This window comes from Sphingomonas sp. NPDC092440 (assembly GCF_044754985.1).
In the GTDB taxonomy this organism is placed as follows: domain Bacteria; phylum Pseudomonadota; class Alphaproteobacteria; order Sphingomonadales; family Sphingomonadaceae; genus Sphingomonas.
The window spans coordinates 110,341-162,832 of record NZ_JBIVQA010000004.1 but is presented as its reverse complement, the minus strand read 5'-3'; the positions used below and the strand labels follow the sequence as shown (position 1 = coordinate 162,832).

The following is a 52,492-nucleotide window of genomic DNA, read 5'->3' as shown; positions in this document are numbered from 1 at the left end:
CTTCGGCGGCCAGACGCACAGCCAGTCGCCCGAGGGCATCTTCACCCATGTCTCGGGCATGAAGACAGTGATCCCCTCGACGCCATACGACGCCAAGGGCCTGCTGATCGCGGCGATCGAGGATAACGACCCCGTGCTCTTCCTCGAGCCCAAGCGCATCTATAACGGCCCGTTCCACGGCCATTACGATCGCCCGGCCAAGACCTGGGCCGATCATCCCGGCGCCCAGGTGCCCCAGGGCTATTACCGGGTCGAGCTGGGCAAGGCCGCGGTGGTCCGCCCGGGCGAGGCAGTGACGATCCTCTGCTACGGCACGATGGTGCACGTGGTCGCCAACACGGTCGAGGAACTGGGCGTGGACGCCGAGATCGTCGACCTGCGCACGCTGGTGCCGCTCGACATCGCGACGATCGAGGAATCGGTGAAGAAGACCGGGCGCTGCCTGATCGTCCATGAGGCGACGCGCACCTCGGGCTTCGGCGCCGAGCTTTCGGCCCAGGTGCAGGAGCGTTGCTTCTACCATCTCGAAGCGCCGATCGAGCGCGTCACCGGCTTCGACACGCCGTATCCGCACAGCCTGGAATGGGCTTATTTCCCCGGCCCGGTCCGCATCGGCACCGCCCTCAAGAAGATCCTGAAGGACTAACATGGCACGCTTCACGTTCCGCCTGCCGGACATCGGCGAAGGCATTGCCGAGGCCGAGATCGTCGCCTGGCACGTCAAGGTCGGCGACAAGGTGTCGGAGGACCAGCAGGTCGCCGACATGATGACCGACAAGGCCACGGTGGAGATGGAATCGCCCGTCTCCGGCGTGGTGGTCGAGCTGGCCGGCGAAGTCGGCGAGATGGTCGCGATCGGCTCGGGCCTGATGGTGATCGAAGTCGAGGGCGATGTCGCCGAGACGCCGGCCGAGGAGCAGGTCGAGGCGGAGACGCCGGGTGTGGAAGAGGTGGCCGAAACTCCCTCTCCCCTTGTGGGAGAGGGAAGGGGCCCGCTCGCGTCAGCGAGTGGGAAGGGTGAGGGGGATGAGACGCCCGCGCCCGAAACTCCCCCTCACCCTTCCGCCGCCTCCGGCGGCTCCCTCCCTCTCCCACAAGGGGAGAGGGAGAATAGGCAGGTCCTCGCCAGCCCCGCGGTTCGCGCCCGCGCCAAGGATCTCGGCATCGACCTTGCCAGCGTGAAGGCGGACGGCAATCACGTTCGCCACGCCGATCTCGACGCCTATCTGCGCTACGGCAGCGGCCAGGGCTATCACGCCCCGCACGCCAGCCGCGCCCGCGAGGATCAGCCGATCAAGGTCATCGGCATGCGCCGCCGCATCGCCGAAAACATGGCCGCATCGAAGCGCGCCATCCCGCACTTCACTTATGTCGACGAGATCGACGTCACCGCGCTCGAGGCGATGCGCGCCGACCTCAACGACAATCGTGGGGCACGCCCCAAGCTGACCATGCTGCCGTTCCTGATCGTCGCGATCTGCCGGGCGCTGCCCGATTTCCCGATGATCAACGCGCGCTATGACGACGAGGTCGGCGTGGTCACGCGCCATGGCCGCGTCCATCTCGGCATGGCGGCGCAGACCGATGCGGGCCTGATGGTGCCGGTGATCCGCGACGCGCAGGACAAGAATGTCTGGCAGCTCGCCACCGAGATCGGCCGCCTCGCCGAAGCCGCGCGCACCGGCAAGGCCAAGTCGGAGGAGCTGAGTGGCTCGACGCTCACCGTCACGTCGCTCGGCCCGCTCGGCGGCATCGCCACCACCCCGGTGATCAACCGGCCCGAAGTGGCGATCATCGGCCCGAACAAGATCGTCGAGCGCCCGATCTTCGCTAAGAATAGTCAGGGGGGCGACGAGATCGTCCGCGCCAAGCTGATGAACCTGTCGATCAGCTGCGACCACCGCGTGGTCGACGGCTGGGACGCGGCGAGCTTCGTCCAGGCAGTGAAGAAGCTGCTCGAGACTCCCGTCCTGCTGTTCGCGGATTGAGCGGTGGCGGGGCGGGCCACCATCGCCGGTGCCGTCGCCGCCTCGCTTCCCGTCGCGATCGGCCTGTGGGTGGCGCTGCGCCACGGCCTGCCGCCGATCGCGGCCCAGCCGATGCTGTTCGCGCTCCAATGCGCGGGCGCGGTGGTGCTGCTCGCGCTCGTGCCCGGCATCGAGGCGGTCGCGCACGAGCGGCTGTTCCATCGCTCGATCGACCCCCTGGCCGGCGCCGATTCGCCGCGGCTGATCGTCAACCAGCGCTACATCCAGAACACGCTCGAGCAGCTGGCGGTGCTGCTGCCGGGCCTGTTCCTGCTCGCGCAGTATGAGCCCGACCTGCGCCTCGTCGCCGCCACCGCGATCCTGTGGACGCTCGGGCGCTGGGCATGGTGGGTCGGCTATCACATCCATCCGCTGTGGCGCGGGCTCGGCGTCTATTCGATGTTCCTCGGGATGGCCGTGCTGCTCTGGGGCGTCGGCCGGTTCGGGTTCGAGCTGGCCGGCTGGGCCGGCGTGGCGGCGCTGCTCGGCCCCTTCGCGCTGATCGAGCTCTGGCTCTTCCGGGTGCTCCGCCGCTAGGATGCGGCAATGCAAGACTCGCTTCAGTGGCGGCCGATGACGGCGGACGATCTCGACGGCGTCGTCGCGGTGGCCCGCATCGCCTTTCCCGATCATCCCGAAGGCCGCGCCTGCTTCGTCGAGCGGCTCGCGCTCGCGCCCGCCACCTGCTTCGTGCTGGCGGGCAAGGGGCGGGTGGCCGGCTATCTGATCGCCTATCCCTGGCCGCTGGAGGCGATCCCGCCGCTCGACACGCTGCTGGGCGCGCTGCCGGAGACGCGGGACAGCTGGTATCTCCACGACCTGGCGCTGCTTCCCGAGGCGCGCGGCGGCGGCAATGCCCGGGCGGGGCTCGACCTGCTGTTCGGCGGGATCGACGCGCCGATCGCGCTCGTATCGGTGAACGAATCCGCCGCCTTCTGGGCGGCGCAGGGCTTCGCGCCGATCGACAGCCCGGCGCTAAGGGCCAAGCTCGCCAGTTATGGCCCGCATGCGCGTTACATGGTGCGGCGCGTCACAAAGCGGGTGTAGACCGGGGCCATGCACTTCGATCTTCTCCAGTCGATCAGCCTTGCCGGCGACGCTTCCGTTCCCAATGACGACCGCGCGGGCTTCGCGCGCACCCATGCCTGGGTGATCGACGGCGCCACCGATCTCGGCCCGCCGGGGCTGGTCGGCGCGCAGGGCGGCGCGGCCTGGCTGGCGAGCGTGGCGCAGGCGGCGTTCACCGGTTCCGGCGCCGGCACCATCGGCACGCTCTATGCCGATGTCGCCGCGCACGTCCTTGCCGCCTGGGAGCGCGACCGCACGCGCGATCCCGAGGATCGCTGGGAATATCCGCTCGCCTCCGCGCTCGCCGTCCGGCTGGGCGGCGAAGGGCTCGAGATCGGCTGGCTCGGCGATTGCGTCGGCTTTCTCCGCTCGGGCGGGAAGGTCGTGCGGTTTGGCCCGGAAAAGGAAATCCGCAATTCCGAGGCGGAGCGCGCCGCCAGCCTGGCCGAGCATGGCCTGGGCAGCCCCAAGCGCTCCGCGCCGATCCTCGCCAATCTCCGCGCGACTCGCGGGCGGAGCGGGATGCGCGTGCTCAGCGTGGATCCCGGGCACATGGCGCAAGTCGATACCGCGGGCATCGCCTGTGCGCCCGGTGACGAGGTCTTCCTGATGAGCGACGGCTATGCCGCGCTGATCGACAGCTATGCCGCCTATGACGATGCCGCGCTGGTCGAGGCGATCCGCGCGCGCGGCCTTGCCGCCGTCGCGGAGGAGCTGCGCGCGATCGAGCGCGCGGATGCCGCCTGCACGCGCTTTCCGCGCTTCAAGGCGTCGGACGACGCCACTGCCCTGTGGCTCCGCATCGGAGGCTGAGATGCACTGGATCCTGCGCTACGCCATCGCGCCCGACTATCTGGAGCGCCGCGCCGGCTTCCGCGACGCGCATCTGGCGCTGGCCTGGGAAAGCGCGGACACGGGCGCGCTGCTCCTGGGCGGCGCGGTCGGCGATCCGCCCGGGAGCGCCTTGCTGCTCTTCGCCAGCGAAGCGGCGGCGCGGGCCTTTGCCCATGCCGATCCCTATGTCGCCAACGGACTGGTCACGGGCTGGGAAGTGCTGCCGTGGAACACGGTGGTCGGCGGCGCGGCGGCGAACCCGGTGCGGCCCGCCGCCTGAGCCGCGCTAATCCCGGGCATAGATCGAGCGGCTGAGCGCGTCGCGCACCTCGTCGCGGCCGGCGGTGACGCGCGCGCGGGCATCCCGGTCGATCGCGCCGGCCTGTTCGGCGATTGCCTGGCGGCGGGCGCCCAGCGCAGCGAAGGCTGCCGCATCGGCGCCGCTGCGGAAGCCGAAATAGCCATTGGCATTGTACCAGCTCCGGCGCGCGAGCAGCGTGCACAGCTCGGCGGTGGCGTCGAGCATCGCCTGCTGGCTGGCGGGCAGCGGATCGGCCGCGGCATCGCCGACGATCCGGGCGATGCCCAGCTTCGCCGCCTTGGGCAGGCTGGCGCTCCCGATCGTCTCGGCCAGCGCCTTGCGTCGCGCCATGCGCGCCAGGCCCTGCTCGGCGACGAGCGCGCGGATCGGCGCGATCTCCTTGCAATTGCCGATCGCATGCGGGTTCTGCTGGAGCAGATAGGGGCTGTTGAGCGCGCCGGCGCCGAACTTGTCCAGCGCGCCGCCCAGCGCGCGCTGCGCGGCGACATCGGCCTGCAGCGCCTCGGCATAGAGGCGCGAGACCGGTCCGCGCGCGGCCGCCCCGGCGGGCAGGAGCGGCGTGCCGTCCGCCGCCAGCTCGATCTCGGCGAAGCTGCTCGCATCGGCGCGCGACTGGGTCTGGAACTGGCCGTGCGCGATCGCCGCCGCGCCGGCGCCGGCACCGATCAGCAATGCCAGCGAGCCGAGCTTCCATCCCAGATTCGCGCGGTGCGTCGTCGCCAGAAAGCCGATCAGCCACAGCACCAGCCCGGCCGCGGCTCCTCCGATCAGCAGCGCCGGGAACGGCAGCGGCGATCCGAAGCGCGGCCCCAGCAACGCCGCGAGCACCAGCACCGCGCCCCCGGCCAGAGTCGCGATCAGCGGATGGCCGTGCGGGCCTTCCTCATCCCAATTGTCCGACATGATTTCCCCCAGTTCCCGGCGACAGCCTAGCGGGGAAGCGTTTCCGTGCAATCGCTTTGGCGGCCCCAAGCCGGCCTTGCTTGCGCCGCGGCGCCGGCCCGCGCAAGGAGCCCGCATGACCAGCACCACCGTTACCGAGCGCACGTCCGGGCGCCGGGGCCTTGCCCTTGCGATCGGCGCCTATGGCCTTTGGGGCTTCCTGCCGCTCTATTTCCACATCCTGGCCAGCGTGCCGGCGCTGCAGATCCTGGCGCACCGCATCGTCTGGTCGGTGCTGTTCCTCGGCGTGCTGGTCTTCGCGCTCGGCCGGGCGGGCGCGATCTGGCGGGCGGCGCGCGGGCGCACCCTGTTGCTGCTCTGCGCCAGCGCCGCGCTGATCGCGGTCAACTGGTTCGTCTATATCTGGTCGGTCGAGACGGGCCATGTGCTCGAGGCGAGCCTGGGCTATTTCATCAATCCGCTGGTCAATGTCGCGCTCGGCATGCTCGTGCTCGGCGAGCGGCTGCGGCGCTGGCAGGGCGTGGCGATCGCGGTGGCCGGCGCGGGCGTGCTGGTGATGGCGCTCGATGGCGGCGGGGCGATCCTGATCTCGCTCGCGCTCGCCTTCAGCTTCGGCCTCTACGGGCTTGTCCGCAAGGTGGTGGCCATCGATTCGCTGGGCGGGCTCACCGTGGAGACGATCCTGCTGGTCCCCTTCGCCGCCGCCTGGCTGATCTATGCCGCCGGGCAGGGGACGAGCGGCTTCGGCGTGTCGGCCGGGCAGAATGCGCTGCTCCTCGCCGCGGGCGTGATCACCGCGACGCCGCTGCTGATGTTCGCCGCCGCTGCCCGGCTGATGCCGCTCTCGATGCTGGGGCTGCTCCAATATATCGCGCCGACCATCCAGTTCTTCATCGCGATCGCGCTGGGCGAGCCGCTGCGCACCGTGCACTTGATCACCTTCGCGCTGATCTGGGCGGGCTGCGCGCTCTATGCCTGGGACAGCCTCCGCGCCGCCCGCGCGCCCCTGCCCGGCGACGCCTAGATACGGCTTCAAATGTAGGATTTCCTCTGGTGGAGTCGGCGGATGACCGACTCCGCCAGGCCCCTCGTCACGCCCGAAGCCCGTGCCGCCGCGGAAGCCGCGCGCGATGCCTTCTTCGCCCGCGCGCGTGCCAACGGAATCAAGATTTCCGCGCCGGAACCCCGCGAAACCGCGGAAAAATATTCAACCGATCGGTTGACTATCCCGGCGGCGAGCGGCATATTAAACCACATGGTTGAACATCGACTCGACGCTACCTTCCACGCGCTTGCCGACCCCACGCGGCGCGGCATGCTCGCGCATCTCTCGCTGGGCGAGAAATCGATCGGCGAGCTGGCCGAGCCTTTCGCGATGTCCTTTGCCGGGGCGGCCAAGCATGTGCGGGTGCTCGAGGGCGCGGGCCTGGTCGCTCGCCGCAAGGTGGGACGCAGCTATATGTGTGCCTTGAAGCCCGATCCGCTCGCCGAGGCCGAGAAATGGCTGAAGCAATGGGAGAAATTCTGGACCGTCCGCCTCGACGCGCTCGAAGCGATCCTCGCCGCGGACCAGCGGGAGAAGCCCGAATGAGCTATGTCGATGGTTATGTGCTTGCCGTGCCGAGCGGCAATCGGGAGCGGTACCGCGCCATGGCGGCGCGCGTCGCGAAAATCTTCGTCGAGCATGGCGCGCTGCGCGTGGTCGAGAATTGGGGCGACGACGTGCCCGGCGGCGAGCGTACCGATCTGAAGCGCGCGGTGGCGCTGCGGGAAGGCGAGGCCGTCGTCTTCTCCTGGGTCGAATGGCCGTCGAAGGAGGCGCGCGATCGCGGCAACGCAGCCATTGCCGCCGATCCCAGGCTCCAGCCCGACCCGGCCGATGCCGACATCCTCGATCCCGGGCGCATGATCCATGGCGGGTTCGCCACCATTGTCGACGAAACCGGAGGCAAGGCATGATCCAGGCGACTCCCTTTCTGATGTTCCAGGGTGGCAAGGGCCAGGCGGCGCTCGATTTCTATGTCGAGACCGTGCCCGGCAGCCGCATCGAATCGGTCGAGCGTTTCGGCCCCGACGGGCCGGGCCCCGAAGGCACGATCCTGCGCGCCCATGCGGTGATCGCCGGGCAGAAGGTGATGGTGCATGACAGCTTCATCACCCATGGCTTCGATTTCACGCCGTCCTGGTCCTTCTTCCTTGACGTGGACGATCGCGCGGCGTTCGACCGGCTGTTCGCGGCCCTGTCGGACGGGGGCGGCGTGCTGATGCCGCCGGACAATTATGGCTGGAGCAGCCGCTTCGGCTGGGCGAACGACCGGTACGGCATCTCCTGGCAGGTCAATCTCGCATGAGCGCGCCGGTGATCCTCACCGTCACCCGCGCCTTCGCGGCGAGCGCGGAGCGGGTGTTCGATGCCTGGCTCGATCCGGCCCGGGCGGCGCGCTTCCTGTTCGCCACGCCCGAGGGCGAGATGCTGACCTGCGAGATCGATGCGCGCGTCGGCGGCCGGGGGCTGATCGTCGAGCGGCGGGCCGGGGGCGATGCCCGCCACCGCCTCCGCTTTGAGGCGATCGAGCGCCCACGTCGCCTCGTCTTCCTCTTCTCGGCCGATCCGGCGGAGGAGGGGGAGTGGACGCGCGTCGCGATCGAGATCGCGCCCACGCCCATGGGCTGCACCTTGACGCTCACCCATGAAATGGACCCCGCCTGGGCAAGCTATGAGGAGCCGACCCGCAAGGGCTGGACGATGATCCTCGAAAGCCTGGGCCGTATCACGGAGACGGAAAATGGCTGATACTCTCACTGCCGACACGATCACCCCGCAGATGCTCCGCTTCGAGCGCGACCTGGCCGCGCCGATCGAGACGGTGTGGCAATATCTGGTCGATCCGGAGCTGCGGGCCCGCTGGTTCATGGGCGGCCCCACCGAGCCGCAGGTGGGCGGCAAGCTCGGCCTGACCTTCAACCATCAGGACCTGTCCGACGGCGAGGCGCCCAATCCCGAACGCTACGCCCAATATGAGGGCAAGGCCTGGTCGGAGACGATCCTGCGGATCGAGCCGCCGCATTTCCTTGCCTTCACCTGGGACAATGGCGAGGCGGGGGAAGTGACGATCGAGCTGTTCGCCTTCTCGCCGGCCCGCACGCGCCTCGTCCTCACGCACAACCGCCTGCGCGGGCCCGAGGATGCGCGCAGCTTCGGCGGCGGCTGGGCGGCGCATCTCGCGGTGCTGCAGAAGCGCGTGGCCGGCGAGCATGTCGCCAGCTTCTGGGACCTGCATGCCGAGGCGGAGCAGCGCGCGGCGGAGGCGGTGGGGCTGGCCTGAGCCGCGGCGCCGCGACCACGGGACGTCCCCCGGCCTGGTGCCGGAGGGACGAGGATGGGGTAGAAGGGAAAGCCATGGAGGCTCGAACGGCCCTGCCGCGCGCCTGCCGCCGGCGCCCTTCGAGGCCGGACATGCCCGCCGCTTCCGCCGGGATGGTGCTTCCAATGTAGGATTTCGTCTGGAAGACCGGCCGCGCTCTTTCTCATGGCGAATCTTGCGACGACCGGCCGCCGGGCGCTGCCCCGGCCGGCTCCGGCCTTGGGTTGAGGACTCATATCTTCCATCGTCACCCCGGCCTTGCGCCGGGGTCCCGCTATCTCGACAGCGCAGGAAGCAGCGGGATCCCGGCGCAAGGCCGGGATGACGGTAGAAAATCAGATACTTGTTTGGGTTCTCAACCTAGGACGGATCGACATTCAGCTCTGTCTCTTCCGTTCCCGGCGGCGAGGGACGGAAGTTGAATGTCAAAGCCTCTCCCCTCCGTCATGCTGAACTCGTTTCAGCATCCAATTCTCCACCGGCGATATCGTTGGTGGCACGTTGGACCCTGAAACAAGTTCAGGGTGACGATGGAGCTTGATTCGAAGTGTTTCGGCCTGCCAAACCACCCTCTAAGCCTGAATGGCGATCCGTCCTAGGGGTTGCGACCTTCGGGACCTTTGCAGCCCATTCTGGGTAAATCCCCGATTCAAGGGATTTCGAACAGCCCCGCCGCCCCCATGCCGCCGGCGGTGCACATCGAGACGACGACATGGCGCACGCCGCGCTTGCGTCCTTCGATCAGCGCATGGCCGACGAGGCGCGATCCGCTCATCCCGAACGGATGCCCGATCGCGATGGCGCCGCCATTGACGTTGAGCCGGTCGGGGTCGATCCCCAGCGTGTCGCGGCAATAGAGGCATTGGCTGGCGAATGCCTCGTTGATCTCCCACAGGCCGATATCCTCGACCCTGAGGCCGGCGCGCTTGAGCAGCTTGGGCACCGCGAAGACCGGGCCGATCCCCATCTCGTCGGGCTCGCAGCCGGCGACCTGGAAGCCGCGATAGATGCCGAGTATCTCCTTGCCCTCGGCCTTGGCGGTCTCGCGGTCCATCAGGATCTGGGCGGCGGCGCCGTCGGAGAGCTGACTGGCATTGCCGGCGGTGACGTGCCGGCCCTGCGCGACGAACTGGCCGTCCTTCCAGACCGGCTTCAGCGTGGCGAGCACCTCGGCGGTGGTGCCGGCGCGAATGCCTTCGTCCCGGGTGACGGTGACGGTCTCGCTGCCGGTGCGGTTGCCTTCCTTGTCGAAGAGCGCCTTCGCCACCGTGATCGGCGCGATCTCCTCGGCAAAGGCGCCGTTCTCGAGGCCGGCGGCCGCGCGCTGCTGGCTGGCGGCGGCGAAGGCGTCCTGGGCCTCGCGGCTGATACCATAGCGCTCGGCGACGATCTCGGCGGTCTCGATCATCGGGATATAGGCCGCCGGCACCCGGTCGGTGACGGACTTGTTCGGATAGCGCGGCGCGTCGCGCATGGTCAGGCTGATCGATTCCATGCCGCCGGCCAGCGCGACGTCGATCTCGTCGGTCATGATCGAGCGCGCGGCGAGGGCGATGGCGGTGAGGCCCGATCCGCATTTGCGGTCGAGGCTGAAGGCGGGCACGCTGTGCGGCAGGCCGGCGGCGAACAGCGCCATCCGCGCCATGTTCGCGCCCTGCGTGCCCCATTGGTTGCCCATGCCGTAGAAGACGTCGTCGATCCGCGCCGGATCGATGCCGGCACGCGCCACTGCCGCGGTCATCACATGGGCGGCGAGCACCGGCGCCTCGGTGTCGTTGAAATAGCCGCGCCCCGCCTTGCCGATCCCGGTTCGCGCGGTCGAGACGATCACAGCTTCACGCATTGCGGCACCCTCCTGTTTTCGAAGATGCGGTATGGCTGCGCGGTGCCGCGATTGCAATGGCTCCGCACCGCCCCATATCCACGGCCGGAGGTGTGCCATGGCGAGCAGGCCGATACGGATTCCGGGGCCCGACCACCCCATCACGGTCACCCGGTCGGATGCGCATGTGGTGGTGCGCGCCGCCGGCCAGGTGATCGCCGAGACGCGCCGCGCGCTCGAACTGCGCGAGGCGAGCTACCCGCCGGTCTTCTACATCCCCCGTGCGGATGCAGACATGACCCTGCTGGTGCGGACCGAGCATGCGAGCTATTGCCCGTACAAGGGCGAGGCCGCCTATTTCTCGATCCGCGGCGGGGCCGAGAATGCAGTGTGGAGCTATGAGGCGCCCTATGCGGCGGTCGCCGAAATCGGCGATCATCTGGCCTTTTATCCGGACCGGGTGGAGGCGATCGAAGTCAATCGCTGAACGCCGGCGGGCGCTTCTGCATATTGGCCATCACGGCCTCGATCTGGTTGGGCGTGCGCAGCAGCGCGGCCTGTTCCCGGCTTTCGGCGAGCAGGGTCTCGGTGGTGCCGGCCTCGAGATTGGCGAGCCGCTTGGCGGCGCGGACGGCATGGGGGTTGCGCGCGGCAATGGCCCGGGCGAGCGCCATCGCCTCTGCATGCGGATCCTCGGCGATGCGAGTGACGAAGCCGAGCGCCGCGGCTTCCTCCGCGTCGAACTCGCGAGCGGTATAGGCGAGCTCGCGCAGCACGTCGTCGCGGACATTGCCGCGCCAGAGCGCATAGCCGGCCATGTCGGGCACGATGCCCCATTTCATCTCCATCACCGAAAGCCGCGTGCCCGGTGCGGCGATCCGCACGTCCGCGCCGCTGGCGATCTGGAGGCCGCCACCGAAAGCCACGCCGTGCATCGCGGCGATCACCGGCATGGGCAGGGCGCGCCAGCCCCAGGCGACTTGCTGGAAGTCGTTGGCCGGGCCGTGCGTGCGCCGGGCCAGGTCGATGCCCGATCCGCCTGCCGCCATGCTGGCCATGTCCAGCCCCGCGCAGAAGCCGCGCCCCTCGCCCGAGAGCACGACGGCGCGGATGCCGGCCTCTCCCTCCAGCCGGGCGATCGCCGCGATGATCGCCGCGAACATCGCCGGATCGAGCGCGTTGAGCTTGTCGGGCCGGGCCAGCCGCACGTCGGCGACGCCATCCTCGATCTCGATCCTGACCCGCTCTGCCATGCCTGCTCTCCTTTGCCTTGCGGACAGAATAGCGCGCAATCAGGCCACGCAAAGCCGATAGCCGCGTCCCTTGTCGGTGCGCAGCATCGGCACGGCGAAACCCCGGTCGAGCTTGGCGCGCAGGCGCGAGACATGCACCTCGACGACATTGGTGCCGGGATCGAAGCCGAGGCCCCAGACCGCCGCCAGCAGCTCGGAGCGCCCCGCCGGGCGGTCGCCCTGGCGGACCAGATGGAGGAGCAGGGCATATTCGCGGGGGAGCAGCGATATCGGCCGGCCGGCGCGGGTCACGCGGCGCTCGACCGGGTCGATGCGAAGCTCGCCGAGCACGATCTCGGGCCGCCGCCGGATCCGCGCGGCAAGGCGGGCGGCCACTTCCTCGGCGGTGGCGGATGCGGGCATCGCATCGTCGGCGCCGGCATCGAGCGCATGGGCCACGCTGCCTTCGCTCGGCAGCAGCAGCAGGAGCGGCTCCTGCCAGCCCAGTGCGCGGATCCGCGCCACGCTCTCGCCGGTGCCCGCGAACAGGCCCGCGGCCGCCTTCACGCCCGGCGCATAGGGGACAAGCCCCAGTCCGCGCGCCGCAGTGGCTCGGGCAAGGTCAGGGAGTTCGACTGTACAGGCGACACGTACGGTCACGGCACCGAAGCTAGCGGCGATGGCACCAATTCGGCGGCAACCATGTCCGTTACGGAGCTAGTCTCGCCCGGGCATGGCCGGCGACGAAGCGGTCGGGATCGTCCGTCGCGCGGGAGAGCAGCATCGGTGCCTCGTCGGGCAGCGCCGAGACCAGCGCGTCGAGCGCGGTCACTCGCATCCGCGCGCAGGGATGGTGGCGGGCGAAGCGCTCGGCGAGGTCGAGCCCGTTGCCGACATGCACCGCGACGGCGACCAGAGCTTCCGCGGCCGTCACCGTCAGCCCCTCGGCGATCGTGCCGCGCCCGATGTCGAAGCGATACTGGTCGAGCCAGGGCTGGGCGGGATCGGCGCCGAGGATGTTGAGCGAGACCGACATGCTGTCCGGCGGCAGCTGGACGTGCACGTCGCGCCGCATCCGGTAGAGCATCAGCCGGCCCGGTTCGAGCCGGGCACGTTCGACGAAGCGCAGCCCAGCCTGCTCGCCGGGCAGGCCCGTGAGCGGCGCCGCGTCATATTCGTAATAGTCGCTCCAATAGCCCGGGCCGAGATAGCCATAGGTAAGAAAAGGGAAATTATGGTCGTGCGGCAGGTCGTAGAAGAACGCCGCCGGCCCGCTGCGGCGCGTGGCCGAATCGGCGCGGGCCGGCCAGAAATTGGCGCGCAGCACATAGCGGCCATTGGGCGGGCGCAGCAGGAAGACCTGGGCGCCATAGCCATTGCCGGCATGCTGGGCGGCACAGCGCGTCTTGAGCTCGGCGATCGCGAGGTCGGCGAGGAAATCGCGGTTGCGCCCCAGCCGGGCGAGCAATGGCCCCCAGCTCGCGAACGCGTCCTCGTCGCGTGCATCGACGGGATAGGCATCGAGCGTCTCGACCAGCTCGACCAGCTCGATCGCGCCGCCCAGGCCCGGATCGATCAGGCGCGGCATGCTGCCCCCAGCCGTGGACGCACCACCGCGAGCGTTCGCGCGGCCGCCTCGCGTATCTCTATGTGCGGGTCGCCTGCCGCCATGGCTTCGAGCCGGGGCAGGGCGGCGCGGGCATCGAGCGCCAGCCACTCGCGCATCGCCGCCCAGCGCAGATGAAAGGCCGGATCGCGGCTCGCCGTATCGAATTGCGGAGCCGCATCGGCCCGTCCGGCAAGGCGGAGAAAGGCGAGCAGCATCTCGGCGCGCGAGGCACGGTCGTCCCCGCTCGCGACGCGGAGCAGCTTGCCGTCGCCGATCGCGTGCTCGCGCATCAGCGGCGCGGCGCCCGCCCGGATCGTCGCCACCAGCGTGACCACGTCGCCGCCGGCATCGGCGAGCAGCTGGGCTTCGCGGCGCCCATCGATTGCGTGGACGACACCATCGGCGAGCCGCAGCGGGGCCATTTCCGTGCAAGGTGGCGCCTCGGCGGCGCGGAAGCCCGGCCCGGCGGGCGTGGTCCGCCAGCGCCGCAGCGTCGCCCCGCCGGCGCGGACGAACCGCGTCACGGCGAGGCGGCCGGAAAAGGTGCAGCTGGCCGGCGGCGGCCGCCGGCGCATCGCGGCCGCGCCGGTCACGCAGGCGGAGATCGCCACCGCGGGACAATCGAACAGCACGGCGCCGACGCGAAGGCCGTCGCGGCTGGCCTTGAACGGCGGCTCGAACAGAGGATCGGCAGCGAGCGCATCGATCAGCGGCTGGAGCAGGGCCCCGGCCCAGCTGCCGTCGCCGAGCAGCTTCGTTGCACGGTGCATCGCCTCCTCGGCATCGTTCGTGGCGCAATCGGCGAATAGCGCTTCGAGTGCGCGATGAGCCTCGCCACGCCGCCATTTCCGGATCGCGCCCCGCCCGGCCTCTCGCGCGGCGATGAGTGCCGCGCGCGTTCCGGCGTCCATCCCGTTCATGCGAAGTCGGGCGCGATCTCGTAGATCAGGATCGCGATGCCGACGATCAGCTCGAACAGATCGTCGACATCGTTCAGGACCGTGCGCAGCGTTCCGTGCATCGCCACGCTGGTGCCCAGTTCCGGGATCTCGCCCAGATCGATCTTCAGCAATCCCATGCCTCCCTCCCTCTCGAAGGTTCCCCGATGGCGTCACGGTAGGGCGGGACGGGAATGGTGCATCTTACAACGATGTAATTGCCGCCATTTGCGTGCTTTCCTCCACCGCGCTAGGGGGCGGCGATGCGCCAACCGGCCCCTTCCGCCTTCGACCCGCTGCGCTTCTTCGAGCTGCGATACGCCAGCCACGGCACCCGGCTGGGCATCGGCTATCGCACGCACGGGCCCGACTGGGCGGAGCTCGAGCTGCCCTATCGCGAGGACATGATCGGCGATCCGGCCTCGGGCGTGCTCGCTTCCGGCCCGATCCTGGCGCTGATGGACATGGCCACCGCCGTCTCGGTCTGGCTGCGCGCCGGCGCCTTCGTGCCGCAGGCGACGCTCGACCTCAGGATCGACTATCTGCGCCCCGCGGCGCCGGGGCGCACGGTGATCGGCCGCGGCGAATGCTATCGGCTGACGCGCTCGATCGCCTTTGTGCGCGGCCAGGCGCATGACGGCGATCCCGACGATCCGATCGCCCATGTCGCCGGCACCTTCATGGCGACGGAGCGCTACCGGTGATCCTGCCTCCCTATGCAGAGCTGCTCGGCCTGACGGTCGAGCCCGGCGCGCAGGCGCCGGTGCTGGTGATGCCCTTTGGCGACGGCGTGCTCGGCCGTCCCGGCTTTCTGCACGGCGGCGCGATCGGCGGCCTGCTCGAAATGGCGGCGGTGGGCGCGCTCTGGCAGGCGCTCGGCACCGACGAGACTCAGGTCAAGCCGATCAACCTGACGGTGGACTATATGCGCGGCGGCCGCGACAAGCCGACCCGGGCCCGTGGCGCGGTGACCCGGCTCGGCACCCGCGTCGCCAATGTCGAGGCGATCGCCTGGCAGGACGAGCCGGACCGGCCGATCGCGGCGGCGCGGATGAACTATCTGATCCTCCGCTAGGGGCCGCGGCGCGCGCCGGGCGCGTCACTTGGGCGTCAGCCGGAACAGCCGCCCATTGGCCGTGCCGGCGTCCTCGAGCAGCCACACCGCGCCGTCCGGCCCCTGCGCCACGTCGCGGATGCGCATGCCCAGGTCCCATTGGTCGGCCTTGCTCGCCTTGTCGCCGTCCAGCGCGACGCGGATCAGCGCGCGGCCCGACAGCGCGCCGATCAGCAGCGAGCCCTTCCATTTCGGGAACATGCCGCCCGAATAATAGATCATCCCGCCCGGCGAGATCGACGGGTTCCAATAGACCGCCGGCGCCTCGAAGCCGTCGCCGGGGGCATGACGGGGGATCGGCGTGCCGTCGTAATTGTCGCCGTTCGAGACCAGCGGCCAGCCATAGTTCCGGCCCCTGCGGATCAGGTTGACCTCGTCGCCGCCCTTGGGCCCCATCTCGTTCTCCCAGAGCCGGCCGCTCGCGTCGAACACCAGCCCATAGGGATTGCGATGGCCGAGGGTCCAGGTCTCGGCGGGGGCGAGGTTGGGGCCGTCCACTGCCTGGGTGCGGCCCGGCGCGGCCCTGGCGAGCTCGGTGTTCCGGGGCGGATCGGTGACGGTCACGGTTGCCGTGCCGGTCTTGCCCGCCCAGGGATTGCCGGGCGCCGGCTTGCCGTCCAGCGTCAGGTGCAGGATCTTGCCGAGCGCCTGGTTCGGGTCCTGGGCCGGGGTGAAGCGCTGGCGCTCTCCGGACGTCAGGAACAGCGACTTGCCGTCGGGCGCGAAGGCGATGACCGCGCCGAACTGGCCGCCCTTGCCGTCCGCTCCCGCGCGCCACAGCACCTGCGGATCGGTGAGCGCCGGCGTCGCGCCGTCGACGAAGGTCGCGCGGGCCATCGCCAGGCTGGACCCCTGGGGCCGCGGCTCGGCATAGGTGTAGTAGACTTGCCGGCTCTTCGCGAAATCGGGCGCGGGGATCACGTCGAGCAGCCCGCCCTGGCCCTGGAAGGCCACGTCGACATTGGCGATCACCTGCCGCTGCCGGCCGTCCGCCGAGACCAGCAGGATCCTGCCCGCCTTCTCGGTCACCAGCATGCGCCCGTCGGGCAGGAAGGCCATGGCCCAGGGCGCGTCGAACGCGGCGACCTGGGCCATGGTGAAGGGCGGTTCGCCGTTCGCGGCGGCAGGTTCCGCCTGCCGCGCCGAGAGGCCCGAGCCCGCATTGCAGGCGGCGAGCAATGCCAGCGCGGGCAGCGCCAGGCGAAGACTGTTCTGCATCGGATCGATCCCTCTCTTCCGTTGTCGCGGCGCCAACGCTTCGAAAACCGTAGCGGCTCCGGGCGTGGCCTCCGGTGCCAATTCTGCTTGCATCCCGGGCGCCTGCCAAGTGAAGCTGGCACGGGGAAGGCAGAAGGGGGAAGCATGCGGGACAAGCTCTTGCGGGGGATGGCGCTCGCCTGTGCGATGGCGCTCGCCGGCATCGCGACGGGGACGGCGGGGATGGTGGCTCCCGATCCCGATCCCGATCCCGCCGTGCCGACCGCCGCCGATTTCGGGGCGCTGCCGGCGATCGGCGCGCCGGTGATCGCGCCCGACGGGAAGCTCATCGCCGCCAAGGGGCTGATCAAGGGCAAGGCGGTGGCGCTGATCTTCGACACGGCCATCGCGGGGCGCAAGGTCCGGCCGATTCCGATTCCCGACAAGCATCGCATCGAATGGATCCGCTGGGCGGGCAGCCGGCGCGTCCTCGTCAGCCTGAGCACGATGGCGAACGTGCTCGGCGAAGACAGCCGCATGACCCGGATCGTGCTGCTCGACCTCGATACCGGCAAGCAGAGCTTCGTCGGCCCGCGCGAGCAGGGGGTGGACGGCGACAATGTCGTCCATGTCGATCGGGACGGGCAGTATCTGCTGCTCAACACCCAGCCGAGCATCTATGAATGGCCATCGGTCTATCGGGTCGATCTCGGCACCGGCAAGTCGACCAAGATCGTCAGCGCGCGCGAGGATGTGTGGGACTGGTATGCCGATTCGGACGGCGTGGTGCGGGTCGGCATGGGCACGCGCGACGGGCGCTACTGGACCTATTATCGCGACAGGGACGGCGAGGACTTCCGGCGCAGCCAGCGCCGCGACATCGGCACCGGCGCCGGCGACACCCGGATCGACAGCTTCACCCTGGCACCCGGCAGTGCCCAGGGCTATGCGGTGGCGGCGGGCGAGAGCGGTCGTTTCGGCCTGTATCGCTATGATTTCGGCAAGGAAGCGCTGGGCGAGCGGATCTACGAGAATCCGCAGGTCGACATCGACGATTTCGACCTCGGCCTGGACGGCAAGGTGCGCGGCGTCTTCTATGACGAGGAGCGCCCCGGGGTCACCTGGTTCGACCCCGAGATGCAGGGGCTCCAGGCCAGGCTCGACCGCGCGGTGCCCGGCCATCTCAACCGCGTCGTCTCGTCGAGCCGCGACAAGATGCAGCTGCTGATCTGGAGCGCCTCGTCCGACGATCCCGGCGCCTATTACGTCTATGATCGCCGGACCCGGCACATGGACGCGTTCGCCGCGCCCTATGAGAGCCTGGTCGGGAAGCGGCTCGCCGCGATGGAGCCGGTCCGCTACCGGGCGCGCGACGGGCTCGAGCTGCGCGCCTATCTGACGATGCCGCCGGGCCGCGGCGACAAGAACCTGCCGATGGTCGTCATGCCGCATGGCGGCCCCTTCGCGCGCGACAGCTGGGGCTATGACGCCTGGGCCCAGTTCCTGGCGAGCAAGGGCTATGTGGTGCTCCAGCCCAATTTCCGCGGCTCGACCGGCTTCGGCCGCGATTTCGTCGCCAAGGGCATCGGCCAATGGGGCCGCGGCATGCAGGACGATATCGACGACGGCGTGAAATGGCTGGCCGCCAAGGGCGTGGTCGATCCCAGGCGCGTCTGCATCATGGGTGCGTCGTTCGGCGGCTATGCGGCGATGTGGGCGGCGGTGCGCAATCCCGAGACCTATCGTTGCGCGATCAGCTTCGCCGGGGTCTCCGACGTCGCCTCGATGCTGCGCTACGACAGCCGCACGATGGCGGCGACTCGTTATTTTCGCGACTGGCGCACCCGGGTGCAGGGCGACAGGCATTTCGAGCTCGATACCGTCTCGCCCCTGAAGCAGGTCGAGCGGATGCGCGTGCCGATCCTGCTCGCGCATGGCGAGGACGACGACAATGTGCCGCTCTACCAGTCGCGCCGCCTGCACGAGGCGCTGCAGAAGCTGGGGCGGGCGCATGAATATGTCGTCTATCCCAAGGAAGGGCACGGCTTCGCCGACCCGGTGCATTCGACCGACTTCCTGACGCGAGTGGGCAGGTTCCTCGACGCGCACAATCCCAGTTGAGGGCTGGCCCAGTTGAGGGCTGGCCCAGTGGGCCGGCCCGGTTGGGGAGCGGCCCGGTTTAGGGTTGGCCGATCTACCCGGACGGCGCGGCAAAGTTTACGAACCATGGGCCATGCGGGGCGGGCCTCGCGCTCGAATCCGATTGCTCTTGCCGCCGCTGCGCCGAGTGCGTATATCGCCTGTGCTTTCTCGACATCGTCAAACATGCCGAGGTCGGGGCCCGCAGGGCTCCGGCGCCGAAGCTGCTTGACCAATTCCGGAGTGCCGCGTGGCGAATATTGCCGACCTCACCAAGCTGATCGAACCCGAAGCAAAGGCGCTCGGGCTCGCGCTGGTGCGCGTCAAGATGTTCGGCGGGACCAGCGACCCGACGCTGCAGGTGATGGCCGAGCGCCCCGACACCCGCCAGCTCACCATCGACGATTGCGCCGACCTGTCGCGCCGCATCTCGGATGTGTTCGACGCGCTGGAGGAGCAGGGCAAGGATCCGTTCGATTACGCCTATCGCCTGGAAGTCAGCTCGCCCGGCATCGACCGCCCGCTGACCCGCGCGCAGGATTTCGAGGACTGGAAGGGCCATGAGGCGCGCCTCAACCTGGTCGAGCCGCTCGAGGACGGGCGCAAGCAGCTCACCGGCGACCTGATCGGCGCCGAGGGTGACATGATCTCGATCGACGTCCGCAAGTACAAAATGGTCAGCGTGCCGTTCGGCGCCATCGCCGATGCCAAGCTGCTGATGACCGACAAGCTCATTGCCGCAACCGTGCCGCTCTCTGTCGAGGGCGCCGAAGAATACGAAGCAGAGGAAGACAACTGATGGCCACCGCCATTTCCGCCAACAAGGCCGAGCTGCTTGCCATCGCCGATTCGGTCGCGAAGGAAAAGCTGATCGACAAGGCCATCGTCATCGAGGCGATGGAAGACGCGATCCAGCGCGCCGCGAAGAACCGCTACGGCGTGGAGAACGACATCCGCGCGAAGCTCGACCCGAACACCGGCGACCTGCGCCTGTGGCGCGTCGTCGAGGTGGTCGAGCTGGTGGACGACTATTTCAAGCAGGTCGACGTCAACCAGGCGCAGAAGCTGCAGAAGGGCGCCGTGATCGGCGACTATATCGTCGATCCGCTGCCCCCGATCGAGTTCGGCCGCATCCAGGCCCAGGCCTCGAAGCAGATCATCTTCCAGAAGGTCCGCGACGCCGAGCGCGAGCGCCAGTATGAAGAGTTCAAGGACCGCCAGAACGAGATCATCACCGGCGTGGTGAAGCGCGTCGAGTTCGGTCACGTCGTGGTCGATCTGGGCCGCGCCGAGGGCGTGATCCGCCGCGACCAGCAGATCCCGCGCGAAGTGGTTCGCGTCGGCGACCGCGTCCGTTCGATCATCCTCAACGTCCGCCGCGAGAACCGTGGCCCGCAGATCTTCCTGAGCCGCGCGCACCCCGAGTTCATGAAGAAGCTGTTCGCGCAGGAAGTGCCCGAGATCTACGACGGCATCATCGAGATCAAGGCCGCCGCCCGCGATCCGGGCTCGCGCGCCAAGATCGGCGTGATCAGCCACGACAGCTCGATCGATCCGGTCGGCGCCTGCGTCGGCATGAAGGGCTCGCGCGTCCAGGCCGTCGTGCAGGAGATGCAGGGCGAGAAGATCGACATCATCCCCTGGTCGCCCGACACCGCGACCTTCGTCGTCAACGCGCTGCAGCCGGCCAATGTCAGCCGCGTCGTGATCGACGAGGAAGAGGACCGCATCGAAGTCGTCGTCCCCGACGATCAGCTCAGCCTCGCCATCGGCCGCCGCGGCCAGAATGTGCGCCTGGCCTCGCAGCTGACCGCCAAGGCGATCGACATCCTCACCGAGACCGACGCCAGCGAGAAGCGCCAGGCCGAGTTCGTCGCGAACAGCGAGATGTTCCAGAACGAGCTCGACGTCGACGAGACGCTGGCCCAGCTGCTGGTTGCCGAAGGCTTCAGCAGCCTGGAAGAAGTCGCCTATGTCGAGCTCGACGAGATCGCTTCGATCGAGGGCTTCGACGAGGAGCTCGGCCAGGAGCTGCAGAGCCGAGCGCAGGAAGCGCTGGAGCGCCGCGAGGAAGCCAACCGCGCCGAGCGCCGTGCGCTGGGCGTCGAGGACGATCTCGCCACCATGCCGTACATGACCGAGGCGATGCTGGTCACGCTGGGCAAGGCGGGCATCAAGACGCTCGACGATCTGGCGGACCTCGCCACCGACGAGCTGGTGCAGAAGAAGCGCGCCGAGCCGCGCCGCCGCAACGAGGACGCGCCGAAGCGCGAGGCCGACAAGGGCGGGATCCTCGCCGAGTACGGGCTCAGCGACGAGCAGGGCAACGAGATCATCATGGCGGCGCGCGCGCACTGGTTCGCCGAGGACGATGCCGCGGCGGTCGCGCCGGCGGAGGACGAGGCCTGATGCCCTTCATCGACATCCGCTTGGCCGGCCCGGCCACTCGCGAGCAGAAGGCTGGCATCGTCGCCGATGTCACGGCCTCCATGGTCGCGCGCCTGGGCAAGCCGGCGGGTGCCGTGCAGGTCAACATCACCGAGCTGAGCTTGGAGAATTACGGCGCGGGCGGGCGGCTGATCGCCGACCGCGACGCGCCGGTGCAGGGAGACGCGCATGCGGAACCCTCACAATGACACGGCACGGCTAACTGCCAAGGCGACCACTCCTTCCGCGGCGCGGGAGGGGAGCGATCCCGTGCGCACCTGCATATTGTCGCGGGAGGAGGCTCCGCGCGACGGGCTGATCCGACTCGCGCTCTCGCCCGATGGCGAAGTGCTGCCCGATGTCCGCGCCAAGGCGCCGGGCCGCGGCGCCTGGATCGGCGTGACCCGCGCGGAACTCGAAGCTTCGGGCAAGAAGCTGAAGGGCGTGCTCGCCCGCGCCTTCAAGGGCGCCGAGCTGCGCATTCCCGAGGATCTGGGCGCGCGGATCGAGGAGCAGCTCCGGCGCAACGCGCTCGACCGGCTGGGCCTGGAGTTCAAGGCCGGGCATGTCGCGATCGGCGGCGACCGCATCCAGGAAGCCGCGCGTGGCGGCAGGCTCCACCTGCTGCTCCATGCCGGCGATGCCGGCGAGGACGGCGCGCGCAAGCTCGCCCAGGCCTGGCGCGTGGGCAGCGATCGCGAAGGCAGCGGCCTGCAGGGCTTAACATTGCCGATCCCGCGCACCATATTGTCCTTGGCGCTTGGCCGCGAAAATGTGGTACATGCGGGCCTGACCGACGCCAAAGCGGCTGCGCGGACGAGCGAAGCGCTCGATCGGTGGCTGCGCTTTATCGGATCCGATTCCACCCCTCGCCCTTGCGAAACCGCTTCGCAAGGCGCATCGGCGCTTCCGTCGGAAGCGTCCGAAGACGAACGACAGACTGAAGGACTTTAGGCAGGCGCATGAGCGACACCGATAACGATAAGCCGAAACTGGGCATGCGCGCACCGCTGGGGCTGAAGCGCACGGTCGAGACGGGCAAGGTGAAGCAGAGCTTCAGCCATGGCCGCTCGAACACCGTGGTCGTGGAAGTGAAGCGCCGCCGTGTCCTGGGCCCGCACGGCACTCCGCAGGACGAGGCGCAGGCCGCGCCCGAGCCCGTCGCCGCGCCCGCTGCGCCGCCGGCACCGCCCGCGCCGCCGCGCCCCGTTGCGCCCCCGCCGCGCCCGTCGAACGAGACGGCGCAGGAGCGCCAGGCCCGAATGCTGCGCGAGGCGGAAGACCAGCGCATGCAGGCGAACGAGGAAGCACGCCGCCGCGAGGAGCGCGAGCGCGCCGAGGCTGCCGAAGCCGAGGCCCGCCGCATCGAGGAAAAGGCCCGGGCCGAGGCGGAAGCCGCCAAGGCGCCGCCGGCCCCCGAGCCCAAGGTCGAGAAGGCCGTCGAGGCCGCTCCGGCCCCCGTCGCCGCGCCGGCGCCGACCCCGGCCCCGGCCCCCAAGCCCGCGCCCGCGCCGACGCCGGCGCCGCCCCCGGCTCCGGTCGCGCTGCAGCTCGATCCGAGCCGTCCGGCCCCGCGCCTGTTCACCCCGGTGCAGCGCCCCGAGATTCCCAAGCCGCAGCCCAAGCCCGAGCCGAAGCCCGAGGCTGCCGCTCCGGCGCCGACCCAGGCCGCGCGCCCGGCCGGCGGCGGCAATAATGCGCCCGCATCGCGCCCCGCCCCCACGGGCGGCGCGCCGGTGCGCCGCGGCCCCGAGCCCGCGCGTCCGCAGCAGCGCGACCGCAAGGGCGACGATCGCCGCCAGTCGGGCAAGCTCACCGTCAATCGCGCCCTGGGCGGCGAGGACGGCGCCCGTGCCCGCTCGCTCGCCGCGCTGAAGCGCGCCCGCGAGAAGGAGCATCGTCGTTCCTATGGCGGTTCGTCGGCGCCGCGCGAGAAGCAGGTCCGCGACGTGGTCGTCCCCGAGGCGATTACCGTGCAGGAGCTCGCCAACCGGATGGCCGAAAAGGGGGCCGACCTAGTGAAGGCGCTGTTCAAGATGGGCATGCCGGTCACCGTCAACCAGACGATCGACCAGGACACCGCCGAGCTGCTCGTCACCGAATTCGGCCACAACCTGCAGCGCGTCAGCGAGAGCGACGTCGATCTGGACGTGTCCGAGGCCGATGCCGAGGACACGCTGCAGCCGCGCGCGCCGGTGGTGACGATCATGGGTCACGTCGATCACGGCAAGACTTCGCTGCTCGACGCCCTGCGCGGCACCGACGTGGTGAAGGGCGAGGCCGGCGGCATCACCCAGCATATGGGCGCCTATCAGGTCACGCTGAAGGACAAGTCGAAGATCACTTTCCTCGACACGCCGGGCCATGAGGCGTTCACGCAGATGCGCGCTCGCGGTGCCGACATCACCGACATCGTCGTGCTGGTGGTCGCTGCGAACGACGGGCTGATGCCGCAGACGATCGAGGCGATCAACCACACCAAGGCGGCCGGCGTGCCGATGATCGTGGCGATCAACAAGGTCGACCTCGACAGCGCCAATCCGCAGCGCGTGCGCGAGCGCCTGCTCGAGCATGAAGTGATCGTCGAGGAAATGGGCGGCGAGACGCAGGACGTCGAAGTCTCCGCGCTCAAGAAGATCGGCCTCGACGACCTGATCGCCAAGATCCAGATCCAGGCCGAACTGCTCGACCTCAAGGCCAATCCGGACCGCGAGGCCGAGGGCACCGTGATCGAGGCCAAGCTCGACAAGGGCCGCGGCCCGGTCGCCACCGTCCTGGTCAATCGTGGTACCCTGAAGGTCGGCGACGTCTTCGTGGTCGGCGCCGAGAGCGGCAAGGTCCGCGCGCTGGTCAACGACAAGGGCCAGCAGGTCAAGGAAGCCGGCCCGTCGGTTCCGGTCGAGATCCTGGGGCTCTCCGGCGTGCCGATGGCGGGCGATCCGCTCCAGGTCGTCGAGAACGAGGCGCGCGCGCGCGAAGTCGCCGAATATCGCCAGGGCGTCGCGCTCCAGAAGCGGACCACCCAGGCGCCGGCCAGCCTCGAGAGCATGTTCTCGGCGCTCAAGGAAAAGCAGGCGATGGAATATCCGCTGGTCGTCAAGGCGGATACCCAGGGCACGGTCGAGGCGATCGTCGCGGCGATCAACAAGATCAGCACCGACGACATCAAGGCCCGCGTTCTCCATGCCGGCGTGGGCGGCATCACCGAAAGCGACGTGACGCTCGCCGGCGCCGCCGGTGCGCCGATCATCGGCTTCAACGTCCGCCCGAACGCCAAGGCGCGCGAGATCGCCGAGCGCAACAAGGTCGCGTTCAAATATTATGACGTGATCTACGACCTGACCGACGAGATCCGCGCGGGCATGGCCGGCCAGCTTGGTCCGGAAGCCTTCGAAACCGTCGTCGGCCGCGCCGAGATCAAGGAAGTCTTCTCGGCGGGCAAGCACGGGAAGGCCGCCGGTCTGCTCGTTACCGAAGGCGCGATCCGCAAGGCGCTCAAGGCGCGCATCACCCGGGACGATGTCATCATCTACCAGGGCGAGATCGCCTCGCTGCGCAGGTTCAAGGACGATGTGGCCGAAGTGCGCGCGGGCCTGGAATGCGGCGTGACGTTCAGCCAGAACTTCACCGACATCAAGGCGGGCGACTATCTCGAGACCTTCGAAGTCGAGATGCGCGAGCGCACGCTGTAAGAATCTCCCTCTCCCCTTGTGGGAGAGGGAAGGGGCCCGCGCCGAAGGCGTGGGAAGGGTGAGGGGGACTTGATCCTCACCCCATTCCCCCTCACCCTTCCGCCGACTTCGTCGGCTCCCTCCCTCTCCCACAAGGGGAGAGGGAGAAGAGGTGGAGAATAGATGGCTTCGATCTTCGACGATTTCCCGTCGCCTTCCTCCGCCCGGCTGCTCGGCTGGGAGATGAAGGGGTTCGACGCGGCGGCGTGGACGATCGAGATCGGCTTCGCGATCGACGGCCGGTTCCTCAATCCGGCGGGCACGGTGCAGGGTGGGTTCCTGGCAGCGATGCTCGACGACACGCAGGGCCCCTGCCTGTTCGCGGCGAGCGAGGGGCGGGTCTATGCGCCGACGATCGATTTCCATGTGGTGTGCCTCAAGCCCGCCCGGCCCGGCCGCTTCACGGGGAAGGGGCGCGTGGTGAGCCTGGGCAAGACGATCGCGGTCACCGAGGCCGAATTGTTCGACGAAGGCGGCAACATGGTCGCCCGCGGCACCTTCACGGGCCGCGTGATGGAAGGCGCGATGGCGCGCCGGGGTGAGAAATGAAGACGCAGACCACCACCGAAGAGCGTTCCGTCCGCCTGCTGCGCGTCGGCGAGCAGGTGCGCCATGTGCTGAGCGAGATCCTGCAGCGCGGCGAGGTGCACGACGAGACGCTGGCCAGCCACATGGTCTCGATCACCGAAGTGCGGATGTCGCCCGATCTGCGCCATGCCACCGTGTTCGTGAAGCCGCTGCTCGGCAAGGACGAGGAAGTGGTGATCAAGGCGCTGCGCACCAACACCGCCTATCTCCAGCGCGAGGTCGCGCACAGGGTGAAGATGAAATATGCGGCCAGGCTCAAGTTCCTGGCGGACGAGAGCTTCGACGAGGGCAGCCATATCGACAAGCTGCTGCGCGATCCCAAGGTGGCGCGCGACCTGGGCGAGGATGGTGAGGGCGATTGACTCCCGCGCCGGTAAGACGCATCTTACCGCCATGAACGCGCACACTCGCATGTCCGACAAGGGTCAGGTGGTTGTTCCCAAATCCATACGGGATCGGCTTGGCTGGGCTGCTGGGGCCGATCTCGAAGTCATCGAGACATCGAGCGGAATTTACCTCACGCGCCGTCAGGAGCGGCAAGCATCGCTAACGGTCGAGCAGGCCGTTCGGCAGCTTCGCACAATCTACAAGCATGCGGGACCGCCGGTTGCCGTCGAGGATTTGGGGTGGTCATCCGAGATTGCGGACGACGCATGAGGTCCGTCGATACCAATGTGCTGGCGCGTTTCATCCTGGCCGACGATGTGCCGCAGCACAGGATCGCCAGCGCTGTTCTGGCGGAACCAGTCTGGGTCACGCCGACTGTTTGGCTGGAACTGGGCTGGTTGCTCCACAAGCGATTGAAGCTGGCGCGTTCGGTCGTGGCTGACGCAATGACCGTCCTTCTCTCGATCGAAACGATACGGACCCAAGGTTCGGATCGCCTGCACTGGGCCATTGAGCAATACAGGTCGGGCGCGGATTGGGCAGACGCGATGCACCTGATCATGTCGGAGGACGTGGCTGATAAATTCGCCACTTTCGACAAGGGCGTTGCTCGGAAGGTCGGAGAAGCAGCATCCGTCTCCGTCGAGATTCTTGCATAAGATGGCCAAGCTCTATTTCTACTATGCCTCGATGAATGCGGGCAAATCGACCACGCTGCTCCAGGCCGATTTCAACTATCGCGAGCGCGGCATGCGCACCTTGCTGTTCACGGCCGGCATCCATGACCGGGGCGGCAAGGGCGTGATCGATTCGCGGCTGGGCATCAGCGCCAATGCGATCCCGTTCGAGGAAGCGACCGACCTGCGCCGCATCGCCGAGGACGCGCATTACGAATCGCCGCTTGCCTGCATCCTGGTCGACGAGGCGCAGTTCCTCTCGCCCGCCCAGGTCCGCCAGCTCGCCCATCTCGCCGACGAGGTGGGCATCCCGGTGCTCTGCTACGGCCTGCGCACCGATTTCCAGGGCCGGCTCTTCCCCGGCTCGGCCGAACTGCTCGCGCTCGCCGACTCGCTGGTCGAGATCAAGTCGGTGTGCGAATGCGGGCGCAAGGCGACGATGAACCTGCGCGTCGATGGCGCGGGCAATGCCGTGCGGCAGGGCGAGCAGCGCGAGGTGGGCGGCAATGAGCGCTATGTCGCGCTGTGCCGGCGCCACTTCATGCAGCGTACAGCCTGACTATGCTAAGCCGCAGGGCAGGAGTGTTCCACATGGTCTTCGAAAGGAGACGAGCCATGTTCCGCAAGACCGTCCTCGCGCTGGCGCTGCCGGCGCTGTTCGTCACCTCCGCTGCCTCGGCGCAGCAGGCCGGTCCCACGCCCGGGCCCAAATCGGGCGAGCCGGCGACGATCCCGTTCATGACCCGGAACGACATCCGCACCTTCGAATCCACCGACGATGGCGATGGCGTCTATATTCAGGATGCCCGGCGCAACTGGTATTATGTGAGCTTCTTCGGCCGCTGCAACGAGCTGCCCTGGGCGATCGGCGTGGGCTTCAAGACCTTTGCCGGCGGCTTCCAGATCGATCGCGGCGACACGATCATCGCCGGGCGCGAGCGGTGCAGGATCGACGATATCGTCCATAGCGGCCCGCCGCCGGCCAAGGCGGCGAAGGCCGGCAAGGCCAAGGGCGCCTGACGCTGGCTCCGGCGGCCGGCCTCGGCTAGGGGCCGCCGGATGCATGGCTGGATCATCCTCGACAAACCCCTGGGCCTCGGCTCCACTCAGGGCGTGAGCGCCGTCAAGCGCGCGCTGCGCGACGGCAAGTACGGCAAGTTCAAGGTCGGCCATGGCGGCACGCTCGATCCGCTGGCGACCGGGGTGCTGCCGGTGGCGATCGGCGAGGCGACCAAGCTGGCGGGGCGGATGCTCGACAGCGACAAGGTGTATGATTTCACCATCGGCTTCGGGGTGCAGACCGACACGCTCGATCTGGAGGGCGAGGCGGCCGCCACGTCGGCGGTGCGCCCGTCGCGTGCCGGGATCGAAGCGGTGCTGCCGCGCTTCACCGGCCCGATCGAACAGGTGCCGCCAGCCTATTCGGCGCTCAAGGTCGATGGCGAGCGCGCCTATGACCTGGCCCGGGCCGGGGAAGAAGTGACGCTGGCCAGCCGCAACGTGGTGATCCACGATCTCCGGATCCGTCATCCGGGCGAAAGCCGGGATGACGAAAGGGGTGCGGAGGAGGAAGTGGAAACAATCACCCTGTGCGCCCATGTCTCCAAGGGCACCTATATCCGCAGCCTCGCACGCGACATCGCCCTGGCGCTGGGCACGGTGGGCCATGTCACGATGCTCCGCCGGGTGAAGGCCGGGCCGTTCACGCTCGATCACGCGATTTCGCTGGACAAACTGGCAGAAGCCGGTATGGCGCGCACCCTTGAACACCTCCTCCTGCCATTGAGGGCGGGGCTGGACGACATCCCGGCTCTATCTCTCGCTCCCGACCAGGCAGGGCTGCTCCGACAGGGGCAGGTTCTGGCCGGGATCGCTGCTGAAGACGGCCAATATTTCGCGCAATCGGGCGATGTGCCCATCGCGCTGGTGGAGGCTCAGTCCGGTTTCGTCCGGGTCGTTCGCGGCTTCAACCTGTAAGCGATGTCGAAGGAAAGACTATGTCGATCACTGCCGAGCGCAAGGAAGCGCTCATCAAGGAACACGCCCGCGGCGGCACCGATACCGGCAGCCCCGAAGTGCAGATCGCGATCCTCTCGGAGCGCATCTCGAACCTCACCGAGCACTTCAAGACGCACGCCAAGGACAATCACTCGCGCCGCGGCCTGCTCATGCTGGTCAACAAGCGCCGTAGCCTGCTCGACTATCTGAAGAAGAAGGACGAGAGCCGCTACACCGATCTCATCGCGAAGCTCGGGCTTCGCAAGTAACCGAAAAGGCGGCCCTCGGGTCGCCTTTTTGTCATTCGGGCACGCTACCGTGCCGAACCGCCTCCGCACCGGAGGCACGACGGGGATCGGCAATCCGGCCGATCCTGGAGCCACGTATGGCTCAACTCATAGGCCCCCGCTGCATCGGGTAGCGGGAGTGAAGGAAAACACATGTTCGACAAGAAGACTGTATCGATCGAGTGGGGCGGCAAGACGCTGACTCTCGAAACGGGCAAGGTTGCCCGCCAGGCCGACGGCGCCGTGATGGCGACCCTCGGCGAGACGGTGGTGCTCTGCGCGGTCACGGCCGCGAAGAGCGTGAAGGAAGGCCAGGACTTCTTCCCGCTGACCGTCCATTATCAGGAAAAATTCTCGGCCGCCGGGCGCATCCCGGGCGGCTTCTTCAAGCGCGAGCGCGGCGCCACCGAGAAGGAGACCCTGGTCTCGCGTCTCATCGACCGCCCGATCCGCCCGCTGTTCCCGGAAGGTTTCTACAACGAGATCAACGCCATCGCTCAGGTGCTGAGCTATGACGGCGAGAACGAGCCGGACATCCTGTCGATGGTTGCCGCGTCCGCCGCGCTCACCATCTCGGGCGTGCCCTTCATGGGCCCGATCGGCGCCGCCCGCGTCGGCTATGTCGATGGCGCGTATATCCTGAACCCGACCGACGAGCAGGTCGCCGCCGGCGAGCTCGATCTGGTCGTCGCCGCCACCTATGACGCGGTGATGATGGTCGAATCGGAAGCCAAGGAGCTTTCGGAAGAGATCATGCTCGGCGCCGTGCTGTTCGCGCACGATGCCTGCCGCGAAGTGATCAAGGCGATCATCAAGCTGGCCGAGCAGTCGGCCAAGGAGCCTTGGGAAATGGCGTCGCAGGACGACAACGCCAAGCTCAAGGACAAGATCAAGAAGCTGATCGGCAAGGACATCGCCGCCGCCTACAAGCTGACCGACAAGTCGGCCCGCTCGAACGCGCTGAACGAGGCGCGCGCGAAGGCCAAGGCGCAGTTCGCCGAGGACGGCCTGTCGCCTCAGGAAGTCATGGCCGGCATCAAGCTGACCAAGAAGCTGGAAGCCGAGATCGTCCGCACCGCCATCCTGAAGGACGGCAAGCGCATCGACGGCCGCACCACCACGCAGATCCGCCCGATCGTGGCGGAGACGCACTTCCTCCCGCGTGCGCACGGCTCGGCGCTGTTCACCCGCGGCGAGACCCAGACGATCGCCACCTGCACCCTCGGCACCAAGGACGCCGAGCAGATGATCGACGGCCTGGGCGGTCTCTCGTACCAGAACTTCATGCTGCACTATAACTTCCCGCCCTATTCGGTCGGCGAAGTGGGCCGCTTCGGCGCCCCGGGCCGCCGCGAAGTCGGCCATGGCAAGCTGGCGTGGCGCGCGCTGCACCCGGTGCTGCCGTCGAAGGAGGAATTCCCCTACACGATCCGCCTGACCAGCGACATCACCGAGTCGAACGGCTCGTCGTCGATGGCCTCGGTCTGCGGCGGCAGCCTCGCGATGATGGACGCCGGCGTGCCGATCAAGCGCCCGGTCTCGGGCATCGCCATGGGCCTGATCCTCGAGGGCAAGGATTTCGCGATCCTGTCGGACATCCTGGGTGACGAGGATCACCTGGGCGATATGGACTTCAAGGTGGCGGGCACGTCCGAAGGCATCACCACGATGCAGATGGACATCAAGATCGCCGGCATCACCAAGGAGATCTTCGAGGCGGCCCTGGCCCAGGCCAAGGACGGCCGCGCCCATATCCTGGGCGAAATGAACAAGGCGCTGGGCGAGGCTCGCTCCGAACTGTCGGCGCACGCGCCGCGCATCGAGACGATCACGATCGACAAGACCAAGATCCGCGACGTCATCGGCACCGGCGGCAAGGTGATCCGCGAGATCGTCGCCACCACCGGCGCCAAGGTCGACATCGACGACGAGGGCGTGATCAAGATCTCCTCGTCGGACCTGACGCAGATCGAGGCCGCCAAGAACTGGATCCTCGGCATCGTCGAGGAAGCCGAGGTCGGCAAGATCTACACCGGCAAGGTGGTCAACCTGGTCGATTTCGGCGCGTTCGTGAACTTCATGGGCGGCAAGGACGGCCTCGTCCACGTCTCGGAGATCAAGAACGAGCGCGTCGAGAAGGTCTCGGACGCCCTGAGCGAAGGCCAGGAAGTCAAGGTCAAGGTCCTCGAGATCGATCCGCGCGGCAAGGTCCGCCTGTCGATGCGTGTCGTCGACCAGGAGACCGGCGAAGAGCTGGAAGACACCCGCCCGGCCCGCGAGCCGCGCGAACCGCGCGGCGATCGGGGTGACCGCGGTGATCGTGGCGACCGCCGTCGTGACGGCGGCCGTGGCGGCGATCGTGGTCCGCGCCGCGAGGGCGGCGATCGCGACCGGGGCCCGCGTGGCGATCGTGGCGACCGCGGCCCGCGCCGCGAGCGTTCGGAATCGAAGGACGAAGGCGGCGAGAATATCGGCCTGCCGGCGTTCCTCACCGGCGGCGACGACTGATCGTCCGCGGGTAAATCCGCAGAAATGGCGAAGGGGTCCGGGTAACCGGGCCCCTTTTCCGTTTCGGGTCAAATCCACGGAAAATCCACTGGACCCGGAAAGGGGTCGTTTCTATTCCCCGCCGACCGTCCCGTTCCAGCAATGGGGTGGTGCGTATTTGCGTTATCTTACGCTTCTAAAAGGGGGAATCCATGAACAAGCTTTTCGCGGCTGCGGCTGCCACGCTCCTGCTCGCGCCCGTTTCGGCCTTTGCCCAGGACCGGGCCGAGCCGGCCCATGACTTTGCCGGCCCGCGCATCGAGGCCCGCCTCGGCTATGAGACGCCGACGATCAGCGACGGCAGCGGCGGCGTGTGGAAGATCGGCAGCGCCGTTTCCTATGGCGGCGAGATCGGCGTCGACATCCGCGCCGGCAACAAGGTCGTGGTCGGCCCCTATGCCAATTACGAGTTGTCGAGCGTTTCGCTGTGCGGCGGCGGCGTCTGCCTCGAAGAGACCGGCAATCTCAGCGTCGGCGGCCGGCTCGGCTTCGTCGTCGGCACCAAGTCGCTGCTCTATGTGAAGGCCGGCTATGCCAGCATCACGTTCAAGGGCAAGTCGGGCGGCATCTCCGAATCGGAGAGCAAGAGCGGCATTCAGGGCTCGGTCGGCGTCGAAGTCGGCCTCGGCAAGAAGACCTATGCCTTCCTCGATGCCAGCTATGCCGATTATGGCCGATTCTACAGCGTCAACCTGCAGCGCCGCCAGGTCGCGGGTGGCGTCGGCATCCGCTTCTGATCGGAAAGCCCGGAAACCGGGGGCATCCGGCGACGGATGCCCCTTTTTCCTGTTATTTCCAAAGAGTAGCCGGGAAATACCCGCATCGCCTTGCCGCGGATCAGCATGTCGGGCCGAGGCCTGTGCTATCACCGGAGCGGCAGGAGAAGAGCGATGACCCAGGTCGATGGAGAGGTTCGCTGGCCGGAGAAGCTGCCGCTTCTCGCGGACCGGCCCTGGCTCCAGATCGGCCTGACCCTGGCGATCACCGGGATCGCGCTGCTGATCCGCCTGGCGATCGGGAACATGCTGCCGCCCGGCCTGCCCTATGCCACTTTCCTGCCCGGCGTGATCGTCACTGCCTTTCTGTTCGGGGTGCGGCCCGGCTTGCTCGCGGCGGTGCTGGGCGGGATCCTTGGCTGGGTGTTCTTCATCAAGGACCCGCTCCACGACGCGCCGTTGCCGGGCGTCGCGCCGTCGATCTTCCTCTATCTTTCCGCCGGCACGCTGGTCCTGCTGCTGTTCCACTGGATGCAGACGGTGACGCATGGGCTGATCGCGCAGCGCGAGCGCAACCATCGGCTGGCCGAGACGCGCACCTTGCTGTTCCACGAGCTGCAGCACCGCGTCTCGAACAATCTCCAGGTCGCCGCCGGCCTGCTCGCGCTGCAGAAGCGCCATGTCGGCGACCCCGCCGCCCAGGCCGCGCTCGACGAGGCCGCGCGCCGCGTCGGGACGATCGGGCGGATCAGCCGCCAGCTCTATCGCTCCGACGGCGGGGCGCGGGGTGTGCGCGGTCTGCTCGCACCGCTGGCCGAGGACGTGATCGCGGCGGCCGGCAAGCCGGTCGGGCTGACGATCGAGGATCCCGATGCGCTCGAGCTCGCGCCGGACGCCGCGGTGCCGGTGGCGTTGATCGTCGCCGAAGCGGTGGCCAATGCGATCGAGCACGGCTTTGGCGGGCGGGAAGGGGGGCGGATCGTGATCCGCTGCCTGCGCCGCGAGCCGGGCTTCGCGATCGAGATCGAGGATGACGGGCAGGGGCTCCCCCCTGGCTTCGACATCACCCGCCACGCCAGCCTGGGCCTCCACATCGCCGCTGCGCTGGCCGGCCAGCTCGGCGGCCGGTTCGAGATGGTGCCACGGCCGGGCGGCGCGCTCGCCCGGCTGGCCGTGCCCTAGGCTTGGTCCTCGCGGCCGGGCCGGTAGCGTAGCGCCTCCACGATCGCGGCGAAGGCCGGGGTCGGCTGGCGCCGGCTCGGATAATAGAGATGATAGCCGGAAAAGGGCGGCGACCAGTCTTCGAGCACTGCCTCCAGCGCGCCGCTGTCGAGATGCTCGCGGACCAGGTTCTCCATCAGATAGGCGAGCCCGAACCCGTCCAGTGCCGCCTCGCGGATATGGAAGATGCTGTTGAAGGTCAGCTGCCCGTCCACCCGCACCCGCTGCGCCCGCCCGGCCCGCTCGAACTCCCAGGCATAGAGGCCGCGCAGGGTGGGCAGGCGCAGGTTGATGCAGCAATGGCCGGCCAGTTCCTGCGGGGTGCGCGGGCGGCCGGCCTTGGCGAAATAGCCGGGTGTTGCCACCACCAGCATCCGCATTTCCGGGCTGATCGGCACCGCGATCATGTCCTTGTCGATGATGTCGCCCAGCCGCACGCCGGCGTCGAATTTCTCGGCGACGATGTCGACCAGCCGATAGTCGGTCTCGATCTCCAGCCGGATGTCCGGATAGCGGGCGAGCGCGCCGCGCAGCCGGGGCCAGAGCACGGTCTGGAGCGAGAATTCGTCGGCGGTGATGCGGATATTGCCGGCGGGCCGCTCGCGCAGGTCGTTGAGCGCCGCGACATGCGTCTCGATCTCGTCGAGATGGAAGGCGACGGAGCGCAGCATCCGCTCGCCGGCCTCGGTGGCGGTGACGCTGCGCGTGGTGCGGTTGAGCAGCCGCACGCCCAGCCGCTCCTCAAGCCCGCGCATGCAGTGGCTGAGCGCCGACGGCGTCACGCCCAGCTGCGCTGCCGCGCGGGTGAAGCTGCGCTCGCGCGCCACGGCGACGAAGGCAGCGAGATCGGCGAGATCCTGACGGTTCATTGCTGAGAATTTCTCATAAACCCGTTCAGATTACAGCCCCTAATCGGCGGGGCGATCCGCCCTATCTCTGCCGGGCAAGGGGTGACCCCATCTCAGGAAGACAAGACATGCAGAAGCGCATTCTCGGCAACGGCCTCGAAGTCTCGGCGATCGGCTATGGCTGCATGGGGCTGGATTTCGCCTATGGCAGCAAGCTGAGCGCGGCGGAGAGCAGCGCCCTGCTGCGCGCCGCCGTCGATCGCGGCGTCACGTTCTTCGACACTGCCGAAGTCTATGGCCCCTTCACCAATGAAGGCCTGGTCGGCGAAGCGCTGCGCCCGGTGCGTGACCGGGTGGTGATCGCCACCAAGTTCGGCTTCAACATCGCGGGCGGCGTGCAGCAGCCGGGCCTGAACAGCCGGCCCGAGCATATCCGCGCGGTTGCCGAGGCTTCGCTCCAGCGGCTCGGCATCGAGCAGATCGACCTGTTCTACCAGCACCGCGTCGATCCCGATGTAGCGATCGAGGAAGTTGCCGGCGCGGTGAAGGAGCTGATCGCGCAAGGGAAGGTCAAGCATTTCGGCCTGTCCGAGCCGGGCGCCGAAACGGTGCGCCGCGCGCACGCCGTGCAGCCCGTCACTGCGATCCAGAACGAATATTCGCTGTGGACGCGCGGCGTGGAGACCAACGGCATCTTCGCGGTCTGCGAGGAACTGGGCATCGGCCTGGTGCCCTACAGCCCGCTCGGCCGCGGCTTCCTCACCGGCGCGATGCAGGCGGACACCGCGTTCGGCGATGGCGATTTCCGCAGCAAGCTGCCGCGCTTCACGCCCGACGCGATGGCGAAGAACCAGGCGCTGGTCGACCTGCTCCAGCGCATCGCCGCGGAGAAGCGGGCGACTCCGGCCCAGGTCGCGCTGGCCTGGATCCTGGCGCAGCGCCCCTGGATCGTGCCGATCCCCGGCACCACCAAGCTGCACCGGCTCGAGGAGAATCTGGGCGCCGCCACGGTGGCGCTCACTGCCGGGGACCTTGCCGGCATCGCCGCCGCGCTCGCCGAGATCGGTATCGAGGGCGAGCGCTATCCCGCTCCGCTGATGCAAGTCGTCGGCCGGTGAGGCCGGCGCTGGCGCTCGCCGCGCTCGCCCTCATGGCCGGGCCGGCGAGCGCCCAGTCCCTTTACCAGGAGAAACCCACCATGAAGCTCAATCGCAGCGGCTCCCAGCCTTCGCAGAAGGGCCCCGCCGAATGGTTCACCGGATCGGTGCGGATCGACCCCCTCACCATCGCGCCGGAGCCGCGCTATGGCGTGGCGAGCGTCACTTTCGAGCCCGGCGCGCGCACCGCCTGGCACAGCCATCCGCTTGGCCAGACGCTGATCGTCACTTCGGGGCTGGGCTGGACCCAGTGCGAGGGCGAGGCGATCGTCGAGATCCGTCCGGGCGATGTGATCTGGTGCCCGCCCGGCCATCGCCACTGGCACGGTGCCAGCCCCACCACCGCGATGACGCATATCGCCATCCAGGAGGCGCTGGACGGCAGGATGGTCACCTGGATGGAGCATGTGACCGACGCCGACTATCTCGCCGGCCCGGCCCGGGGGCGCTGATGCCGCACGTCATGCTCCACCTCGCCGCCGGGCGCTCCGATGCCGAGAAGCGGCGCCTGGCCGATGCGCTCGCCGCCGCCGTGACGGCCGCGATCGGATCGCCGGCGGAGAGCGTCTCGGTCGCGATCGAGGACGTGCCGATGGACGACTGGCCGCAATTCTATCGCCGCGAGATCGCCGCCCGGCCCGCGCTGCTGTTCAAGCCACCGGGCTACACGCTCTGACCCCGATTTCCTTCCCCCCAAGACCAACCGAGGACCATCATGCCCAGCCCAGCCAAGGCCTATGCCGCCCAGTCGGCGAGCACGCCGCTCGCCCCCTTCAGCTTCGCGCGCCGCGACCTGCTGCCCGACGACGTCTCGATCGACATCCTCTATTGCGGTGTCTGCCATTCGGACCTGCACACCGTGCGCGGCGAATGGGGCGGCACGCTCTATCCCTCGGTTCCGGGCCATGAGATCGTCGGCCGGGTGACGGCGGTGGGCGGCGACGTCACGGGCTTCGCGGTGGGCGACCTGGTCGGCGTTGGCTGCATGGTCGACAGCTGCGGCCATTGCCCGTCCTGCCATGCCGGCGAGGAGCAGTTCTGCGAGACCACCGGTTTCGTCGGCACCTATAATGGCGAGGACAAGGTGCTCGGCGGCCACACCTTTGGCGGCTATTCGGACCATATCGTCGTCAAGGACGTCTTCGTCGCACGCATCCGCCATGACGAGAAGGACCTGGCCGCGGTCGCGCCGCTGCTGTGCGCGGGCATCACCACCTATTCGCCGCTGCGCCACTGGAAGGCGGGGCCGGGCAAGAAGGTCGGCGTGGTCGGCATCGGCGGCCTTGGCCATATGGGCATCAAGCTCGCCGCGGCGATGGGCGCGCATGTCGTCGCCTTCACCACTTCGCCCGACAAGGTCGAGGATGCGAGGAAGCTGGGCGCGCACGAAGTCGTGGTCTCGCGCGATCCCGAGGCGATGGCGGCGCATGCCAACAGCTTCGACTTCATCCTGAACACCGTTGCCGTGGCGCACGACCTCAATGCGTTCCTGGTGCTGCTCCGCCGCGACGGCACGATGACGCTGGTCGGCGCGCCGGAGCATCCGCACCCTTCGCCGGATATCTTCAACCTGCTGCTCAATCGCCGCGCCATCGCCGGCTCGCCGATCGGCGGCAGGGTCGAGACGCAGGAGATGCTCGATTTCTGTGCCGAGCGCGGCATCACCGCCGATATCGAGATGATCCGGATGCAGGATATCGAGACGGCCTATGCGCGCATGACGAAGAGCGACGTGAAATATCGCTTCGTCATCGACATGGCGTCCTTGAAGGCGGAGGGCTGAGGGTGGCGGCCGGTGCTCCGCACTGGGGCGCCGGTCGCGGCTGCGCGCGGTCCTTCGGGAGGTCGCGGCTCCGGCTCCGCCTTGGAGTCGTCCGGGAAAATGGAAGAGGAGTGGGGGACTTCTGTTGCCCGGTGTCCCCCGTACCGCTGGATTCCGCTTCTGTTGCCCGGTGCGGTCCAACCGCGCATTTTAGAGTAACCTTGGGCCGTTAGGCCGTGGGGTTACGCCGCAATAGCGAGTGCTTCGTTATCGTTGGCACTTGTGTTTCAGACCGTCGCGGTGGCCCAAGCCGAGAGATAGTCAGCGCTTTTCAACACACGTCGATCCTAGTTCGGCCCCGTCATCAACTGCCTTGGCAGGTAGCTGGTGGTGGAGCCGCCGGGTACCGCCCCCGGGTCCGCTGCGCCTATTGCACGCCGTCGTTTATCCCCATAGCCGACCGAAGCCGGCAGCCCCTATATAGGGGCTCGGCGATTAATGAAAAGGTCAGGCTGCATTTCCTAAGGCCTTCACAGTGCCGCAAACAATTGGCATGGAGGCTGCATCATGTTGACCCAGCGTTCCCGCTATGCGCTGCGCGCGATGCTTTTCCTTGCCGGACAGCCCGCCGCGGGCGCGCCCACGCCGATGAACCGCATCGCCGCCGAGGCGAACGTGCCGCGCAAGTTCCTCGAGCTGATCCTCGCCGACCTGCGCGAGGCGGGCTTCCTCCTCTCGACGCGCGGCAAGGCCGGCGGCTATCGCCTGGCGCGGCCGACGCACCTCATCTCGCTGGGCGAGATCATCCGGGTGATCGAGGGGCCGCTGGCGCTGGTCCCCTGTGTCAGCCGCACCGCCTATCGCCCCTGCAACGACTGCAAGGACGAAGCGAGCTGTGCGATCCGCCACGCCATGGCGCGCGTGCGCGACGAGACGGCACGCATCCTCGACGGCACCAGCCTGGCCGATGCCGTCGCGGAAGACCTTGCCGCCGCCTAGGCCGCGTTCTTCTTCTTCTTCAGCTCGTCGCGGATCTCGCGCAGCAGCGTCACGTCGGCCGGTTCGGCGGCCGCGGCTTCCTCCGGCTTGGGGAGCATGCGGTTCACCGCACGCACCAGCAGGAAGATGATGAAGGCAACGATCAGGAAATTGACCGCCGCGGTGACGAACGCGCCATAGCCGAACAGCGGCACGCCGGCCTTTTTCAGCGCGGCATAGTCGGTCGATCCGGCCAGGCTGGCGGGGATCGGGCCCAGCGCGATGAAATAGCTGGAGAAATCGAGCCCGCCAAAGATCTTGCCGATCAGCGGCATCAGCAGATCGTCGGTGAGCGAGCTGACGATCTTGCTGAAGGCAGCGCCGATGATGACCGCCACCGCAAGGTCGATCACATTGCCGCGCGAAACGAACGCCTTGAATTCCTTGAACATCCCTTCGGCTCCCGTCTCCTGCCGCCGAGGTGCGGCATCCCCGGCATGATGCACGGATGCGGGCCGTTCGCAAATGCCGACTGTCCGATTTCGCTTTCGAACCCCGGTGTGGCCACGGTATAAGACACTCCGAACCAGATCCGGAGGATCATGACGTGATGAAGTTTCGTGCCGTTCTCGCCCTTGCCGGCGCCGCCCTGCTCTCGGCCTGCGGGCTCAACAGCGTGCCCACCGCGGAAGAGAATGCGAAGGCGAAATGGGCCGATGTGCAGGCCGCCTATCAGCGCCGCGCCGATACCATCCCTGCGCTGGTCAACACGGTGAAGGGTGCCGCCGCGTCCGAAGGCAAGATCCTGACCGACGTGGTCGAGGCGCGCGCCAAGGCGACTTCGGTGCAGGTCTCGGCGAACGATCTCACCGATCCGGCCAAGGTCCAGGCCTTCCAGGCGGCGCAGCAGCAGCTGAGCGGCTCGCTCGGCCGCCTGCTCGCCACCGTCGAGGCCTATCCCCAGCTCCAGAGCCAGCAGACCTTCAGGACGCTGATGGATCAGATCGAGGGCAGCAACAACCGCATCACCATCTCGGTGCGCGACTATAACGCGGCGGTGCAGGCCTATAACACCCGCATCCGCACCTTCCCCGACGCGATCGGCGCCAAGATCTTCTATGGCGCCAAGCCGATCGTTCCGTTCCAGGCCCAGGCCGGCGCGGAGAAGATGCCCGAGGTCAGCTTCGGGAACAGCAACTGATCCTGAGGGCGCTCCTCCTCTGCGGCGCGCTCGCGGCCTGCAAGCCCGTAGCGCAGAACGCGCAGTCCGTTTCCGCCGGATGTACCCCTCCGGCGGCGACGGCAGCGCCCGTGGCGAACGCAGTTGAGAAGCCCGGCCCCACCCCGGCCGGCTATGTTTTCCCGGCGCTGACCGGCCGCGTGGTCGATGCCGCGGGCCTGTTGTCGGTCAGCGAGCGGCGCAGGCTCTCGAACCGGCTGGTCGATGTCGAGAAACAGTCGAAGCACCAGTTCGTGGTGGTGACGGTGAAGAGCCTGGGCGGCCACGACATCGCCGATTACGGGGTGAACCTCGGCCGCACCTGGGGCATCGGCCGCAAATGCTTCAACGACGGCGTGCTGCTGATCGTGGCGCCCAACGAGCGCAAGGTCCGGATCGAAGTCGGCCATGGCCTCGAAAAGGCGCTGCGCGACGAGGAGGCGGGCGAGATCATCCGCAACGAGATCCTGCCGCGCTTCAAGGAAGGCAAATACCCCGAAGGCATCGCTGCCGGCAGCGAGGCCATCATTCGCGAGATCACCCAATGACATTGTTGCGTAGCCTGCTCGCGTTCCTGCTCGTCCTGGTGCCGCTCTCGGCCCAGGCGCAGCCCAATTTCCCCAAGCTCACCGGCCGAGTGGTCGATGATGCGCATCTGCTCTCGCCCGAACAGGTCACCCAGCTGACCCAGCTTTCGGAGGACGTGGAGAAGGCCTCGTCGCGCCAGCTGGTCGTCGCGACCATCCCGGACCTCCAGGGCTATGAGATCCAGGACTATGGCTATGCGCTCGGCCGTGCCTGGGGGATCGGCCAGAAGGACGCGAACAACGGCATCATCCTCCTCGTCGCGCCGAACCAGCGCAAGGTGCGGATCGAAGTGGGCTATGGGCTCGAGCCGATCATGACCGACGGCCTGTCGGGCCAGATCATCAACGAGACGATCGTCCCCAGGTTCAAGGCCGGCGACATGGCCGGCGGCATCGTGGCGGGCGCGCAGGCGATCGGCGCGCAGATGAAGCTGCCGCTCGAAGTTGCCGAGCAGCGCGCGCAGCAGCAACAGGCCCAGGTCACCCAGAAGCGCCAGCAGGGCCATGGCGGCGGCGGCTTTCCCGTCGGCCTGATCTTCTGGGGCATCATCCTGGTCTTCGTGATCCTGCCGATGCTCGGCATTTTCGGCCGGCGCCGGCGGCGCGGGCCCTGGGACCGGCCCTATCGCGGCGATGGCGGCGCGCTGCCGATCATCCTCTGGTCGATCGCCAACGAGATCGGCCGCGAGGCCAGCCGCGGCGGCGGCAGCGGCTGGGGCGGCGGGGGCAGCGACGGCTGGGGAGGCGGCGGCGGGGGCGGCGGCTTCTCGGGCGGCGGCGGATCGTTCGGGGGCGGCGGCGCCTCGGGGAGCTGGTGAGATGCGATTGACCGATCAGGACCGCGAGGCCGTCACCGCGGCCGTCACGGCGGCCGAGCTGACCACCAATGGCGAGATCGTCACGGTCGTTGCCGGGCGTTCCGATGCCTATCACGACGTCGCGCTGCACTGGGCGGTGCTGGCGATGCTGCTCGTCCTCGCGCTGCTCGCCTGGCAGCCCTGGCCGGCGGAGTGGCTGCACAGCCGCTTCATCGACAGCTGGGCGCAAGTGGTGCCGGCGCGCTGGTATCTCACCATCGCGCTGGTGCTGATGGCGGCGACCTTCCTCGTCGCGCGAGTGGCACTCGCGCTCGACGGGCTGCGCCTGTTCCTCACGCCGGGCGCGACCAAGACCCGCCGCGTCCACCGCCGCGCGCTGGAGCTGTTCCGTGCCGCGGCGGAGAAGCGCACCCGTGGATCCACCGGCGTGCTCGTCTATCTGAGCCTGGCCGAGCATCGTGCCGTGATCCTGGCCGATGAGGGGATCCATTCGAAGGTTACCGCCGATGTGTGGGGCGCGGCGATGGCGGCGCTGGTCGGCGGCCTCAGGGAGGATCGCGCGGGCGAGGGCATGGCCGAGGCGGTGCGCCAGATCGGCCTGGTCCTGGCCGAGCATTTCCCCCGAAGCGCGGACGATGTGAACGAGCTGCCCGACCGAGTGATCGAACTGTGAGCGATGCGCCCGAGGAAGTCGCGTGGCAGGGCAAATGGATCACGGCCAAGCGGCGGGGAAAGTGGGAATATGTCTCGCGTGCCCGTGGCATCCGCGCGGCGGTGATCGTCGCGATCGACGCGGACGACCATGTCCTGCTCGTCGATCAATATCGCGTGCCGCTCGGCAAGCGCTGCCTGGAGCTGCCGGCCGGCCTGATCGGCGACGAGGCGGGGCGGGAGGGGGATTCGCCCTTCGACGCCGCGCGGCGCGAGCTGATCGAGGAGACCGGCTATGACTGCGCAGCCGTGGAGGATCTGGGCGAATATCAATCCTCGCCCGGGCTGGTCAGCGAGAGCTTCACGCTGGTGCGCGCCACGGGGCTGACCAAGGTGGGCGAAGGCGGCGGCCTTGAGGATGAGGACATCATCGTCCACCGCGTGCCGCGCGCGGAGATCGCCGCGTTCGTCGCCGCCAAGCGCGCCGAGGGGCTGGCGATCGACGTGAAGCTGTTGCTGCTGCTTTCGGGCGCGCTGCTGGGGGATTGATCCAGGCCGGTTACCTAGCCTGGTGCCGAGGTTCGGCGGAGAGACTGGTCCCGAGCGAAGAGGCGCCGGGACAAGGGCCCAATCAACAAACCCGTCATCCCCGCGCAGGCGGGGATCAAGGGTTTGCCAATCGGGTCGTAACTCTGGCGCCGAAGGCCGGCCATGAAGCCGGGAACAAGCCCGGGGCGGCGCCAAGGCTAGGTCACCGCTATCCGATCAGCGGAAATTGTCCGCATAGGCCTGGAGCTTGAGCTTGCGCTCCGGGGCGGCGACCACGTGGAAGGCAAGGCCCTCGCGCTCGGCATAGCCGGTGGCGGCTTCGAGCGTCGGGAAGCTCATGCGGAGCTGGGTGGCGGTGGCGTCGCCGCCGGCCCAGCCGGTGAGCGGATCGGCCTGTTGCTGGCGGACCGGCTCGAACTCGAGGATCCAGCGATCGGTGCGCGCGCGGCCCGACTGCATGGCGTTCTTGGGCTTCTGGAAGATGCGGGCGGTCTTGGTCATGGCCACGTCCCTTAGCGCGGGCCGGCGGCCCTTGCATCTGCCTTTTTCGTCCGCAGCGTGGCCGAGGCGGCGGCTGGATCCTCGGGCCAGGGATGCCGGGGATAGCGCCCGCGCATCTCCTTGGCGACCGCGGCCCAGCTGCCTTTCCAGAAACCGGGCAGGTCGCGCGTGGTCTGGATCGGCCGGCCGGCGGGCGAAGTGAGGCTGAGCACGAGCGGCGTGCCGTCGCCCAGCGTCGGATGCCGGTCGAGGCCATAGAGTGCCTGGACCCGCACCTCCACCGTCGGGCCGCCTTCCGCGGCATAGTCGATCGCATAGCTCGAGCCCTCGGGCGTCTCGAAGCGCGCCGGGGCCAGCCGGTCGAGCGTCTTCTGGCCGTCCCAGCCGAGCAGGTTGTTCAGCGCATTGGTGAGCCCCTCGACCGCGTCGAGCCGGCGCTTGCCGGCGAGCAGGCCAGGCAGCCATGCATCGAGCTCGGCAAGCAGGCGCGCGTCGGAGAGCGAATCATTCCCGGCATAGGCGGCGCGGGTGCGCAGCGCCCTGGCAGTGTCGGACCAGGGCAGCAGCGCCAGGCCATGCTCGCGCACGCCTTCGAGCAGCGCCTTCTCGATCTCGGCGGCATCGGCGGCGGCATCGGGACCGCTGGACAGGCGGATCGCGCCAAGCCTGCGTTCGCGAAGCGCCTCGATCCGGCCGGTGGCAGGATCGAAGCGCACGCTGCGCCGGGTTTCGATGCGATCGGCGAACAGCGCCTCCACTTCGGCCGGATCGATCGGCGCGGCGGAGAGGATGCGGGCGCCGGCGGCCATGCCCTGGGTCTCGGCGACCGCGAGCCATTCGGCGCGGGCGAGCGAGGATGTCGCGTCGAGCCTGAACCCGCGCCCGCCGGCCGAGGCCCAGGTCTCGCCCGATGCGTCGCGGCGCCGGGCGATGCGATCGGGAAAGGCGAGGGCGACGCAGGCGGCGATTTCCTGCTCCCTCTCTCCTTCAGGGGAGGGGGCCGGCGAGAGGGGGAGTCCGGCAGGCTCGCGGCCCATGCCCCTTTCCCCAGCCCTCTCCCCGCCAGCGGGAAGAGGGAGAAGGCGCGCCCAGCGCTGCGCCAGCCGTCGCGCATTTTCCGCGCGCGGGCCGCGCTCGTTCCGCCAGCGGCGCAAGCGCAGCTCCAGATCGGCGTCATTGCCGCCAAGGCCACGCTCGCCGAGCAGCACCGCGACTTCCGCGGCGGTGCGCGCCATGCCGCGCTCGGCGGCGCGGACCAGCATATGGCCGAGCCGCGGCGGCAGCGGCAGGCCGGCGATCGCCTTGCCATGCGCGGTCGGGCGGCCGTCTTCGTCCAGCGCCTCGAGACTGTTCAGCCGCGCGCGCGCCTCGGATATTGCGGCGTCGGGCGGCGAGTCGAGCCAGTTCAGGTCGCGCGGATCCTGCACGCCCCATAGCGCGCAATCGAGCACCAGCGCCGAGAGATCGGCTTCGAGTATCTCCGGCGGGTCGAAGCGCGGCAGGCCCGCGGTCGCCGCTTCCTCCCACAGCCGATAGGCGGTGCCCGGACCCTGGCGCGCGGCGCGGCCGGCCCGCTGGGTGACCGCCGCCTGGCTGGCGCGCTCCGTGACCAGCCGGGTCATGCCGGCGGCGCGGTCGTAGCGTGGCCGGCGGGCGAGGCCCGAATCCACCACCACGCGAATGCCGTCGAGCGTGAGCGAAGTCTCGGCGATCGCGGTAGCCAGCACGATCTTGCGCCGGCCCTCGGGGTCGGGCGCGATCGCGGCGCGCTGGGCGCCCGGCTCCAGGCTGCCATGGAGCTTGTGGACCACCGCGCCGGGCACGTCGCCGATCCGCTCGGCCGTCCGCTCGATCTCGGCGACGCCCGGCAGAAAGGCGAGCACGCCGCCCTCGGCCTCGCGCAGCGCCGTGCGGATCGCGGCCGCCACCGATTCCTCGATCCGGGCATCGGCGGCGCGGCCCAGATGGCGCAGCTCCAGCGGCCAGCTGCGCCCTTCGCTCTCCACCACGGGCGCATCGCCCATCAGGCCCGAGAAGCGCGTCCCGTCGAGCGTCGCCGACATCGCGACCAGCCGCAGGTCCGGCCGCAGCGCCGCCTGGGCGTCGAGCGCCAATGCCAGCCCGAAATCGCTGTCGAGGCTGCGTTCGTGCACTTCGTCGAACAGCACGGCGGAGATGCCCGCCAGCTCGGGATCGGCCTGGATGCGATTGACGAAAATCCCTTCCGTCACCACCGTCACGCGCGTTGCCGCCGAACGCCTGCTGTCCATCCGGGTGGCATAGCCGAAGGTCTGGCCGACGCTCTCCCCCGCCAGCGCCGCCATCCGCTCGCCCGCCGCGCGTGCGGCCAGCCTGCGCGGGGAGAGCAGCAGCACCTCGCCGCCGCACCAGTCCTCGCCCAGCAGCGCCGGGGCCACCGCCGTCGTCTTGCCCGCGCCCGGCGGGGCGACCAGCACGGCGTTGCTGCCCGCGCGCAACGCGGCGAGCAGGGCGGGCAGGACGGACTGGATCGGCAGTGTCTCACGCATCACGCGCAACCAATTCCCCGAAGCCGGGTTTGGCGCAAGCGAAGCCTGAGGAGCGAAGACATGGCGAGAACCCTGGCACAGTTCAGCATCACCCCCGACAGCGATGGCGACTATACGCTGCATCTGGAGGACGACGACGGCGAGACGCTGGAGTTCACCGCCAGCTTCGAGCAGCTCGATCTGATCGTGGAGGCGATCGAGGAAGTGATCGACGACGAGGGGGAAGATGCGCTCGCCGGCGATGACGACGACGACGATGCGGAGCCCGAGGACGACTGAGCCTCAATAGGCCCGGGCGACTGCGAACTCCACTGCCTCGATCATCGCATCCTTGGCCGCGCCCGTCGCGAAGCCGCCCAGCGCGTCGATCGCGCGCTGGCCGTAATGGCGGGCCCGGGCCAGCGTGTCGTCGACCGAGCGGCTCGCCTGGACCAGCCGGATCGCCTCGGCGAAATCCTCGTCCGAGGTGCGATGGCCGGCGATCGCGTCCTTCCAGAAGGCGCGGGCCGCCGCGTCGCCCCGGGCATAGGCGAGGATGACCGGCAGGGTCATCTTGCCCTCGCGGAAATCGTCGCCCGCGTCCTTGCCCATCGTGCCCGCGTCCGAGACATAATCGATCGCGTCGTCGACCAGCTGGAAGGCGATGCCGAGATTGCGGCCATAGGCGTCGAGCGCCGCTTCCTCGGTTTCCGAACGCTCGGCCACCACCGCGGCGATCTTGCAGGCGGCGGCGAACAGGGCGGCCGTCTTGGCGCCGATGATGTCGAGATAGCGCTCCTCGGCCAGGTCGATCCGGCGGACGGCGGTGAGCTGGTTGACTTCGCCCTCGGCGATCACGGCCGAGGCGTTGCTCAGGATCTTGAGCACCTTGAGGCTGCCGTCCTCGACCATCAGCTCGAACGAGCGCGAGAAGAGGAAGTCGCCGACCAGCACGCTCGCCGGATTGCCCCAGATGATGTTGGCGGTGCGGCGGCCGCGGCGCAGGTCGGAGCCGTCGACCACGTCGTCGTGCAGCAGCGTCGCGGTGTGGATGAACTCGACTGCGGCGGCGAGCCGGTGGTGGCGAGCGCCCGAATAGCCGAGCAGCCTGGCGCTCGCCAGCGTGAGCATCGGGCGCATCCGCTTGCCGCCGCCGGCGATCAGATGGCCGGCCAGCTCCGGGATCAGCGGAATCTCGGACTGCATGCGATCGAGGATCACTGCGTTGACCAGGTTCATGTCCTGGGCGACCAGCGCCATCATCGGGTCGAGCGAAGGGGCGGGGCCGCCGCTGAGGCGATGGATCGTGGCGCTCATGGGCAAAGCCTCTGGCGGGTGCGGCGCGCAAAGGCAAGGCTTGCGTGACCTTACGGCTATGCGCAAAAGGCCGGCCATGGCCGACGAGACTCTCAACCGCTATCGCCAGAGCATCGACAATATCGATGCCGCGCTCGTGTTCCTGCTCGCCGAGCGCTTCAAGGTGACGCAGGCGGTGGGGCGCTACAAGGCGGAATCCGGGTTGCCGCCGGCCGATCCGGGCCGCGAGGAGCGCCAGATCGCCCGGCTGCGCGAGCTGGCCAAGACGGCGGACCTCGATCCGGAATTTTCCGAGAAGTTCCTGCGCTTCATCATCGACGAAGTGATCCGGCACCACGAGCAGCTGCGAGACGGCGCCTAGAGGTGCAGGGCGTAGCGCGGCCGGAGATGGCGTAGCGCGCGCCAGGCGATCAGCGCGTTGACGAGGATCGGCAGCCAGCGCGGGATCCAGGGCGCGGTGTCCGACGGGAACAGCGCGGGCGTCACCGCGATCGCGGCAGCGACGATCCAGGTGACGGGGCTGGTGATCATCTCGCGGCCGTCGGTGACGATCAGCAGGTGCTGCGGCAGCAGCAACAGGGCCGTGGCCGCCGCCAGCGGCATCAGCAGCGCCGGCGCCGGATAAAGCAGCAGCGTCGCGAGCAGCGCCAGGGCAGGCACCGCCACCGCCAGGCCGGCGCTGCGGCGCAGCGGCTCCGATCCGGCCAGCGCAGCCTGCACCCGGTCAAAGGCCCGGAAGCTGCCGAGCGCGGCGAGGAGCATCGCGACGCTGCCGATTATCGCGGCAGCGCTCCGCGCCTGGAGCAGCAACAGCACCAGCCAGAGCAGTGGCGCGAGCCCGGGTGCCAGCATGCGGTGGAAGCGGTCGGCGGCTTCCGGGCCTTGGGCAGGCTCCGCGATCGCCAGCATCAGCACGGCGCCGAGCAGCCCGATGCCGATCGCGGCCCCGAGCTCCTGGGCGACGAACGGCGTCACGCCAGGCAGCAGGAGCAGCGCCGCGAGCGCGAGCACTTCATTGGCCGCCAGCCGCGCGCCGGCTGGCCGGAGCCGGCGCAGCGGCACCCTGAGCGCGCTCAGCGCGGCGGCGGCCATCGCCGCGCCCGCCAGCAGGGCGAGCCATGCGCCGAACGCGATTCCCGGATCGAGCAGGATCGCGGCAGCGGCGAACAGGAAGCTCCAGCCGGCGACCTTGATCGCCTCGATCCATGGCCGGGGTCGCTCGGCATGCGCTTCCCACCAGGCGCGCGCTTCGGGATCGACCTCGGCGAGGCGGTGCGGGTGGCGATCGGCATGTTCCAGCCACTTGCGCACATCCCCGGCCAGCCGCTTTCCCACATGGCGGTCCGGCGGCGTGAACGGCGCGCGCAGCAGTGCGAGGATCGGGTCCGGCCTGGCCTGATGCGCCCGGGCCGCCTGCGCGACTCGGTTCAGCTGGAGGATCCGGTCGATCGTGCCGGATTCGGGATCGCGCACGTCCCAGCCAAAGGCCGCAATCACCCGGCCGAGCATGCCGGTGGATTGCGGAACGGTGTCCAGCAGCAACGCGGCGAGCCAGGGCTCGACGATCATCGCCGCATCGATATCGTCCACCAGCGCGGGTTCGAGCAGGATATCCAGCGCGGTGCCGGCGCCGCTGGGATCGTGGCGCAGCGCCCGTTCGAGCTGGAGCAGCGCGGCCTCGGCCCGGTCGCGCGGCGCGGCGATCGGCGCGGCAGGCGCCGGCGCGCGTTCCGCTGCCGCGAGCGCCGCCTCATAGGCCTCGCGCAGCGTGACGAACGCTCGCGGATCGGCCTCGACATCGATTGCCTTGAGCGCGGCGGCATAGGCGCGGCGGATCGCCCTTGCGTCGCCGCTCGGAAAGATCACCGGATCCGTCGGGAAATCGGCGCCCCCGCCAATGCCCGGCGCCGCGATGCCATCGCCAATTTCCATCTTCCCCCCTCGGCCGATCCTGGCGGGAGATCCCCTGCTCGACAAGCGCGGAACGATTGCCGATCGTGCCGCGTTCGCGGGCCTGGTAGGGAGGGCACTGTGCCGGACGATGATTTCCTGATCTTCCGCCCCGATGATATCGACCTCACCCGCTCGCCCCTGCGCAAGGGCGTGCGGGAGGCGACCTATGTGCTCGGTGCCTTCAACCCCGGCTTGGCGCGGCTGCCCGGGGGCAATCTGCTGCTGATGGTCCGCGTGGCGGAGGCGCTGCGCGATCCGGTGGACGGCGATCATGCCCGGGCGATCCGCTGGACGCCGCAAGGCTATGTCCTCGATCGCCACCCGGTCGCCGGGATCGACATGGACGATCCGCGCCAGTTCGCCTTGAAGGACCGCAATCCGCGCCTGCTCGGCCTCACTTCGCTGTCCTGGCTGCTTCCGGTCGAGCTCGGGCCCGACGCCGCCCGGATCGTGAAGATCCACTACGACAAGGCGATCCAGCCCTCGGCCGCGTTCATGGACTATGGCGTGGAGGATGCCCGGATCAGCCTGGTCGGCGGCAGCTGGTGGATGACCGTGTGCGGGGTTTCGGCCGAGCGCCACTGCACCGCGATGTATCATTCGGTGAACGGGCTCGACTACAAGCTGCTCGGCGTGGTGCTCGATCACCAGAACAAGGACATGGTCCTGTTCGAGGGCAGGCCGGGCGGCAAGTACATGGCGCTCACCCGGCCGCTCGGCGAAGTCTATTTCGCCTATCCCGAGGACAGCCCCTGGCTGGGCGGCCCGTCGATCAACATGGCCCAGTCGCCCGACGGGCTGCACTGGAAGCCGCTCGACACGCCCGGCATCCGCGCGCGCAAGGGCACCAGCGCCACCCAGCGGATCGGCGGCGGCAGCCAGCCGGTGCTCACGCCCGCGGGCTGGCTGCTGATCTATCACGGCGTCGAGAAGCAGGGCGCGGTCGGCGTCTATCGCAGCTTCTGGGCGCTGCTCGACCGCGACGATCCCTCCAGGATCCTGCGGCTGGAAGACGGAACCCCGCTGCTCGAGGCCAATCCGGCGCTCACCGCTCCGATCGCGCACCAGCTCTATCTGCCCAGCCCGGTGGTGTTCACCACCGGCGTCGCCGAGGCCGGTGACCATTATATCGTCGCCAGCGGCGAGGCCGATCTCGCCTGCCGGATCACCCGCATCGCGAAGGAGCGCTTCCGTTGAGCGAATGGTGGAAATCGGCGGTCGTCTACCAGGTCTATCCGCGCTCCTTCCAGGATTCGGACGGCGATGGCATCGGCGACCTGAGAGGCATCGAGCGCCGGCTCGATGATCTGCGGGCGCTTGGCATCGACGCGATCTGGATCTCGCCGGTCTTCCCCTCGCCGATGGCCGATTTCGGCTATGACGTCGCCGATTATCGCGACATCGATCCGCGCTTCGGCACGCTCGAGGATTTCGACGCGCTGCTCGCGGCGGCGCATGCGCGGGGCATCCGCCTGCTGCTCGACCTGGTGCCCAACCACAGTTCCAGCGCGCACCCCTGGTTCGAGGAGAGCCGCGCATCGCGCGACAATCCCAAGCGCGACTGGTACATCTGGCGCGATGCCGGGCCGGGCGGCGGACCACCCAACAACTGGATCAGCGATTTCGGCGGCTCCGCCTGGGAATGGGACGCGGCGACCGGCCAATATTATTACCACGCCTTTCTAAAGGAGCAGCCCGACCTCAACTGGCGAAACCCGGCGGTGCGCGCCGCGATGATGGACGTGCTGCGCTTCTGGTTCGCGCGCGGAGTCGACGGCTTCCGGATCGACGTGCTGTGGCACCTGGTCAAGCATGCCGACCTGCCCGACAATCCGGTGAACACCGCGTGGCGGCCGGGCGAGCCCGACTATACCCGCGTCCACCAGCTCCATTCGGCCGATCAGCCCGAGGTCCATGACATCGCCGCCGAGATGCGCGCGATCGCCGACCGGTTCGGCGCCCGCGTGCTGATCGGCGAGATCTACCTGCCGGTGCCCAGGCTGGTCGGCTATTACGGAACGGCCGAGCGGCCGGGCGTGCACCTGCCCTTCAACTTCCAGCTGATCGGCGCGGAATGGAATGCGCGCGGCCTGGCCGCGATGATCGATGCCTATGAAGGCGCGCTGCCGCCGGGCGGATGGCCCAATTGGGTGCTCGGCAATCACGATCGCCCGCGCATCGCCACGCGAGTCGGCCCAGCGCAGGCGCGCGTCGCGATGATGCTGCTCCTCACGTTGCGCGGCACGCCGACACTCTATTATGGTGACGAGATCGGCATGGAGGACGTGGCGATCCCGCCCGACCTGATCCGCGACCCGCGCGAGCTGAACGATCCCGGCATCGGGCTGGGCCGCGATCCGGTGCGCACGCCGATGGCCTGGGACGATTCGCCGAACGCCGGGTTCAGCGCCGCCGATCCGTGGCTGCCGCTCCATCCCGACTGGCTGGCGCGCAACGTCGCCGCGCAGCGCGACGACCCCGCATCGATGTGGCGCCTCACCCAGAAGCTGCTGCGCCTGCGCCATGCCCACCCCGCGCTGCGGCTCGGCGACTATCATCCGGTGGACGCGGGCGGCGATCTGCTCGCCTGGGAGCGCCGGCTCGGGCAGGACCGGCTGCTGGTGGTGCTCAATCTTGGCGGCCGGCCCCAGGGCTTCGCCATTCCCGAATGGGCCGAGGGGTTCCGCGTGCTCGCCGCGGCGCGCGGCGGCACCGATCCCGCGCTGCTCGGGCCCGACGAAGGCTATGTCCTGGGATGAGGATCGCGATGCTCGCCCCGATCGCCTGGCGCACGCCGCCGCGCCATTATGGGCCCTGGGAGCTGGTGACGAGCCTGCTGACCGAGGCGCTGGTCGCGCGGGGGATCGACGTGACTCTGTTCGCCACCCTGGATTCGCGCACCGCCGGCACGCTCGATGGCGTGGTGCCCGCCGGCTATGAGGAGGATCCGGGGATCGATGCGAAAGTGTGGGAATATGCCCATCTCGCGCATCTCTTCGAACGGGCGGACCGGTTCGACCTGATCCACAACCAGGCCGATTTCCCCGCCCATGCCTTTTCCCGGCTGGTCGCCACGCCGATGGTGACGACGATCCACGGCTTCTCCAGCCCGCGCATCCTGCCGATGTACAAGCCGTTCGAGAACAGGGTTCATTATGTCGCCATCAGCGCGGCCGACCGGCATCCCGCGCTCACCTATGCCGCGACGATCCATCACGGCATCCGTCTGAACGAATTTCCCTTCGAGGCGGATGGCGGCGAGGACCTGCTCTTCTTCGGCCGCATGCATCCCGACAAGGGCGCGGCCGAGGCGGTCCATGTGGCGCGCGCCACCGGGCGGCGGCTGAACCTGTATGGCATCATCCAGGACCAGGGTTATTTCGACCGCGAAGTGGCGCCCTTTCTCGACGCGCACATCGTCTATCACGGACCGGTCGGCGGCGCCGAGCGGCTGCGCGCGCTGGGCAAGGCGCAGGTGCTGCTCCACCTGATCAATTTCGACGAACCCTTCGGTCTTTCGGTGATCGAGGCCATGGCCTGCGGCACGCCCGTGATCGCGATCGATCGCGGGAGCATGGCCGAGCTGATCGCCGATGGCGAGACCGGGTTCCTGGTCGATTCGGTAGGCGCCGCGATCACCGCACTGGCCCGGGTGGAGTCGATCGATCGCGCCGCCTGCCGCGCGCGGGTGGCGGCGCATTTCTCGGTCGAGGCGATGGCGGACCGCTACATCGAACTGTACCGGCGGATATTGGGCCAGTAACCGCCATCCCGGCGAAAGCCGGGATTTCGTGCGGTTCCTTGCCCGCCATCGCCTGAGATCCCGGCTTTCGCCGGGATGACGGTCAAGCCGCGAAAGCCGGCTGGTACGCGTAGAGCCCCGGCGTGCCTCCGGTCATCACGAACAGCACGTCGCCGGTGAACTGCCCCTCGGCCAACCCCGCCAGCACGCCGGCGAACGCCTTGCCGCTATAGACCGGGTCGATCAGCAACCCTTCCTGCCGCGCCATCAGCCGCACCGCCGCCAGCATCGCCTCGGTCGGGATGCCATAGGCCTCGCCGCGCTGCGAGCCGTTGATGCGGATATCGTCGCCTTCCAGTGGATCGCCGGCAAGCACCGCCAGCGTGTCGTTCGCCAGGGCTCGCGTATGGTTCCGCGCTTCCTCAAGCTCTGCCAGCACGGTGAAGGACAGCACACGTCGCGGATCGTCCCCCGAGGCGGCCAGGCCGGCAACAAGGCCGGCATGCGTGCCATGGCTGCCATTGGCGACGATGATCGTCCCGAACGAAAGCCCCAGCGCGGCCTCCTGCGCCCGGATCTCGTCTGCGCAGGCGACATAGCCGAGCGCCCCCACCGGCGAGGATCCGCCCGCGCCGACGACATAGGCCTTGCGCCCTGCGGCGCGCAGTTCCTCCGCCCGGACATGCGCCGCCGCCAGCGCATCGGCACCGCCTGGCAGGTGATGCACCGTCGCCCCGAACAGCCCGTCGAGCAG

The 52,492-nt window shown here is 68.8% G+C and carries 62 protein-coding genes and 1 other RNA gene (2 of these 63 running past the window's edge); 47 read left to right on the top strand and 16 right to left on the bottom strand.

The annotated features are described in order from the left end of the window. The 6 genes in view from ACIQCS_RS08545 to ACIQCS_RS08520 are tightly spaced (at most 9 nt apart) and all read left to right on the top strand, a layout consistent with a single transcriptional unit that may run on beyond the window. Positions 1-646, top strand: partial view of an alpha-ketoacid dehydrogenase subunit beta gene (locus ACIQCS_RS08545; RefSeq protein WP_280278086.1) — the 3' portion only. Its footprint begins 359 nt before the window's first position; only the last 646 of its 1,005 coding nucleotides appear in the window; its start codon lies beyond the left edge, outside the window; its stop codon occupies positions 644-646. Between the two features lies 1 nt (position 647). Beyond that, positions 648-1,988 (top strand): dihydrolipoamide acetyltransferase family protein, encoded by a 1,341-nt coding sequence (locus ACIQCS_RS08540; RefSeq protein ID WP_345849660.1) that lies wholly within the window; start codon positions 648-650, stop codon positions 1,986-1,988. Positions 1,989-1,991: 3 nt separating this feature from the next. Continuing rightward, entirely contained in the window at positions 1,992-2,564 is a 573-nt protein-coding gene (locus ACIQCS_RS08535) for an MAPEG family protein (protein ID WP_345849661.1), read from the top strand. 9 nt (positions 2,565-2,573) lie between these two features. Beyond that, positions 2,574-3,074 carry a GNAT family N-acetyltransferase gene (locus ACIQCS_RS08530; RefSeq protein ID WP_345849662.1) on the top strand — a complete coding sequence of 167 codons (501 nt, stop codon included), beginning with the start codon at positions 2,574-2,576 and terminating at the stop codon, positions 3,072-3,074. A gap of 9 nt (positions 3,075-3,083) precedes the next feature. After that, positions 3,084-3,908: a hypothetical protein gene (locus ACIQCS_RS08525; protein ID WP_345849663.1), complete on the top strand. Its 825-nt coding sequence runs from the start codon at positions 3,084-3,086 to the stop codon at positions 3,906-3,908. 1 nt (position 3,909) lies between these two features. Continuing rightward, entirely contained in the window at positions 3,910-4,209 is a 300-nt protein-coding gene (locus tag ACIQCS_RS08520) for a YciI-like protein (protein WP_345849664.1), read from the top strand. Between the two features lie 6 nt (positions 4,210-4,215). Here ACIQCS_RS08520 and ACIQCS_RS08515 read toward each other — a convergent pair whose 3' ends face one another. Then, complete coding sequence (locus ACIQCS_RS08515; RefSeq protein WP_345849665.1) at positions 4,216-5,154, bottom strand: hypothetical protein; 939 nt, start codon at positions 5,152-5,154, stop codon at positions 4,216-4,218. Between the two features lie 115 nt (positions 5,155-5,269). Here ACIQCS_RS08515 and rarD point away from each other — a divergent pair, with 115 nt between their 5' ends. The 6 genes from rarD (at position 5,270) to ACIQCS_RS08485 (ending at position 8,480) form a co-directional block, all read left to right on the top strand. Then, positions 5,270-6,178 carry an EamA family transporter RarD gene (gene rarD, locus ACIQCS_RS08510; RefSeq protein WP_345849666.1) on the top strand — a complete coding sequence of 303 codons (909 nt, stop codon included), beginning with the start codon at positions 5,270-5,272 and terminating at the stop codon, positions 6,176-6,178. Between the two features lie 231 nt (positions 6,179-6,409). Beyond that, positions 6,410-6,745 (top strand): metalloregulator ArsR/SmtB family transcription factor, encoded by a 336-nt coding sequence (locus tag ACIQCS_RS08505; protein WP_345849667.1) that lies wholly within the window; start codon positions 6,410-6,412, stop codon positions 6,743-6,745. Further along, the gene (locus ACIQCS_RS08500; RefSeq protein ID WP_345849668.1) at positions 6,742-7,113 is read left to right on the top strand and encodes a DUF1428 domain-containing protein; all 372 of its coding nucleotides are present in this window, start codon (positions 6,742-6,744) and stop codon (positions 7,111-7,113) included. Before ACIQCS_RS08505 ends, ACIQCS_RS08500 begins: the two co-directional genes overlap by 4 nt. Next, entirely contained in the window at positions 7,110-7,505 is a 396-nt protein-coding gene (locus ACIQCS_RS08495) for a VOC family protein (protein WP_345849669.1), read from the top strand. The genes ACIQCS_RS08500 and ACIQCS_RS08495 overlap by 4 nt, the downstream gene beginning before the upstream one ends. Then, positions 7,502-7,948 (top strand): SRPBCC domain-containing protein, encoded by a 447-nt coding sequence (locus ACIQCS_RS08490; protein WP_345849670.1) that lies wholly within the window; start codon positions 7,502-7,504, stop codon positions 7,946-7,948. Before ACIQCS_RS08495 ends, ACIQCS_RS08490 begins: the two co-directional genes overlap by 4 nt. Next, positions 7,941-8,480: an SRPBCC family protein gene (locus ACIQCS_RS08485; protein ID WP_345849671.1), complete on the top strand. Its 540-nt coding sequence runs from the start codon at positions 7,941-7,943 to the stop codon at positions 8,478-8,480. The genes ACIQCS_RS08490 and ACIQCS_RS08485 overlap by 8 nt, the downstream gene beginning before the upstream one ends. A 688-nt stretch (positions 8,481-9,168) precedes the next feature. On the opposite strand, the gene ACIQCS_RS08480 is transcribed toward ACIQCS_RS08485, so the two are convergent. Beyond that, positions 9,169-10,362, bottom strand: a complete 1,194-nt coding sequence (locus ACIQCS_RS08480) for an acetyl-CoA C-acyltransferase (protein ID WP_345849672.1) — start codon at positions 10,360-10,362, stop codon at positions 9,169-9,171. 97 nt (positions 10,363-10,459) lie between these two features. Here ACIQCS_RS08480 and ACIQCS_RS08475 point away from each other — a divergent pair, with 97 nt between their 5' ends. Continuing rightward, positions 10,460-10,828 carry a DUF427 domain-containing protein gene (locus ACIQCS_RS08475; RefSeq protein WP_345849673.1) on the top strand — a complete coding sequence of 123 codons (369 nt, stop codon included), beginning with the start codon at positions 10,460-10,462 and terminating at the stop codon, positions 10,826-10,828. Here the strand turns inward: ACIQCS_RS08475 and ACIQCS_RS08470 are convergent. The 5 genes from ACIQCS_RS08470 to ACIQCS_RS08450 form a co-directional block, all read right to left on the bottom strand. Then, complete coding sequence (locus tag ACIQCS_RS08470) at positions 10,818-11,594, bottom strand: crotonase/enoyl-CoA hydratase family protein (protein ID WP_345849674.1); 777 nt, start codon at positions 11,592-11,594, stop codon at positions 10,818-10,820. The two genes, ACIQCS_RS08475 and ACIQCS_RS08470, sit on opposite strands and share 11 nt — an antisense overlap. Positions 11,595-11,633: 39 nt before the next feature. Continuing rightward, positions 11,634-12,233, bottom strand: a complete 600-nt coding sequence (locus tag ACIQCS_RS08465) for a winged helix-turn-helix domain-containing protein (RefSeq protein WP_345849675.1) — start codon at positions 12,231-12,233, stop codon at positions 11,634-11,636. Positions 12,234-12,282: 49 nt separating this feature from the next. Then, positions 12,283-13,161: a transposase gene (locus ACIQCS_RS08460; RefSeq protein ID WP_280277707.1), complete on the bottom strand. Its 879-nt coding sequence runs from the start codon at positions 13,159-13,161 to the stop codon at positions 12,283-12,285. Further along, complete coding sequence (locus ACIQCS_RS08455) at positions 13,149-13,952, bottom strand: hypothetical protein (protein ID WP_401530584.1); 804 nt, start codon at positions 13,950-13,952, stop codon at positions 13,149-13,151. Before ACIQCS_RS08455 ends, ACIQCS_RS08460 begins: the two co-directional genes overlap by 13 nt. Positions 13,953-14,098: 146 nt before the next feature. After that, a complete protein-coding gene (locus ACIQCS_RS08450; protein ID WP_280277709.1) occupies positions 14,099-14,260 on the bottom strand; it encodes a hypothetical protein in 162 nt (53 codons plus the stop codon). A gap of 123 nt (positions 14,261-14,383) precedes the next feature. On the opposite strand from ACIQCS_RS08450, the gene ACIQCS_RS08445 reads away from it, so the two are divergent. Both ACIQCS_RS08445 and ACIQCS_RS08440 read left to right on the top strand, forming a co-directional pair. Next, entirely contained in the window at positions 14,384-14,824 is a 441-nt protein-coding gene (locus tag ACIQCS_RS08445) for a PaaI family thioesterase (protein WP_345849677.1), read from the top strand. Then, positions 14,821-15,195: a PaaI family thioesterase gene (locus ACIQCS_RS08440; protein ID WP_345849678.1), complete on the top strand. Its 375-nt coding sequence runs from the start codon at positions 14,821-14,823 to the stop codon at positions 15,193-15,195. Before ACIQCS_RS08445 ends, ACIQCS_RS08440 begins: the two co-directional genes overlap by 4 nt. 24 nt (positions 15,196-15,219) lie before the next feature. Here the strand turns inward: ACIQCS_RS08440 and ACIQCS_RS08435 are convergent, their stop codons facing one another. Further along, complete coding sequence (locus ACIQCS_RS08435) at positions 15,220-16,452, bottom strand: PQQ-dependent sugar dehydrogenase (RefSeq protein ID WP_345849679.1); 1,233 nt, start codon at positions 16,450-16,452, stop codon at positions 15,220-15,222. Between the two features lie 144 nt (positions 16,453-16,596). Here ACIQCS_RS08435 and ACIQCS_RS08430 point away from each other — a divergent pair, with 144 nt between their 5' ends. From ACIQCS_RS08430 to ACIQCS_RS08350, 17 genes are all read left to right on the top strand, one after another. Continuing rightward, on the top strand, positions 16,597-18,552 hold the full coding sequence (locus ACIQCS_RS08430) for a S9 family peptidase (protein ID WP_345849680.1): 1,956 nt from the start codon (positions 16,597-16,599) through the stop codon (positions 18,550-18,552). Between the two features lie 268 nt (positions 18,553-18,820). Next, a complete protein-coding gene (gene rimP / locus ACIQCS_RS08425) occupies positions 18,821-19,369 on the top strand; it encodes a ribosome maturation protein RimP (protein ID WP_345849681.1) in 549 nt (182 codons plus the stop codon). Beyond that, entirely contained in the window at positions 19,369-20,979 is a 1,611-nt protein-coding gene (gene nusA, locus ACIQCS_RS08420; RefSeq protein WP_345849682.1) for a transcription termination factor NusA, read from the top strand. The genes rimP and nusA overlap by 1 nt, the downstream gene beginning before the upstream one ends. Then, on the top strand, positions 20,979-21,206 hold the full coding sequence (locus tag ACIQCS_RS08415; RefSeq protein WP_345849683.1) for a 4-oxalocrotonate tautomerase family protein: 228 nt from the start codon (positions 20,979-20,981) through the stop codon (positions 21,204-21,206). Before nusA ends, ACIQCS_RS08415 begins: the two co-directional genes overlap by 1 nt. Then, a complete protein-coding gene (locus ACIQCS_RS08410; protein WP_345849684.1) occupies positions 21,187-21,951 on the top strand; it encodes a DUF448 domain-containing protein in 765 nt (254 codons plus the stop codon). Before ACIQCS_RS08415 ends, ACIQCS_RS08410 begins: the two co-directional genes overlap by 20 nt. An 8-nt stretch (positions 21,952-21,959) precedes the next feature. After that, a complete protein-coding gene (gene infB / locus ACIQCS_RS08405; RefSeq protein WP_345849685.1) occupies positions 21,960-24,689 on the top strand; it encodes a translation initiation factor IF-2 in 2,730 nt (909 codons plus the stop codon). Between the two features lie 162 nt (positions 24,690-24,851). Continuing rightward, positions 24,852-25,277 (top strand): PaaI family thioesterase, encoded by a 426-nt coding sequence (locus ACIQCS_RS08400; RefSeq protein ID WP_345849686.1) that lies wholly within the window; start codon positions 24,852-24,854, stop codon positions 25,275-25,277. After that, entirely contained in the window at positions 25,274-25,678 is a 405-nt protein-coding gene (rbfA, locus tag ACIQCS_RS08395; protein ID WP_280277719.1) for a 30S ribosome-binding factor RbfA, read from the top strand. The genes ACIQCS_RS08400 and rbfA overlap by 4 nt, the downstream gene beginning before the upstream one ends. A 49-nt stretch (positions 25,679-25,727) precedes the next feature. Next, positions 25,728-25,973 (top strand): AbrB/MazE/SpoVT family DNA-binding domain-containing protein, encoded by a 246-nt coding sequence (locus ACIQCS_RS08390; protein WP_401530577.1) that lies wholly within the window; start codon positions 25,728-25,730, stop codon positions 25,971-25,973. After that, entirely contained in the window at positions 25,970-26,362 is a 393-nt protein-coding gene (locus tag ACIQCS_RS08385; protein WP_345849688.1) for a type II toxin-antitoxin system VapC family toxin, read from the top strand. The genes ACIQCS_RS08390 and ACIQCS_RS08385 overlap by 4 nt, the downstream gene beginning before the upstream one ends. A 1-nt stretch (position 26,363) precedes the next feature. After that, positions 26,364-26,939: a thymidine kinase gene (locus tag ACIQCS_RS08380; protein ID WP_345849689.1), complete on the top strand. Its 576-nt coding sequence runs from the start codon at positions 26,364-26,366 to the stop codon at positions 26,937-26,939. A gap of 56 nt (positions 26,940-26,995) precedes the next feature. Beyond that, entirely contained in the window at positions 26,996-27,400 is a 405-nt protein-coding gene (locus ACIQCS_RS08375) for a DUF6491 family protein (protein WP_280277724.1), read from the top strand. A 39-nt stretch (positions 27,401-27,439) separates the two neighbouring features. Next, the gene (truB, locus tag ACIQCS_RS08370; RefSeq protein WP_345849690.1) at positions 27,440-28,357 is read left to right on the top strand and encodes a tRNA pseudouridine(55) synthase TruB; all 918 of its coding nucleotides are present in this window, start codon (positions 27,440-27,442) and stop codon (positions 28,355-28,357) included. 20 nt (positions 28,358-28,377) lie between these two features. Next, complete coding sequence (rpsO, locus tag ACIQCS_RS08365; RefSeq protein ID WP_086127986.1) at positions 28,378-28,647, top strand: 30S ribosomal protein S15; 270 nt, start codon at positions 28,378-28,380, stop codon at positions 28,645-28,647. Between the two features lie 171 nt (positions 28,648-28,818). After that, positions 28,819-31,173 carry a polyribonucleotide nucleotidyltransferase gene (gene pnp, locus ACIQCS_RS08360; RefSeq protein WP_345849691.1) on the top strand — a complete coding sequence of 785 codons (2,355 nt, stop codon included), beginning with the start codon at positions 28,819-28,821 and terminating at the stop codon, positions 31,171-31,173. A gap of 191 nt (positions 31,174-31,364) precedes the next feature. After that, entirely contained in the window at positions 31,365-31,949 is a 585-nt protein-coding gene (locus tag ACIQCS_RS08355; RefSeq protein WP_345849692.1) for an outer membrane beta-barrel protein, read from the top strand. 153 nt (positions 31,950-32,102) lie between these two features. After that, the gene (locus tag ACIQCS_RS08350; protein WP_345849693.1) at positions 32,103-33,110 is read left to right on the top strand and encodes a histidine kinase dimerization/phosphoacceptor domain -containing protein; all 1,008 of its coding nucleotides are present in this window, start codon (positions 32,103-32,105) and stop codon (positions 33,108-33,110) included. On the opposite strand, the gene ACIQCS_RS08345 is transcribed toward ACIQCS_RS08350, so the two are convergent. Then, positions 33,107-34,018: a LysR family transcriptional regulator gene (locus ACIQCS_RS08345; RefSeq protein ID WP_345849694.1), complete on the bottom strand. Its 912-nt coding sequence runs from the start codon at positions 34,016-34,018 to the stop codon at positions 33,107-33,109. The genes ACIQCS_RS08350 and ACIQCS_RS08345 overlap by 4 nt on opposite strands. A gap of 107 nt (positions 34,019-34,125) precedes the next feature. On the opposite strand from ACIQCS_RS08345, the gene ACIQCS_RS08340 reads away from it, so the two are divergent. The 4 genes from ACIQCS_RS08340 to ACIQCS_RS08325 all read left to right on the top strand — a co-directional run bounded on the left by ACIQCS_RS08340 (position 34,126) and on the right by ACIQCS_RS08325 (position 36,937). Then, positions 34,126-35,115, top strand: coding sequence for an aldo/keto reductase (locus ACIQCS_RS08340; RefSeq protein WP_345849695.1), 990 nt, complete (start codon positions 34,126-34,128; stop codon positions 35,113-35,115). Between the two features lie 80 nt (positions 35,116-35,195). Beyond that, complete coding sequence (locus tag ACIQCS_RS08335) at positions 35,196-35,606, top strand: cupin domain-containing protein (RefSeq protein WP_401530572.1); 411 nt, start codon at positions 35,196-35,198, stop codon at positions 35,604-35,606. Then, entirely contained in the window at positions 35,606-35,830 is a 225-nt protein-coding gene (locus tag ACIQCS_RS08330; RefSeq protein ID WP_345849697.1) for a tautomerase family protein, read from the top strand. Before ACIQCS_RS08335 ends, ACIQCS_RS08330 begins: the two co-directional genes overlap by 1 nt. Positions 35,831-35,869: 39 nt before the next feature. Beyond that, positions 35,870-36,937 (top strand): NAD(P)-dependent alcohol dehydrogenase, encoded by a 1,068-nt coding sequence (locus tag ACIQCS_RS08325; RefSeq protein WP_345849698.1) that lies wholly within the window; start codon positions 35,870-35,872, stop codon positions 36,935-36,937. A 109-nt stretch (positions 36,938-37,046) separates the two neighbouring features. Here ACIQCS_RS08325 and ssrA read toward each other — a convergent pair. Continuing rightward, positions 37,047-37,425: a transfer-messenger RNA gene (gene ssrA / locus ACIQCS_RS08320) on the bottom strand. A gap of 58 nt (positions 37,426-37,483) precedes the next feature. Here ssrA and ACIQCS_RS08315 point away from each other — a divergent pair. Then, on the top strand, positions 37,484-37,915 hold the full coding sequence (locus tag ACIQCS_RS08315) for an Rrf2 family transcriptional regulator (protein ID WP_280277736.1): 432 nt from the start codon (positions 37,484-37,486) through the stop codon (positions 37,913-37,915). On the opposite strand, the gene mscL is transcribed toward ACIQCS_RS08315, so the two are convergent. Beyond that, entirely contained in the window at positions 37,912-38,346 is a 435-nt protein-coding gene (gene mscL, locus ACIQCS_RS08310; RefSeq protein WP_345849699.1) for a large conductance mechanosensitive channel protein MscL, read from the bottom strand. The two genes, ACIQCS_RS08315 and mscL, sit on opposite strands and share 4 nt — an antisense overlap. A gap of 158 nt (positions 38,347-38,504) precedes the next feature. On the opposite strand from mscL, the gene ACIQCS_RS08305 reads away from it, so the two are divergent. The 5 genes from ACIQCS_RS08305 (at position 38,505) to ACIQCS_RS08285 (ending at position 41,718) form a co-directional block, all read left to right on the top strand. Beyond that, entirely contained in the window at positions 38,505-39,095 is a 591-nt protein-coding gene (locus ACIQCS_RS08305; protein ID WP_345849700.1) for a LemA family protein, read from the top strand. 110 nt (positions 39,096-39,205) lie between these two features. Beyond that, positions 39,206-39,661 carry a TPM domain-containing protein gene (locus ACIQCS_RS08300; protein WP_345849701.1) on the top strand — a complete coding sequence of 152 codons (456 nt, stop codon included), beginning with the start codon at positions 39,206-39,208 and terminating at the stop codon, positions 39,659-39,661. Next, complete coding sequence (locus ACIQCS_RS08295) at positions 39,658-40,518, top strand: TPM domain-containing protein (protein ID WP_345849702.1); 861 nt, start codon at positions 39,658-39,660, stop codon at positions 40,516-40,518. The genes ACIQCS_RS08300 and ACIQCS_RS08295 overlap by 4 nt, the downstream gene beginning before the upstream one ends. Position 40,519: 1 nt before the next feature. Next, positions 40,520-41,191 carry a hypothetical protein gene (locus tag ACIQCS_RS08290; RefSeq protein ID WP_345849703.1) on the top strand — a complete coding sequence of 224 codons (672 nt, stop codon included), beginning with the start codon at positions 40,520-40,522 and terminating at the stop codon, positions 41,189-41,191. Beyond that, the gene (locus ACIQCS_RS08285) at positions 41,188-41,718 is read left to right on the top strand and encodes an NUDIX hydrolase (RefSeq protein ID WP_345849704.1); all 531 of its coding nucleotides are present in this window, start codon (positions 41,188-41,190) and stop codon (positions 41,716-41,718) included. Before ACIQCS_RS08290 ends, ACIQCS_RS08285 begins: the two co-directional genes overlap by 4 nt. Before the next feature lie 216 nt (positions 41,719-41,934). On the opposite strand, the gene ACIQCS_RS08280 is transcribed toward ACIQCS_RS08285, so the two are convergent. Together ACIQCS_RS08280 and hrpB are read right to left on the bottom strand one after the other, a co-directional pair. Continuing rightward, a complete protein-coding gene (locus tag ACIQCS_RS08280) occupies positions 41,935-42,219 on the bottom strand; it encodes an NADH dehydrogenase ubiquinone Fe-S protein 4 (protein WP_280277746.1) in 285 nt (94 codons plus the stop codon). 11 nt (positions 42,220-42,230) lie between these two features. Continuing rightward, complete coding sequence (hrpB, locus tag ACIQCS_RS08275; RefSeq protein ID WP_345849705.1) at positions 42,231-44,747, bottom strand: ATP-dependent helicase HrpB; 2,517 nt, start codon at positions 44,745-44,747, stop codon at positions 42,231-42,233. Between the two features lie 60 nt (positions 44,748-44,807). Between hrpB and ACIQCS_RS08270 the strand changes: the two genes are divergently transcribed. Continuing rightward, complete coding sequence (locus ACIQCS_RS08270; RefSeq protein WP_345849706.1) at positions 44,808-45,026, top strand: hypothetical protein; 219 nt, start codon at positions 44,808-44,810, stop codon at positions 45,024-45,026. A gap of 3 nt (positions 45,027-45,029) precedes the next feature. On the opposite strand, the gene ACIQCS_RS08265 is transcribed toward ACIQCS_RS08270, so the two are convergent. Further along, entirely contained in the window at positions 45,030-46,043 is a 1,014-nt protein-coding gene (locus ACIQCS_RS08265) for a polyprenyl synthetase family protein (protein WP_345849707.1), read from the bottom strand. Between the two features lie 76 nt (positions 46,044-46,119). Between ACIQCS_RS08265 and ACIQCS_RS08260 the strand changes: the two genes are divergently transcribed. Beyond that, entirely contained in the window at positions 46,120-46,404 is a 285-nt protein-coding gene (locus ACIQCS_RS08260) for a chorismate mutase (RefSeq protein ID WP_280277752.1), read from the top strand. On the opposite strand, the gene ACIQCS_RS08255 is transcribed toward ACIQCS_RS08260, so the two are convergent. After that, positions 46,401-47,975 carry a hypothetical protein gene (locus ACIQCS_RS08255; protein ID WP_345849708.1) on the bottom strand — a complete coding sequence of 525 codons (1,575 nt, stop codon included), beginning with the start codon at positions 47,973-47,975 and terminating at the stop codon, positions 46,401-46,403. The genes ACIQCS_RS08260 and ACIQCS_RS08255 overlap by 4 nt on opposite strands. Before the next feature lie 99 nt (positions 47,976-48,074). On the opposite strand from ACIQCS_RS08255, the gene ACIQCS_RS08250 reads away from it, so the two are divergent. The 3 genes from ACIQCS_RS08250 to ACIQCS_RS08240 are packed head-to-tail and all read left to right on the top strand — an operon-like array spanning position 48,075 to position 51,759. After that, entirely contained in the window at positions 48,075-49,193 is a 1,119-nt protein-coding gene (locus tag ACIQCS_RS08250) for a glycosidase (protein ID WP_345849709.1), read from the top strand. Then, positions 49,190-50,755, top strand: a complete 1,566-nt coding sequence (locus tag ACIQCS_RS08245) for an alpha-amylase family glycosyl hydrolase (protein ID WP_345849710.1) — start codon at positions 49,190-49,192, stop codon at positions 50,753-50,755. Before ACIQCS_RS08250 ends, ACIQCS_RS08245 begins: the two co-directional genes overlap by 4 nt. After that, on the top strand, positions 50,752-51,759 hold the full coding sequence (locus ACIQCS_RS08240; RefSeq protein WP_345849711.1) for a glycosyltransferase family 4 protein: 1,008 nt from the start codon (positions 50,752-50,754) through the stop codon (positions 51,757-51,759). Before ACIQCS_RS08245 ends, ACIQCS_RS08240 begins: the two co-directional genes overlap by 4 nt. 82 nt (positions 51,760-51,841) lie before the next feature. Here the strand turns inward: ACIQCS_RS08240 and ACIQCS_RS08235 are convergent, their stop codons facing one another. Next, positions 51,842-52,492 carry the 3' portion of a D-cysteine desulfhydrase family protein gene (locus tag ACIQCS_RS08235; protein ID WP_345849712.1) on the bottom strand. It continues 354 nt past the right edge of the window, so 651 of the gene's 1,005 nt are visible here — the last part of the coding sequence; the start codon falls outside the window, past its right edge — the gene reads right to left on this strand; the stop codon is at positions 51,842-51,844.

What these genes read in the sequence shown, in the direction of transcription:
- ACIQCS_RS08540 (WP_345849660.1), top strand. Translation starts at nt 648, where the DNA reads ATGGCACGCTTCACGTTCCGCCTGCCGGACATCGGCGAAGGCATTGCC.
- ACIQCS_RS08530 (WP_345849662.1), top strand. Translation starts at nt 2,574, where the DNA reads ATGCAAGACTCGCTTCAGTGGCGGCCGATGACGGCGGACGATCTCGAC.
- ACIQCS_RS08525 (WP_345849663.1), top strand. Translation starts at nt 3,084, where the DNA reads ATGCACTTCGATCTTCTCCAGTCGATCAGCCTTGCCGGCGACGCTTCC.
- ACIQCS_RS08520 (WP_345849664.1), top strand. Translation starts at nt 3,910, where the DNA reads ATGCACTGGATCCTGCGCTACGCCATCGCGCCCGACTATCTGGAGCGC.
- ACIQCS_RS08515 (WP_345849665.1), bottom strand. Translation starts at nt 5,154, where the DNA reads ATGTCGGACAATTGGGATGAGGAAGGCCCGCACGGCCATCCGCTGATC.
- rarD (WP_345849666.1), top strand. Translation starts at nt 5,270, where the DNA reads ATGACCAGCACCACCGTTACCGAGCGCACGTCCGGGCGCCGGGGCCTT.
- ACIQCS_RS08505 (WP_345849667.1), top strand. Translation starts at nt 6,410, where the DNA reads ATGGTTGAACATCGACTCGACGCTACCTTCCACGCGCTTGCCGACCCC.
- ACIQCS_RS08500 (WP_345849668.1), top strand. Translation starts at nt 6,742, where the DNA reads ATGAGCTATGTCGATGGTTATGTGCTTGCCGTGCCGAGCGGCAATCGG.
- ACIQCS_RS08495 (WP_345849669.1), top strand. Translation starts at nt 7,110, where the DNA reads ATGATCCAGGCGACTCCCTTTCTGATGTTCCAGGGTGGCAAGGGCCAG.
- ACIQCS_RS08490 (WP_345849670.1), top strand. Translation starts at nt 7,502, where the DNA reads ATGAGCGCGCCGGTGATCCTCACCGTCACCCGCGCCTTCGCGGCGAGC.
- ACIQCS_RS08485 (WP_345849671.1), top strand. Translation starts at nt 7,941, where the DNA reads ATGGCTGATACTCTCACTGCCGACACGATCACCCCGCAGATGCTCCGC.
- ACIQCS_RS08480 (WP_345849672.1), bottom strand. Translation starts at nt 10,362, where the DNA reads ATGCGTGAAGCTGTGATCGTCTCGACCGCGCGAACCGGGATCGGCAAG.
- ACIQCS_RS08475 (WP_345849673.1), top strand. Translation starts at nt 10,460, where the DNA reads ATGGCGAGCAGGCCGATACGGATTCCGGGGCCCGACCACCCCATCACG.
- ACIQCS_RS08470 (WP_345849674.1), bottom strand. Translation starts at nt 11,594, where the DNA reads ATGGCAGAGCGGGTCAGGATCGAGATCGAGGATGGCGTCGCCGACGTG.
- ACIQCS_RS08460 (WP_280277707.1), bottom strand. Translation starts at nt 13,161, where the DNA reads ATGCCGCGCCTGATCGATCCGGGCCTGGGCGGCGCGATCGAGCTGGTC.
- ACIQCS_RS08455 (WP_401530584.1), bottom strand. Translation starts at nt 13,952, where the DNA reads ATGCACCGTGCAACGAAGCTGCTCGGCGACGGCAGCTGGGCCGGGGCC.
- ACIQCS_RS08450 (WP_280277709.1), bottom strand. Translation starts at nt 14,260, where the DNA reads ATGGGATTGCTGAAGATCGATCTGGGCGAGATCCCGGAACTGGGCACC.
- ACIQCS_RS08445 (WP_345849677.1), top strand. Translation starts at nt 14,384, where the DNA reads ATGCGCCAACCGGCCCCTTCCGCCTTCGACCCGCTGCGCTTCTTCGAG.
- ACIQCS_RS08435 (WP_345849679.1), bottom strand. Translation starts at nt 16,452, where the DNA reads ATGCAGAACAGTCTTCGCCTGGCGCTGCCCGCGCTGGCATTGCTCGCC.
- ACIQCS_RS08430 (WP_345849680.1), top strand. Translation starts at nt 16,597, where the DNA reads ATGCGGGACAAGCTCTTGCGGGGGATGGCGCTCGCCTGTGCGATGGCG.
- nusA (WP_345849682.1), top strand. Translation starts at nt 19,369, where the DNA reads ATGGCCACCGCCATTTCCGCCAACAAGGCCGAGCTGCTTGCCATCGCC.
- ACIQCS_RS08415 (WP_345849683.1), top strand. Translation starts at nt 20,979, where the DNA reads ATGCCCTTCATCGACATCCGCTTGGCCGGCCCGGCCACTCGCGAGCAG.
- ACIQCS_RS08410 (WP_345849684.1), top strand. Translation starts at nt 21,187, where the DNA reads ATGCGGAACCCTCACAATGACACGGCACGGCTAACTGCCAAGGCGACC.
- infB (WP_345849685.1), top strand. Translation starts at nt 21,960, where the DNA reads ATGAGCGACACCGATAACGATAAGCCGAAACTGGGCATGCGCGCACCG.
- ACIQCS_RS08400 (WP_345849686.1), top strand. Translation starts at nt 24,852, where the DNA reads ATGGCTTCGATCTTCGACGATTTCCCGTCGCCTTCCTCCGCCCGGCTG.
- rbfA (WP_280277719.1), top strand. Translation starts at nt 25,274, where the DNA reads ATGAAGACGCAGACCACCACCGAAGAGCGTTCCGTCCGCCTGCTGCGC.
- ACIQCS_RS08390 (WP_401530577.1), top strand. Translation starts at nt 25,728, where the DNA reads ATGTCCGACAAGGGTCAGGTGGTTGTTCCCAAATCCATACGGGATCGG.
- ACIQCS_RS08385 (WP_345849688.1), top strand. Translation starts at nt 25,970, where the DNA reads ATGAGGTCCGTCGATACCAATGTGCTGGCGCGTTTCATCCTGGCCGAC.
- ACIQCS_RS08380 (WP_345849689.1), top strand. Translation starts at nt 26,364, where the DNA reads ATGGCCAAGCTCTATTTCTACTATGCCTCGATGAATGCGGGCAAATCG.
- ACIQCS_RS08375 (WP_280277724.1), top strand. Translation starts at nt 26,996, where the DNA reads ATGTTCCGCAAGACCGTCCTCGCGCTGGCGCTGCCGGCGCTGTTCGTC.
- truB (WP_345849690.1), top strand. Translation starts at nt 27,440, where the DNA reads ATGCATGGCTGGATCATCCTCGACAAACCCCTGGGCCTCGGCTCCACT.
- rpsO (WP_086127986.1), top strand. Translation starts at nt 28,378, where the DNA reads ATGTCGATCACTGCCGAGCGCAAGGAAGCGCTCATCAAGGAACACGCC.
- pnp (WP_345849691.1), top strand. Translation starts at nt 28,819, where the DNA reads ATGTTCGACAAGAAGACTGTATCGATCGAGTGGGGCGGCAAGACGCTG.
- ACIQCS_RS08355 (WP_345849692.1), top strand. Translation starts at nt 31,365, where the DNA reads ATGAACAAGCTTTTCGCGGCTGCGGCTGCCACGCTCCTGCTCGCGCCC.
- ACIQCS_RS08350 (WP_345849693.1), top strand. Translation starts at nt 32,103, where the DNA reads ATGACCCAGGTCGATGGAGAGGTTCGCTGGCCGGAGAAGCTGCCGCTT.
- ACIQCS_RS08345 (WP_345849694.1), bottom strand. Translation starts at nt 34,018, where the DNA reads ATGAACCGTCAGGATCTCGCCGATCTCGCTGCCTTCGTCGCCGTGGCG.
- ACIQCS_RS08340 (WP_345849695.1), top strand. Translation starts at nt 34,126, where the DNA reads ATGCAGAAGCGCATTCTCGGCAACGGCCTCGAAGTCTCGGCGATCGGC.
- ACIQCS_RS08335 (WP_401530572.1), top strand. Translation starts at nt 35,196, where the DNA reads ATGAAGCTCAATCGCAGCGGCTCCCAGCCTTCGCAGAAGGGCCCCGCC.
- ACIQCS_RS08330 (WP_345849697.1), top strand. Translation starts at nt 35,606, where the DNA reads ATGCCGCACGTCATGCTCCACCTCGCCGCCGGGCGCTCCGATGCCGAG.
- ACIQCS_RS08325 (WP_345849698.1), top strand. Translation starts at nt 35,870, where the DNA reads ATGCCCAGCCCAGCCAAGGCCTATGCCGCCCAGTCGGCGAGCACGCCG.
- ACIQCS_RS08315 (WP_280277736.1), top strand. Translation starts at nt 37,484, where the DNA reads ATGTTGACCCAGCGTTCCCGCTATGCGCTGCGCGCGATGCTTTTCCTT.
- mscL (WP_345849699.1), bottom strand. Translation starts at nt 38,346, where the DNA reads ATGTTCAAGGAATTCAAGGCGTTCGTTTCGCGCGGCAATGTGATCGAC.
- ACIQCS_RS08305 (WP_345849700.1), top strand. Translation starts at nt 38,505, where the DNA reads ATGAAGTTTCGTGCCGTTCTCGCCCTTGCCGGCGCCGCCCTGCTCTCG.
- ACIQCS_RS08295 (WP_345849702.1), top strand. Translation starts at nt 39,658, where the DNA reads ATGACATTGTTGCGTAGCCTGCTCGCGTTCCTGCTCGTCCTGGTGCCG.
- ACIQCS_RS08290 (WP_345849703.1), top strand. Translation starts at nt 40,520, where the DNA reads ATGCGATTGACCGATCAGGACCGCGAGGCCGTCACCGCGGCCGTCACG.
- ACIQCS_RS08280 (WP_280277746.1), bottom strand. Translation starts at nt 42,219, where the DNA reads ATGACCAAGACCGCCCGCATCTTCCAGAAGCCCAAGAACGCCATGCAG.
- hrpB (WP_345849705.1), bottom strand. Translation starts at nt 44,747, where the DNA reads ATGCGTGAGACACTGCCGATCCAGTCCGTCCTGCCCGCCCTGCTCGCC.
- ACIQCS_RS08270 (WP_345849706.1), top strand. Translation starts at nt 44,808, where the DNA reads ATGGCGAGAACCCTGGCACAGTTCAGCATCACCCCCGACAGCGATGGC.
- ACIQCS_RS08265 (WP_345849707.1), bottom strand. Translation starts at nt 46,043, where the DNA reads ATGAGCGCCACGATCCATCGCCTCAGCGGCGGCCCCGCCCCTTCGCTC.
- ACIQCS_RS08260 (WP_280277752.1), top strand. Translation starts at nt 46,120, where the DNA reads ATGGCCGACGAGACTCTCAACCGCTATCGCCAGAGCATCGACAATATC.
- ACIQCS_RS08255 (WP_345849708.1), bottom strand. Translation starts at nt 47,975, where the DNA reads ATGGAAATTGGCGATGGCATCGCGGCGCCGGGCATTGGCGGGGGCGCC.
- ACIQCS_RS08240 (WP_345849711.1), top strand. Translation starts at nt 50,752, where the DNA reads ATGAGGATCGCGATGCTCGCCCCGATCGCCTGGCGCACGCCGCCGCGC.